Below are 56,839 nucleotides of genomic sequence, written 5' to 3'. Positions count from 1 at the left end.
CGCCGCCGACCCGAGCGGTCTCCGCGGCCGGCAGGTAGCGGGAGGCGAGCCGCACGCCGGTGGGGCGGGGCAGCGTCTCGGGCAGCATGGTGCGCTGCAACTCGTCCGCGATGTACGCCTCGCGTCCGTAGAGCACGGCCTTGTCGATGCCGAGCGCGCTGTGCGTGGCGAGCTGGGCGGCCACCAGCAGGTCGTCCCCTTCGAAGGCGGGGCGCTCGGGACGGCGCAGGAACAGGGCGGCGCCGATGACCCGGCGCCGGCCGCGCAGCGGGGCGAGAATCGCCCGCTGTCCGTCCGGAACGGCGAACTCTTCTCCGTCACCGAGGAGTTCGGGCAGCGCGGCACGAGCCGCGGGGGCGTCGGTGAACACCGGGCGGACACCGCGCAGCACCTCGGCGAGCGCGCTTCCGGGCCGCACCTCGCACAGCTCGGCGCCGACCGTGTCCAGCTCGTTGGGTTCGGGCTGCGCGGCCGGCAGGAAGCCGTTCTCGGTGTCGCGCTCGGCCGGTATCCGGTCCGTGCGGCGCAGCCTGAGCACCAGCGGGCCCGTGGGCCGCTCGTCGCCGACCGGCAGCGGATCGCGGAGATAGACCAGGATCGCGTCGGAGAACGTGGGCACGGTGGCCCGGCACAGCCCCATCACGATCTCGTCGAGATCGATGCCACGGGCGATCCGCCGGGTGGCGGCACCCACGAACCTGAGCCGGTCGCCGTCCCGCCGCATCGGCGTGGGACGGCCGGGCGGCAGGCTCTGGCCGCTGCGCCGCTCCTGGCCCTCGGCATTCGCTCCCGGCCGGTCCTGCTCGTCGGCCGGCTGCACCGGAATGCCCTCGGGGGCGGGCCGCGGCCGGGGGGTGTCGCGCTCGGCGGTCTGTTCGGCACCCGGCTGGGAGTGCTCGGAGGCGGGGTCGCTCACGGTGTCCTTGCCCTTGCCGAACGGCGTGGAGGTGCCCGGCTCCGACGTGCCCGGAGGAGTGTGGGCCGTCGTGACCGGGACGGTGACATCGCCGCCTGGGCGGCCCTGTACCGGTAAGGCGCCCGCGCCGGGCGCACGAGCCGGTGTCGGGGTGTGCGCGAGCGCCCCGCGGGGGTCCGCGGGGTCGATGCCCGGCTGCGGGCGTTCGAAGGAGGTCGGCTGCTCCGTCACGCGTGTCGAATCCATCCGTCCGGGGCTGCACGCCGTACGTGCAGGTGGTCCCGCCGAAACTCCGATACCCGGAATACGTGCCCCAGGAACGGAATTCCCGCGTGGTCAGAGGTTGTCCCTGTGCCACCGGCGGACCGTCTCCGGCCCGGGAGACCTGCGGCGCAGGCCCTTCCGGTGTTGCCCTCGTACCCCTCGCTCACGTCCTGCCGCCCCTCGGTGACGATCGGTCAAGCCCAGCGCGTGCACTCACAGTTGCGACCGCGCGCCCTTGCGGAGGACGATCCTACGTTTCTTGCCCGGGGGCGCATCAAGGGTCTCATGAGGACACATGCGCGGGCGTGCGGTCCCAGTCCTCCGGGAGTGACGGTACCGTCCAGGACGGATCCGGGCGCCACTGCTGCCAGCCTTCCGAGAACGGCGGCCCCCAGGCGCGGATCATTTCCACCGCCGCCTGACCCGCCGCCCGTACCTTCTCGGCCTGCCGGTCGTCCATCAGCCCGTCCCGCCGGGCCTGGGCGAACTCGTCCTCGTCGCGCCAGTGCCAACTGCGGTCCGGGTGGACGGAGATGTCCAGGAAGTGGTCGACGGAGTCGACGCCGCCCTCCCAGCGGGTCAGCGGCTCCTCCAGGTTCACGTACCAGTTCTTGAAGAGCCAGCCCGGCTCCCAGAACAGCCACACCGACCAGGGCTCTCCGGGCCGGGCGAGCTTCAGGACACCGGTGCCGAACCACCGGTCGCGCTGCACGGTCCGCGGCTTGGTGTAGCGCGACGCCAGCGGCTCCAGGTGCACGGGCGTGCCGTCGGCGAGCACGGGCCGCACACACTCGGTGCCCGGCGCCAGCCACACGGCGAGCAGCTCCGCGTCGTCCCGTACGACGGTGACGGGGCGCGCGATGTGGAAACCCGCTCCGCCGTTCTCCCGGTACCGCCACAGAATCCGGCTCCCGGGCGCCCAGAAGCCCGCCGCACCGCCCGTTCCCACGCGTCTCACCGCTCCGCCCTCCGCCATGCACAGATATTAGGTGCCATGGGCAAACGACGCTGCGGCGCGTGTCACGGTTCACGCGCCGGGCGCGCGTGCTCCGCGAAACGTCACGGGCGCGTCATCCGCAGGACATCCAGCGCCTCGTCGAGCTGCTCCATCGTCAGGTCGCCGCGCTCCACGTACCCGCCGTCCAGGACGACCTGACGGATCGTCTTCCGCTCGGCCAGCGCCTTCTTGGCGACCTTCGCGGCCTCCTCGTACCCGATGTACTTGTTGAGCGGCGTGACGACCGAGGGGGAGGACTCGGCGTACTCCCGGGCCCGTTCGCGGTCGGCGGTGATGCCGTCGACGGTCCGGTCGGCCAGCAGCCGCGAGGCGTTCGCGAGCAGCCGGATCGACTCCAGCACGTTCTTCGCGATGACCGGCAGCATGACGTTGAGTTCGAAGTTGCCCGCGGCGCCGGCGGTGGCGACGGTCGCGTCGTTGCCCACGACCTGGGCGGCGACCATCAGCACGGCCTCCGGGATGACCGGGTTCACCTTGCCCGGCATGATCGAGGAACCGGGCTGGAGGTCGGGCAGGGCGATCTCGGCGAGGCCGGTGCGCGGCCCGGAGGACATCCACCGCAGGTCGTTGGCGATCTTCGTCAGTCCGACCGCGATGGTGCGCAGCTGCCCGCTGGTCTCCACGATGCCGTCCCGGGCGCCCTGCGCCTCGAAGTGGTCACGGGCCTCGGTGAGGGGCAGCCCGGTGGTCCGGGCGACCTCCTCGATCACGGCGGCGGAGAAACCGGGCGGGGTGTTGATGCCGGTGCCGACCGCCGTGCCGCCGAGGGGCAGTTCGGCGAGCCGGGGCAGGGAGGCCTCCAGCCGCTCGATGCCGTACCGCACCTGGGCGGCGTATCCACCGAACTCCTGCCCCAGCGTCACGGGCGTGGCGTCCATCAGGTGGGTCCGCCCCGACTTCACGACGTCGGAGAACTCCTCGGCCTTGCGCTCCAGGGAGCCGGCGAGGTGGTCCAGGGCGGGGATCAGGTCACGGGTGACGGCGGCGGTGGCGGCGATGTGGATGGAGGAGGGGAACACGTCGTTGGACGACTGGGACGCGTTCACATGGTCGTTGGGGTGCACACCCCTGCCCAGCCGCTCGCTCGCGAGCGTGGCGATGACCTCGTTGGTGTTCATGTTGGACGAGGTGCCGGACCCGGTCTGGAACACGTCGACGGGGAAGTGCTCGTCCCACCTGCCCTCGGCGACCTCCCCGGCCGCCTCCTGGATCGCCCCGGCGATGTCCTTGTCCAGAACCCCCAGCTCGGCGTTGACCTTGGCCGCCGCCCCCTTGATGCGGGCCAGCGCCTCGATGTGCGCACGCTCGATGCGCTGCCCGGAGACCGGGAAGTTCTCCACGGCACGCTGGGTCTGGGCCCGCCACTTGGCGTGGGCGGGGACCCGCACCTCGCCCATGGAGTCGTGCTCGACGCGGTATTCGGTCCTGTCCTGCTCGTCGGTCATCGACGATCACCTCCACGTGTCACAGCGTTCGCGCCGCGACCACTGTTCCCCGTGGAGGCGAATCGTCACCGGCCTTCTCAGGCGAGTCCGGGACCCCGTACCGGAATGGAGGTGAACGTGGGCGCCAGCGCCGGGTCCTGGAAGAAGTCGTTGCCCTTGTCGTCGACGACGATGAACGCCGGGAAGTCCTCGACCTCGATCTTCCAGACGGCCTCCATGCCGAGCTCCTCGTACTCGACGACCTCGACCTTCTTGATGCAGTCCTGGGCGAGCCGGGCGGCCGGGCCGCCGATGGAGCCGAGGTAGAAACCGCCGTGGGCGTTGCACGCGTCGGTGACCTGCTTGCTGCGGTTGCCCTTGGCCAGCATCACCTTGGAGCCGCCCGCCGCCTGGAACTGCTCCACGTAGGAGTCCATCCGGCCGGCCGTGGTCGGACCGAAGGAGCCGGACGCGTACCCCTCGGGCGTCTTGGCCGGACCGGCGTAGTACACCGGGTGGTCCTTCAGGTACTGGGGCATCTCCTCGCCCGCGTCCAGCCGCTCCTTGATCTTGGCGTGCGCGATGTCACGCGCCACGACCAGCGGGCCGGTGAGGGACAGGCGGGTCTTCACCGGGTACTTGGTGAGTTCCGCGAGGATCGTGTCCATCGGCTGGTTCAGGTCGATCCGGACGACGTCACCGCTCTCCTCGAGCTGCTCGTCCGTCGTCTCCGGCAGGAACCGCGCCGGGTCCGTCTCCAGCTGCTCCAGGAACACGCCCTCGGCGGTGATCTTCGCGACGGCCTGGCGGTCGGCGGAGCAGGACACCGCGATGGCGACCGGGCAGGACGCGCCGTGCCGCGGCAGCCGCACCACGCGCACGTCGTGGCAGAAGTACTTGCCGCCGAACTGCGCGCCGATGCCGATCTTCTGCGTCAGCTCGAAGACCTTCTGCTCCAGCTCCTGGTCCCGGAAGCCGTGCCCGAGCTCGGAGCCCTCCGCGGGGATCTCGTCCAGGTAGTGCGCGGAGGCGTACTTCGCGGTCTTCAGCGCGTACTCGGCGGACGTGCCGCCGACCACGATCGCCAGGTGGTAGGGCGGGCAGGCCGCCGTGCCCAGCGAGCGGATCTTCTCCTCCAGGAACTTCATCATGGAGGCCTCGTTCAGAACGGCCTTCGTCTCCTGGTAGAGGAACGACTTGTTGGCCGAGCCGCCGCCCTTCGCCATGAACAGGAACTTGTAGGCGCCGCCGTCGGTCGCGTACAGCTCGATCTGCGCGGGGAGGTTGGAGCCGGTGTTCTTCTCCTCCCACATGGTGAGCGGAGCCATCTGCGAGTAGCGCAGGTTGAGGTTCTGGTACGCGTCGTAGATGCCGCGGGACAGGGCCTCCTCGTCACGGCCCGCCGTCAGCACGTTCTGGCCGCGCTTGCCCATCACGATCGCCGTGCCCGTGTCCTGGCACATGGGCAGCACGCCCGCCGCCGCGATGTTCGCGTTCTTCAGCAGGTCCAGCGCCACGAACTTGTCGTTGCCCGACGCCTCGGGGTCGTCGATGATGCGGCGCAGCTGCGCGAGGTGGGCCGGGCGCAGGTAGTGCTGGATGTCGTGGATGGCCTCCTCGGCGAGCTTGCGCAGCGCCTCCGGCTCCACCTTGAGGAAGGTCCTTCCGTCCGGCCCCTCGACCGTGGAGACACCCTCGGAGGTCACCAGCCGGTACGGGGTGGTGTCCTCTCCCTGGGGGAGCAGATCGGTGTACGCGAACTCAGGCATCTCAGCCCATTCCTCACTCTGCGGACGGCGACCCGCCTCCTTCGGCGAGCGCCCACCAGCGTAGAACCTGCCGCTGACGGCGAGCTTGTGAGGTAAGGCTCAGTTCGTCACGGTCGCGCGATGCAGGGGGGTATCGCGATCTATCGTGTTTCGGTACGCTGCTGCCGTGGACCTCCAGAAGCCGGATTTCCAGAAGCAGGACCTTCAGAAGCGTGATCTTCAGCAGCGGGCCGCGCCGGCGGCCTCCGAGTTCCGTGCCTCCGACGCCGAGCGCGACCGGATCGCCGGCATCCTGCACGACGCCCTCGCCGAGGGCCGTCTCACCGCGGACGAGCACGCCGAGCGTGTCGACGGGGTGCTACGCGCCAAGACGGTCGGCGAGCTGGAGGTCTTCATACGGGACCTGCCCGCCGCCCACCACCAGGGCCCGGGCGGCCCGTCCCGGGCGCAGGTCCCGCACCGCCCCATCGCCGACGTCGTTCCGGCCGACCCGGACGACAACGTGGTGGCGGTCTTCAGCGGCGCCGTCCGCAAGGGCCGCTTTCGCGCCGGCCGCCGCATCCACGCGTACGCGGTCTTCGGCAGTGTCGAGATCGACCTCAGTGAGGCCCTCTTCGACCACCAGCAGGTCGTGATCAAGTCCTTCGCGCTCTTCGGCAGCGTCGATGTCCGTGTCCCGGAGAACGTGTCGTTGCGCGGCACCGGCGGCGGCGTGCTCGGCAGCTTCGAGGTGGACGCGCTCGACTCGGACGAACCGGATGCCCCGGTCGTCTACGTCGACGGCTGGGCCGTCCTGGGCAGCGTCGAGGCGCGGCCCCGGCGCGGCAGGCTCGTCGCGGACATCTTCGACCGGGTGCAGCGCAAGGTCGACAAGAGTTTGCGCAAGCATCTCGGTCATTGACAGTCGCGAATTCATCCCGGGTTGAAGGCAATTCACCCCACTGGTGCGCGGCCTCGCGGGCCGTGAAATCCGTGGCGGGACCGGCCGTTGGGAACTCAGTGCATAGGCACGCGCACAGCGGGTAGGGCTTGCTGCATCGTCTCTCGCTCGCGAAGCCGTCGTCAGGAGTAGACCGTGCTGCAACCGCCGCATTCGTCCCTGCAGGTAGCTGCCGTTCCGGCCCCGCGGGTGCCAGTGCGAGACAGGGACCAAGACGCCCCATGGCACACCGAGGCGGTGTGCCGGCGGGACGAGGCCGGCCTCTTCTTCGCCCCCTCCAAGGAACCGACGGCCGCCCGGCTCTCCCGGGAAGAGGCGGCGAAGCGGGTCTGCGCCCGCTGTCCGGTCATGGTCGAATGCCGCGAACACGCTCTGCTCCAGCCCGAGCCCTACGGCGTCTGGGGCGGCCTCACCGCCGCCGAACGCCGCGTGGTCCTGGCCCGGCGCCGCCGCCGCGACGTGGAACTGAAGAACGCGGCCCGCTCGGCGAACCGGATAGCCGCGGCCGGCTGACACGTGCACGGCACGGCGAAAGGGCGTCCCCACCGCACCGGGGACGCCCTTTCGATGGGCTTGCCGAGAATGCTTCCGAGGGGGCGCGGGGAACTGCGCGATCAACCACAACCGACCCGCACTCGCCGGCGATCCGCAGCCCCCCATCCCCCTGGACGCTCCTACTTCCCCTTGTCGAAGTCGATCGCGCTGTAGGCCCGCAGCTTGCTCAACCGGTGCTCGGAAGAGATCCTCCGCACCGTCCCCGACCGCGACCGCATCACGATCGAGTCGGTCGTAGCGGTCTCGGCCCGGTACCGGACTCCCCGCAGCAACTCGCCGTCGGTGATGCCCGTGGCCACGAAGAACACGTTCTCCCCGGTGACGAGGTCCTCCGTGGTCAGAACCCGGTCGAGATCATGGCCCGCGTCGACCGCCCGCTGCCGCTCCTCGTCGTCCTTGGGCCACAGCTTGCCCTGGATCGTGCCGCCCAGGCACTTCACCGCACAGGCCGAGATGATCCCCTCCGGCGTGCCACCGATGCCGAGCAGCAGATCGACGCCCGTGCCCTCGCGCAGCGCCAGGATCGAGCCGGCCACGTCACCGTCGGAGATCAGCTTGATGCGCGCCCCGGCGTCCCGGATCTCCTTGATGATGCCCTCGTGCCGTGGCCGGTCGAGGATCACGACCGTGACGTCCTCCGGGGCGGACCGCTTCGCCTTGGCGACCCGGCGGATGTTCACCGCCACCGGCGCGTTGATGTCGACGAAGTCGGCCGCCTCGGGCCCGGTGACGAGCTTGTCCATGTAGAAGACCGCCGACGGGTCGAACATGGTGCCGCGCTCGGACGCGGCCAGCACCGCGATCGCATTCGTCATGCCCTTCGCGGTCAGGGTGGTGCCGTCGATCGGGTCGACGGCGATGTCGCACTCAGGCCCCGTCCCGTCGCCCACGTGCTCCCCGTTGAACAGCATCGGGGCCTCGTCCTTCTCGCCCTCGCCGATGACGACGACGCCGTTCATCGAAACGGTGGAGACGAGGGTGCGCATGGCGCGCACCGCGGCACCGTCGGCGCCGTTCTTGTCACCGCGTCCGACCCAGCGGCCCGCGGCCATCGCCGCTGCCTCGGTCACCCGGACCAGCTCCAGGGCGAGGTTGCGGTCGGGGGCCTCGGAGGGCACATCCAGTTCGGACGGCAAGTGATGATGCTCGGTCATCGGAGCGCACCTTTCTGTACGACGACGGCCGGATGAGGGCTTCTGTCGCCCGACTCTATCTCCGAGACGGCAAAATGAGCAGGGGCCCCCACGGATGAGCGCGCTCGGCACCTGCGACGATAGGGGACGTGGCAGGCACGAACGGCAAGCAGAAGACGGCGCGGGACATGATCCTCTCCATGGGTGTCATCGTCCTGGTCGCGGGCGTCATATACCTCTTCATCCCACACGATGACAGCCCGCGCGAGGTAAAGCGCGTCGACTACCGGGTCGAGCTGCTCACGGCACGCCGCGCGGCCCCGTATCCCGTGGCCGCACCCGAGGGCCTGCCCGGCACATGGAAGGCCACCTCCGTCCGCTATCAGGGTGACGAGTTCGACGCCTGGCACCTCGGCTTCCACGATCCCGAAGGGGAGTACGTGGCCGTCGAGCAGTCCACTCAGCGGCGCCCGGTCTTCATCGACGAGCGGACGAAGGGCTCGCAGGAGACGGGGAGGACCGAGAAGATCGACGGCCGGACGTGGAGCCGCTACGAGGGCGGCCGGTACGACGCGCTGGTCCTCGAGGGCACGAAGGGATCGACGACGGTCGTGACGGGCACCGCGTCGTTCGCGCAGCTGACGAAGATGGCGGACGCGCTGAAGGCGGAGTGAGACCTCCTGCCACGGCGAAGGCCCCCGGCATGCCGGGGGCCTTCCCTGTGTGTGGTTCTCGAGCCGTGCGGGCGGATCTCAGACCGTCTTGACGACCTGGTCGAACTCCAGCCGCGGCGAGCGCGGGTACCAGGCGTCCGGGCCCGGGCGGCCGATGTTGACGACCATCAGCGGGGTGTGGTCGTCGTCCAGGAACTCCTTGCGGACGCCCTCGAAGTCGAAGCCGGTCATCGGGCCGGCGGCGAGACCGGCGGCGCGGACGCCGACGATGAAGTAGGCGGCCTGGAGGGCGGCGTTCAGCGTGGCGGCGTTCTCGCGGACCGGGCGCTCGGCGAAGAAGAGGTCCTTGACCTGCGGCATGGCCGGGAACAGGTGCGGCAGCTCCTCGTGGAACTCGTTGTCCGCGGAGAGGACCGCGACCAGCGGGGCGCTCGCCGTCTTGGGCCGGTTGCCCTCGGCCATGTGGGCGACCAGGCGCTCGCGGGCCTCGGGGGAGCGGACCAGGGTGATGCGCAGCGGGGTCTGGTTGAAGGCGGTCGGACCGTACTTGACCAGGTCGTAGATCGCCTGCACCTGCTCGTCGGTCACCGGCTCGTCGGTGAAGGTGTTGGCGGTGCGGGCCTCGCGGAACAGCAGGTCCTGGGCGGCGGGGTCAAGAACGAGGGACATGAAGGCACTTTCTCGCGGTGTCGGGTCCGAAGATCGGCTGACGTCTCCGACCGTACGCGAGTGAAGTTCAACCTTCAACTAAAGTGAGGGTGTCGTGCGTCACCCCGCAATGGACCCATCCGTGACTACTCGGCGTCCTCTTCTGCGGCCTCCTCCGCCAGCGCCGCGTCCAGCCGCGCCCGCGCCCCGTCCAGCCAGCGCCGGCACACCTTGGCCAGCTCCTCGCCCCGCTCCCAGAGCGCGAGGGACTCCTCCAGCGTCGTACCGCCCGCCTCCAGGCGCCGGACGACCTCGATCAGCTCGTCCCGCGCCTGCTCGTACCCGAGCGCCTCGGTCATGCCCGGCGTCTCATCAACCTCGCTGGTCATCCACCCACCTTATGTGTCCACTCGTACGGAGAACTCACCCTCACCGACCCGCGCGCGCAGCGCCTCGCCGGCCTCCACCTCGCCCGGGTCGCGGACCGCGTGCCCGTCCGCCTTCTGCAGCACGGCGTACCCCCGCTTCAGGGTCGCGGCGGGGGAGAGGGCCACCACACGCGCGTGCGTGTGCGTCAGCTCCGAGTCCGCCCGGTCCAGCTGGTGGCGCAGACAGCGACGGCCCCGGTCGAGCAGGTCCGCCACCTGGTCGGCGCGCTCGTCGATCATCCGGTGCGGGTCCTCTATCGACGGCCGGGCCAGCGCGTGGGCCAGCCCGCGCTCCTCCCGTTCGACCAGCGCCGCCACACACCGCCGCGCCCGGTCCCGCAGCAGCCGCACCCGCTCGTACTCCTCGCCGACGTCCGGCACGACCTTCTTGGCCGCGTCGGTCGGTGTGGAGGCGCGCAGGTCGGCCACGTGGTCGAGGAGCGGGTTGTCGGGCTCGTGCCCGATGGCGGACACCACGGGCGTACGGCACTGCGCCACCGTCCGGATCAGCTGCTCGTCGGAGAACGGCAGCAGATCCTCCACACTGCCGCCGCCCCGCGCGACGATGATCACGTCCACGGCCTCGAGCGCGTCGAGCTCCTTCACGGCCTGCACGACCTGCGGCACGGCGTGCACGCCCTGCACGGCGACGTTGCGCACCTCGAAGCGCACCGCGGGCCACCGGTGCCGGGCGTTCTCCAGGACGTCCCGCTCCGCGGCCGAGGCCCGCCCGCAGACCAGCCCGACCAGCTGCGGCAGGAAGGGCAGCGGCTTCTTCCGTTCCGGCGCGAACAGGCCCTCCCGCGCGAGGGTCTTCTTCAACTGCTCCAGGCGCGCGAGCAGCTCACCGACCCCGACGGGCCGTATCTCGGCGGCCCGCAGCGACAGCTGCCCCCGTGGGGCGTACCACTCGGGCTTCGCCAGCACGACGACCCGGGCACCCTCGCTCACCACGTCCGCCACCGCGTCGAACACCTGCCGGTAGCAGGTCACGCTGACGGAGATGTCGTACGACGGGTCCCGCAGCGTCAGGAACACCACACCCGCCCCCGGGCGCCGCGACAACTGCGTGATCTGGCCCTCGACCCATACCGCCCCGAGCCGGTCGATCCACCCCCCGATGAGCCGCGACACCTCACCGACGGGGAGGGGGGATTCCGGAGACGTGTTCACAGCCATGCCGGCGAGAGTAGTGGGCGCCGCTGACAACACGGCTCACCCGGACGCGATCTTCGCCCCGTGGAACACGGCCTTACGATGGGACGCATGTCTGCTTCGCCTGGCCGCCGTGTCCTGCTCGCCGCCCCCCGGGGCTACTGCGCGGGTGTGGACCGCGCCGTGATCGCCGTCGAGAAAGCGCTGGAGCAGTACGGCGCTCCGGTCTACGTCCGGCACGAGATCGTCCACAACAAGTACGTCGTGCAGACCCTGGAGAAGAAGGGCGCGATCTTCGTCGAGCAGACGGAGGAGGTCCCTCCGGGCAACATCGTCATGTTCTCGGCGCACGGCGTCGCCCCTGTCGTCCACGAGGAGGCCGAGCGCGGCAAGCTCGCCACCATCGACGCCACCTGCCCCCTGGTCACCAAGGTCCACAAGGAAGCCGTCCGCTTCGCGAACGAGGACTACGACATCCTCCTGATCGGCCACGAGGGGCACGAGGAGGTCATCGGCACCTCCGGCGAGGCCCCCGACCACATCCAGCTCGTCGACGGGCCGGGCGATGTGGCGAAGGTCGAGGTCCGTGACCCCTCCAAGGTCGTCTGGCTCTCCCAGACCACGCTGTCCGTCGACGAGACCATGGAGACCGTCGACGCCCTGAAGGACAAGTTCCCGCAGCTCATCTCCCCGCCCAGCGACGACATCTGCTACGCCACGCAGAACCGCCAGCTCGCCGTGAAGCAGATGGGCGCCGAGTCGGACCTGGTCATCGTGGTCGGCTCCCGCAACTCCTCCAACTCCAAGCGGCTCGTCGAGGTCGCCAAGATCGCGGGCGCCCGCGCGGCGTACCTCGTGGACTTCGCGGACGAGATCGACGAGGCCTGGCTGGAGGGCGTCTCCACGGTCGGCGTCACCTCGGGCGCCTCCGTGCCGGAGGTCCTGGTGGAGCAGGTCCTCGAGTGGCTCTCGCAGCGCGGCTTCGAGGACGTCGAGATCGTCAAGGCGGCCGAGGAGTCCATCACCTTCTCGCTGCCCAAGGAACTGCGCCGCGACCTGCGCGAGGAGGCGGCGGCGCTGGTCGCCGAGCGCGGCGGTGCCGGCGCCGGGACCGGTGAAAATTCCGGGGAGTGATCGGGAACGGGCCGGGCGGTGACCGCTGTCCGGCCCGTGACGGTCAGTCGTTCGTCGTAGCGTAGGGCCATGCAGATCTTCGGTGTGGACATCGGCGGTTCCGGGATCAAGGGTGCCCCGGTGGACCTGGACAAGGGCGACCTGGCGCAGGAGCGCCACAAGGTCCTCACCCCGCAGCCGGCCACGCCCGACGGGGTGGCCGACGGCGTCAAGCAGGTCGTCGACCACTTCGGCTGGACGGGGCCGGTCGGAGTCACGTTCCCGGGCGTCGTCACCGACGGGGCCACCATCCGCACGGCGGCGAACGTCGACGACAGCTGGATCGACACCGACGCGCGCGCACTGCTCGGCGAGCGGCTGGGCGGACTGCCGGTGACGGTGGTGAACGACGCGGACGCGGCGGGCGTCGCCGAGATGCACTTCGGCGCCGGCCGCGGACGCAGGGGCACGGTGATCCTGCTGACCTTCGGCACCGGCATCGGCAGCGCGGTCTTCGCCGACGGCGTCCTGCTCCCCAACACCGAGCTGGGTCACCTGGAGCTCGACGGGCACGACGCCGAGAAGCGGGCCTCGAGCAAGGCCCGCGAGGACCACGACATGTCGTGGGAGCACTGGGCGTCGCACCGGGTGCGCAAGTACCTCGCGCACGTCGAGATGCTGTTCTCGCCCGACCTGTTCATCATCGGCGGCGGCGTCAGCCGCAAGTCCCACAAGTTCCTGCCGCACATCGAGGGCATCAAGGCGGAGATCGTCCCGGCGCAGCTGCAGAACAACGCGGGGATCGTGGGGGCGGCGATGCGGGCGGCGGGCCGCTAGCCGGCCTGGGGGCACCTCATCGGGCTCTGGCCCTGGCCGCCCTCCGCTGCCGCACCATCCGGATCCGCCGGACGATCACGATCAGCCCGGCGATCAGGGTGCCTCCGTACAACCACCCGGCCTGCGTGGCGAGCGTCGTCACCAGCCCCATCAGCCGGCCCGCGAGGCCGTCGTCGCCGTCCGCCACCGGCAGCAGCCCCACCGCGAACGCGATCGGCACCACGACAGGCGCGGTCATCAGGTCCACCCGGCGCACCCAGACGGCGGTCAGCACGCACACCGGCAGGAACAGCACGCCGTACGCCGTGGGTGACGCCCCGAACAGCACGGCCGAGAGCCAGCCGAGCAGGAACATCACCACCGCGCAGAACAACCCGCTGCCCAGCCCGGTCAGCCGGGGGTTCGGCATCCTCCCCGAAGCGGGTGCCTGCGCGGGTGCCTGCGCGGGGGCGGGCCGCCGCACAGCCGCCGGACGGCGCTGCGGCCCCGGTCGCCGCACTGCCGCCGGACCGCGCTGCGGCCCCGGTTGCCGGACCGCTCCACCGCCGGCCCCCCGTCCCGCCTGGGGCGGCAGGGGCGATCCGGGCCGGTCACGTCGCGGTCCGTACTGGGCAGGTCGCGTCCTGTATCGCTCCACCGCACCAACTTAGGTCGTTCAATATGCCGAATGTCCCCTCAGACACGCCGTGCGCCGACGCTTGGCCATGCGTTCGATACGCCGCCCGGACGGTTCCGGACACGCCGTAGACTGGTGGATCGGCCGGTCCCCTGGCCCCCTGGCCCTCTCCACTCACGGGAAGTCGCAACGTGTCGCTCACGATCGGAATCGTCGGTCTGCCGAATGTCGGCAAGTCGACCCTGTTCAACGCCCTGACCAAGAACGACGTGCTGGCGGCCAACTACCCGTTCGCCACCATCGAGCCGAACGTGGGTGTGGTCGGCGTCCCCGACCCTCGCCTCACCAAGCTGGCCGAGATCTTCTCCTCCCAGCGCGTCCTCCCCGCGACCGTCGACTTCGTCGACATCGCGGGCATCGTGCGCGGTGCGTCCGAGGGTGAGGGCCTGGGCAACAAGTTCCTCGCGAACATCCGCGAGTCCGACGCGATCTGCCAGGTCATCCGTGCCTTCAAGGACGAGAACGTCGTGCACGTCGACGGCAAGGTCTCGCCCAAGGACGACATCGAGACGATCAACACGGAGCTGATCCTCGCGGACCTCCAGACGATCGAGAAGGTCCTGCCCCGGCTCCAGAAGGAGTCGCGGATCAAGAAGGACCTCGCGGCGAAGGTCAAGGCGGTCGAGGAGGCCAAGGAGATCCTGGAGAAGGGCGACACCCTCTTCGCGCACGGGATCGTCCAGGGCACCGAGCGCAACGAGCTCCTGCACGACCTGCACCTGCTGACCACGAAGCCCTTCCTCTACGTCTTCAACGTCGACGAGGACGAGCTGATCGACGAGGACTTCAAGAACGAGCAGCGTGCCCTGGTCGCCCCGGCCGAGGCGATCTTCCTCAACGCCAAGCTGGAGGCGGACCTCGCCGAGCTCGACGAGGACGAGGCCCTCGAACTCCTCCAGTCCGTCGGCCAGGAGGAGCCCGGCCTCGCCACCCTCGCCCACGTCGGCTTCCGCACCCTCGGCCTGCAGACCTACCTCACGGCCGGCCCCAAGGAATCCCGCGCCTGGACCATCAAGAAGGGCGCCACGGCCCCCGAGGCCGCCGGCGTCATCCACACCGACTTCCAGAAGGGCTTCATCAAGGCGGAGGTCATCTCCTTCGACGACCTGGTGGAGACGGGGTCGGTGGCGGAGGCCCGCGCGAAGGGCAAGGCCCGTATGGAGGGCAAGGACTATGTGATGCAGGACGGGGACGTGGTGGAGTTCCGGTTCAACGTGTAGCGGCTGACGCAACACCACTTCGCTGATCTTGCAAACATGCAGTTCAGGAGGGGTCCGACTCTTCGGGTTGGGCCCCTTGTTCTTTCCCATGCTGGGATGGGATGAGAATGCTCGTGCTGGGTTTCGGACCGTGTGTTTGGTCGGCTGCCTCAGGCGCCGCTGTTGCGTCGGCTTCCAGGGGGTTTCGATGCCGGAGCCGGGCGGATGGTGTTCCTCTGCACTGTGGTGGCGACTCGTCCGGAAGGTCCGTCCGCATCCCGCCTGGGGGCGGGGAGGTAACCAGCGGCGAACCCATGTGACCTGCGACTCCGCCCAACCGGAAGGGGCTGGCGCTGAGGGTTAATGCTGTGAGGGGTAATGACAGGGTCTCTCAGCCCGCGTGCGGCGAACCTAGCCTGGTCTCATGGACAACCGCGCCGAAACCAGTGCGTTTCTGAAGTCTCGCCGTGACAAGATCACGCCCGAGCAGGCCGGTCTGCCCGTGTACGGCCAACGCCGGGTGGCCGGGCTCCGCAGGAACGAGGTCGCGACGCTCGCGGGCGTCAGCGTCGAGTACTACACGCGTCTGGAGCGCGGCAATCTCAGCGGTGTCTCCGACAGCGTCCTGGAGGCGCTGGCCCAGGCTCTGCGGCTTGACGACACGGAGCGCACGCACTTGTACGACCTGGCCCGAGCGGCGAACAAGACGCCCGCCCGTGTGAGCCGCCGCACTGCCCGGCCGGCTGTGCGGCCCAGCGTGCAGCGCATCGTTGACGGGATGCCGGGCATGCCGGCGTTCGTGAAGAACCACCGATTCGACATTCTGGTCGCCAACCCGCTCGGTCGCGCACTGTTCTCGGAGATGTACGCCGATCCGGTCTGCGGGGCGAACACCGTGCGGTTCGTGTTCCTCAGCCCCGCGGCCAGGCGGTTCTACGTCGACTGGGAACGCATCGCCAGGGGCGCTGTGGGTGCGCTGCGGATCGAGGCGGGCAAGAACCCGTACGACCGCGAGTTGTCGAACCTGATCGGTGAGCTGTCGACCCGCAGCGACGCCTTCCGCGTGATGTGGGGCGCCCACGACGTACACGTCTTCCATGACGGGACGAAACGCCTCCGGCATCCGGTCGTCGGCGAGCTGGAGGTCAACTTCGAATCGATGAACCTGCCGGACGGCTCGGGGCTGGTCGTGGCGTTGTACAACGCGGCCCCCGGCTCCGCCGCCGCGGACGCGCTGAACCTGTTGGCGAGCTGGTCCGCCACGGCCGAGGCCGCGGATGAGCAGGCCGCCGAGGCGGACTCCGAGAACTGAACCGACGTCCACAGCCCCGCCTTCTCCGGCTGCCGTCGGCAGCAAGGGCGGGGCTTTGGCCTGCGCATATGCCGCTGGGGGTCCCTGCTGTTACCCCTCACAGCGGAGACTCCCTCATCGTGTCCGTTCCCGGTTGCATGGTCAGTGCCCCGCTTTGGGGCCGACCGGTATCGAACCTCGTATCGGTCCGTCCCCGCTCATGCAAGGAACCACCATGACTGGCAAGAGCACGATGATCACGCTGAACAACGGCGTGCAGATGCCCGCGCTCGGCCTCGGCGTCTTCCAGAGCCCACCGGAGGAGACCGCCACCGCGGTCACGACCGCGCTCCAGCACGGCTACCGCCTGATCGACACCGCCGCCGTCTACGGCAACGAGAAGGAGGTCGGCGAGGGCGTCGTCGCCTCCGGCGTCGACCGCGGCGAGGTCTTCGTGACCACCAAGCTGTGGCTCTCGGACTTCGGCCACGACGCGACCCTGCGTGCCTTCGACGCCAGCCTGGGCAGGCTGGGCCTGGAGTACCTGGACCTGTACCTGCTGCACTTCCCGTACACGTCCGCGTTCGACTCCACGGTCGCCGCGTACAAGGCAGCACAGAAGCTGCTGGCCGACGGGCGGGTGCGGGCGATCGGCGTCTCCAACTTCAGCCCCGAGCGTCTGAACGACCTGATCGTGCGCACCGACGTCGTACCGGCGGTCAACCAGGTCGAGCTGCACCCGTACTTCATCCAGGGCGAGCTGCGCGAAGCGCATGCCGGCCTCGGCATCGTCACCCAGGCGTGGTCGCCCCTCGGCGCGGTGAACCTGTACTGGCCCGACGCCCCGCACGCGGGCAAGAGCCCGCTGCAGGACCCGGTCATCACTCAGATCGCCGCCAGGTACGGCAAGACCCCCGCGCAGATCGTGCTGCGCTGGCACATCGAGCACGGCCTGTCCGCGATCCCGAAGTCCGTCACGCCGCACCGCATCGCGGAGAACATCGGCATCTTCGACTTCGCGCTCACCGCCGACGAGACGGCCGCCGTCGACGCCCTCGACACCGGCCTGCGCGGCGGTCCCGACCCGGACAGCATCACGGCTGACTCCTTCGGCTGAACCGGCGCCCGGCCGCTCCCGCGACGCGGCCCCCTGTTTCACCCCCACATCCAGCAAAGGCTCTACCTCCGCATGTCTTCTCACCGAGAAAAGCCCGCCAGGCTGCCGTTCGTCGTCCCGCTGCTGGCCCTCGGCACCTTCGTGATGGTCACCAGTGAGTTCATCATCGCGGCCCTCCTGCCCGAGGTGTCCGCCGACCTCGGCGTCAGCGTCTCCACGGCCGGCCTGCTGATCACGGCGTTCGCGGTCGGCATGATCGTGGGCGCGCCCACGATCTCGATCGCCACGCTGCGCCTGCCCAGGCGTTTCACCCTGGTCCTGGCGCTTGCCGTGTTCGCCGTCGGCCACGTGATCGCCGCACTCAGCTCCTCCTTCCCCATCGTGCTCGCGGCCCGTGTGATCATCGCGCTGGCCACCGGTACCTTCATCTCCGTCGGCTCGGTCGTGGCCACCTCCGCCGTGGGACCGGCCGCCGCCTCCCGCGCCATGGGCGTGATGATGAGCGGCATGAGCCTGGCCATCGTGGCCGGTGTGCCGCTGGGCTCCTGGGTCGGTCAGGCGATCGGCTGGCGCGGCACGTTCTGGGCGCTGGCCGCCCTCGCGGGCGTGGCTGCCCTGGTCATCGGCCGGTTCATCCCCGCCGCGGAACGCGCCGAGGTGACCCCCTCCGTCCGCTCCCAGCTCGCCGTACTGCGCCATGGCCGTATGTGGCTGGTCCTTGCCGCCACCGCGCTCGTCACGGGTGGCTTCATGGCCGCGTACAGCTACATCTCTCCGCTGCTCACCGAGCGGACCGGGATCTCCGAAGGAGCCGTACCGCTCGTCCTGGTCGGCTTCGGCGTCGGTGCTCTGCTGGGCACGAACATCACCGGGCGCCTCGGCGACCGCAAGCCGCTGGCCACGTTCATCACCACCTCCGTCGCCTCGGTGCTGGTGCTGCTCCTGCTGATCCCGCTGTCCACCAGTCCCGTGGCGACCGTCGTCCTGGTGGTGCTCCTGGGTGTGACGGGCCTGGGCATCACATCGATCGCCACCCCGCTGGCCGTGCGCTTCGGACACTCCTCGCCCGCCCTCGCCGCTGCCTTGACGGTGTCGGCCTTCAACATGGGGATCGCCCTCGTCTCCTGGCTGGCGGGCACGACCTTGGACACCTCCCTGGGCGTGACCGGACCGGAGGTGGTGGGTGCGGTCATGGCCGGCCTGGGCCTGATTCCCCTGCTCGTCCTCGCCGCGATGCGCGCCACCCGGACCGCCGTGCCTCAGGTGTCCCTGCCTGCGGCGGACGAGGAGACCTCGCACAAGGCTCAGGCCCACCGCGTGGCGGCCTGACTACGGGACACCACAGGGTGTTCCCATCGCAAACCCTTCAAATCGGCTGATTTCTGTAACAGGTCAAACACACAGGACCCACACCGGTCCGGGCGTTGTCGTCGCTCGTGGCCACTCGAAAGGAGAACGAAATGAAGAAGCGTGAACTGGGAAACAGCGGGCTCGAAGTGTCGTCGATCGGGCTCGGCTGCATGGGAATGACCTTCGGCTACGGCCAGGCCGCGGACACGGGTGAGGCCATCGAGCTGATCCGGGCGGCCGCCGAGCGCGGTGTGACGCTCTTCGACACCGCGGAGGCGTACGGGGAAGCGAACGAAAGGCTGGTGGGCGAGGCACTGGCGCCGGTGCGCGACCAGGTCTCCATCGCCACGAAGTTCGGGTTCAAGGACGGCAACTCCACAGCGGGGCTGGACAGTCGGCCGGAGCGGATCCGGCTGGTCGCCGAGCAGTCCCTGCAGCGTCTGCAGACCGACCGCATCGATCTGTTCTACCAGCACCGGGTGGACCCCGACGTGCCGATCGAAGAGGTCGCGGGGACGGTCCGGGAGCTCATCCAGGAAGGCAAGGTCAAGCACTTTGGCCTGTCCGAAGCGGGTCCGGACGTCATCCGCAGGGCCCACGCGGTCCAGCCGGTCACGGCCCTGCAGAGCGAGTACTCGCTGTGGTGGCGCGAGCCCGAGGAGATCATCCTGCCGACCCTGGAAGAGCTGGGCATCGGTTTCGTGCCGTTCAGCCCGCTCGGCAAGGGCTTCCTGACCGGCGCGATCAGTCAGGACACGAAGTTCGAGGCCAACGACATCCGTAACGTGCTGCCGCGCTTCGAGGAAGAGGCGCGTGAGGCCAACCTCGCACTGATCGCGCTGCTGGGTGAGATCGCGGACGCCAAGCAGGCGACCCGGGCACAGACCGCCATCGCGTGGCTGCTGGCGCAGAAGCCGTGGATCGCACCGATCCCGGGCACGACGAAGCTGCACCGCCTCGAAGAGAACATCGGCGCCGACAACGTGGAACTGACCTCCGAGGACCTCAAGCGCATCGAAGAGGCCGTTGCCCAGGTGCAGATCAAGGGCGAGCGGTACACCGCAGCGCAGCAGAAGACCATCAACCGGTAAGTCACCAGCCTCCGTCGGCCCGTTCCGTCACCGCTCTCATACTCGCCGTCGCGAGGAAATGGCCCGAGGTGCTCTCCGATGCCGTCGACCCGGGCTGGGTCGCCACGAAGATGGGCGGGAGCGGCGCCACCGACGACCTGCGGCCGGCTCCGGTGACCCAGGCCTGGCCGGCGGCCGACGACGACGCGGCGGCGTTGGTCATCGGCCGCTACTTCCACCACCAGCAGCCCCGCCCTCCGCACCCGGCGACGCGGTCGCCCGAAGTGCAGGACCGGCTGCTGAAGTACTGCGCCGATCTCACAGGCGTCGAACTGCCCACAGCGGTCTCTGACGACTGAGCCCGCGTCCCTCCTCCCGTCCGTCCGCACGCGGGCCGCGTGCGCCCACCACGATTGGAGCGAACCATGACCGCAACGAACCCACTCATCACCCTGAACAACGGCGTACGGATCCCCGCCCTGGGACTCGGCGTCTACCAGAGCGCCCCGAGGAGACCACCGACGCGGTCCTGACCGCGCTGCATGACGGCTACCGGCTGATCGATACCGCAGCCGCCTACTTCAACGAGCGGGAGGTCGGCGAGGCGATCGCCCGCTCCGACGTGGACCGCTCCGAGATCTTCGTGACGACCAAGGTGTGGATCAGCGACTACGGCTACGACTCCGCGCTGCGGGCCTTCGACGTGAGTCTGCGCAAGCTGGGCATCGAGCAGCTCGACCTGTGGCTGCTGCACCAGCCGCTGCCGTCCGACTTCGAGCGGACGATCGCGGCGTACAAGGCGGCGGAGAAGCTCCTCGCCGAGGGGCGCGTCCGTGCGATCGGTGTGTCGAACCAGACGCCCAAGCAGCTCGACGAGCTCCTCTCCCGCACCGACATCGTTCCGGCGGTGAACCAGATCCAGGTGCACCCCTACTACACGCAAGGCGAGTGGCGCGCAGCGAACGAGAGCCACGGCATCCTGACCCAGTCGTGGTCGCCCATCGGCGGCTCCTACGTCTACCGGGGCGCCGACACCAACCCACTCGAAGACCCCGTCATCACCGCCCTGGCCGACAAGTACGCGAAGACACCCGCGCAGGTCGTGCTGCGCTGGCACCTCGACCACGGCTTCTGCGCGATCCCCAAGTCCGTGAAGGCCCATCGCATCGCCGAGAACTTCGACGTCTTCGACTTCGCCCTGACCCCCGACGAGGTGGCCGCGATCGACGCCCTCGACACCGGCGTACGCGGCGGACCCGACCCGGACTCGCTCAACCTGGAGAACGCCGGCTTCCCGATCCCCGACTAGGGGCTACCCGAAGTCTCACGGTCCTGGGCCCGGTTGTGCGTGGCTCTCCCCACTTCTGACACCAGGCCCCTGAACACCTCGATACCCGTGCGGCGCCGACGCAAAGAACGAAAGAGCGCAACGATCAGGAAAGAAATACCCATGAAGAAGCCATTCAAGCTCGCGGCGATCTCCGCGACCGCAGCCGTCATCGTCTCGGCACCGTACGCGTCCGCCGCGACCGGACACGCGGACGCGCAGCCCGCCGTCACCCACGTGAAGACCGTGGCTGCCTTCGACTTCGCCACCGGCGACGTGCCCGAGAACGTCACCGTCGCCCGGGACAATTCGCTGACCGTCTCGATGGTGGGCACACCCGCGGGCGAACGGCCGGCACTGGTGCGGATCGCACCGTCCGGGCAGCGCACGGTGCTGGTCACCGGGCGGAAGGGCGACGGAATCACCGGCAACACTCGCGGCCACGACGGCACCGTCTACTACAACGTGTGGTCCTCCGACGCCTCCCGGAACGGGGTGTGGAAGCTGCCGCTCGGCGGCACTCCTCACCGCATCGCGGCATTGCCCGCGGGCGGAGTCCCCAACGGTCTGGCCATCGATCCGGCCGGGCGCACCTTGTACGTCGCCGACAGCCAGATGGGCACCGTCTGGGCCGTCCCGGTCTCCGGCGGTCCCGCGACCGCGTGGCTGGCCGACCCCGCCCTCGCGATCAAGGCGTCCGCACCCGTGCCGTACGGTGCGAACGGACTCCGTTTCCACAACGGCGCCGTATGGGTCTCCAACCTCAGCAAGGGCACCCTGCTGCGGATCCCCGTCACCGCTACCGGAGCTCCGGGCCGGGTCCACACCGTCACCAGCGGCCTCACTGGCATCGATGACTTCAACTTCCTCAGCGACCACTCCAACGTCGTGTTCGCCGCGCTGAACACGCAGAACCAGATCGCGGTCGTCTACCCGAACGGCACCACCAGGACCGTGCTGACCGCCTCGGACGGCGTCGCCTCGCCCACCGCCACCGCGGTGCGCGGGAAGCGGCTGTACATCACCGACGGCGGACTCAACGAGCCCCGCGACGCGCAAGTGCAGAGCGGGAAGATCGACTTCGGCGCGCTGCTCTCACACTGAGCGCCCGGCAGCTCCCGGGGCCTCAGCCTCACCATCCACACGGCTGAACCAGGATCGCCCTCCGAGCAGGGGCCTGCGCCTGCTCGCCCACTGGGCCGCCACCCAGGGGGCCACCACCCTCGCGCGCTCGGTCAAACGTCCTTGAGCTGTACGCGGTCGCCGCACAGTTTCGACCAGTCGTCGCGGTCCGAGGTCAGTACGAGGACGGGTGCCGGGGAGCGGAGTGCCATCGCGGCGACGAGGGCGTCGATGGCGTACTTGTGGCCGTGCAGACCCGGGATGCCGGGGCGCTCCAGCAGGTTGGCCGGTGCCTCAGCGGGAGTGGGCGGTGTGGGCGGCTCCGGCGCGAGGGGCGCGGGGCTCCTTGCCATGGGCCGGTCCGGCAACCCGTCAACCATCTCGCGGTACGGCCTGGGTTGGGAGGAGACCGCGGCTGACGCTACGGGTCCGGCGTTCGGGTGGTCGGGTGGTCGTGTCGGGACCAGTGGGCGGCCGCAGCGGCGGCGATCGCGGTGAGTGCGACTCCTGCGGCGAGGAGTTTTCGCTTCCCGGGGCCGAGGAGACTGAGGGGGCCGCCGGGCGGCCCGGGGGCGGTGGTCTCGCGGGACAGGTCCCGTGTGATTCGCTGCCAGACCCGCTCCGGAGGGGCGGTCGGCAGGTCCACCAGATTCGCGGAGCGGGCGGCGATCACCACGCGGGTCATCATCCGCAGCTCGGCGCGGCAGTGGTCGCACTGCTCGATGTGGAGCAGGGCGTCGGCGAGTTGCCCGCCCGGCGCGGCGTTTCCCAGCGCCAGTTCCACCAGGTGCGCGGGCTCTACGTGGGCCACTGCGCCCTCCTGTTCCCCGGAGTGCGGGACTCGACGGGCTCCGCCGTGACCACGAGGCCGGACAGGTGGCCTCCGGGCTCGGGGACGAACGGCGGCGCACAGGTGTTGAGGGGGAGGGCGGGGGCGCCCGACCGGCGGAAAACCGAGGGCGGCGGTTCCTCCTCCGGCATGGTGTCCCGCGAGACGACGCGGTGAGGCACCGGCTTCGTCCCGGCGTGCCGCACCCTGCCGGGCGCCGACCTCGGGGGCCACCCCCTCCTTCCGCTGACCTGCCTTCCAGGCCGCGCCCTCCTGCCGGTCCGCGGGCGCCGCCACGAGGTCGCGCGGAGGTGCGGCGCGGTCCGACGGCGTGTCCGGGAAGCCGAGGGCGGCTGCCAGGGCGGCAGCCGCCTCGGTCGGTCCGGTCCGCCGTCGGGTGTCGTCAGCCACGCCGGGCGGTGCCGCTGCCGCCCGGGATCACGGCTTCGACCCCGTGTCGCTGAACGTCTGGGTCGCCAGGGCGAGGTTCTTGTCCTCGGCGCTGCCCCAGGCGTAGACGACGTTGCCGGTGCCCTCCTTCAGGTTCAGGTCGGCCGGGCCGATGGCCACGGTGTCCGTACCGGCGAGGACCACGTCGGCGTTGACGGTGCCCGCGTCGACCTCGGCGGTGGCCTCCTTCGGGTTGGTCAGGTCGTTGAAGACCGGCTGTCCGCCGGCCCGGACGTCGACGGCCGGCGCGGCCGCGACATGGCGCACCGTCAGGCGCGACTTGTCGGCGCCCACTTGCGAGACGTCGTTGGTGAAGGCCGTCAGTCGCGGATCACCCCCGGCGGAGAGATGGGCGGCGACCGTGGCGTTCCCGCCTTCGGGCACCTCCACCTTCTTCTCCAGGGCCGGCGTGCCGTCAGGACTCTGGCCCGCCTCGAAGATCTGTATGTCATAGGTGCCGGCGGTGAGGGACTGAGGGTCCGTCACCGTGCCGGGCTTGAAGTCGCTGAGCAGTTCGTCGCCGTTGGCGTACACGTCCACCGTCATCCCGGGGATGCCGTGGAAGACGGACACCATGGCCTTGTCGGAATCGCCGGCCAGGGCGGGTGCGGTCGTGCCGAGGGCCAGGGCGCAGGCACCGGCAGAGGCGGCGACGGCGAGGCGGATACGAGAGGTCATCAAAATCAATCCTTCGAACGGAGACTCCGCACGGTGCGGAGTCTCGGTCCTGTTTCAGGTGTGGGGGCCGCCTCGGATGCGCGAACGTGGCCGTTTTGTCGTGTTTTATCGCGACTGTTGGTCCGTGCCGCGGGCCGGGGTCTGTTCGATCGCCTGGCGCAGCCGGTGCAGGCCGCGGCGGGCGTGACTCTTGACCGTCCCCAGGGGCATGCCGGTCCGCTCCGAGATCTGCGCTTGTGTCAGGTCCTCGTAGAAGGCCATGCAGAGCACCTCCCGCTGGTGGCGCGGCAGTCCTGCCAGGGCGTCGACGAGCAGCACCCGGTCCAGGACCCGGTCCGGTGCCGCGTCGCCGTCCGGCGCGGGGCTCGCGTCGTGGGCGGCCGAGTCGGCCAGCGTCAGGCGCCGCGTCCTGGCCGCCAGCGCGTCGACGATCTTCCGGCGTGTGATGCCGACCAGCCAGGCGCCGAGCGGTCCCCGCTCCGGGCGGAAGCCGGCCCTCCCGTGCCAGGCGCCGAGGAAGACCTGCTGGGTCACGTCCTCGGCCTCGTGGGTGTCGCCGAGCAGCCGGGTGGCCATGGTGTGGACGAGCGAGCCCCAGCGCCGGTAGATCGCGGCGAACGCCTGCTCGTCCGCGGCGACCAGTCCACGGGCCAGCTCCTCCTCGTACCGCGTCTCCTCCACGGGCGGGGCGGAGGCGGTGCGTCGTGTGTCGGTGATCATGGCCTGGTTCCTCCTGCCGGGCGCGCGGGGGCGGAAGGCCGTGTGCTCAGCCGCACCTGTCGCTCCGGGGAGCGGCGACCGTGCGCTCGAGTTCCAGTGTTCGGTGCATAAACGACGCAGCTCAACATGCGTCGTTTGTGCGTCGTACAGTCGGAGGTATGGATGCACACGAACGGCAGGACGACGACCGGGGTGGCGGGCAGGCGCCGCGGGGCGGCGGGCTGACCACCGGCGAGGTGGCCCGGCGGCTGGGCGTGGCGCCCACCACGGTCCGCACCTGGGACCGCCGCTACGGCCTCGGGCCCGACGCGCACACCGGCGGACGGCACCGGCGGTGGACCGCCGCGGACGTGGCACGGCTGGAGCGGATGTGCGCCCTGACGGCGACCGGGATACCTCCCGCCGAGGCGGCGCGCGCGGTGCTCGGTGAAGCGGTGCCCCCGGAAGCGGTGCCCACGATCGGCGGCGAGGTGTCGTCGGAGGGGGTCGCGGGGCGACGGGCCACCGGTTCGTCCCCGGACACGGCCTCGGAGCGGGGGGCAGTCGGGGCGTCCACGGCGGGGGCCTCCGGGCGGGGGGCCGTCGGGGCGTCCACGGAGGCAGCCTCGGGCCCGCGGGCCTCCGGGGTGGCGGCGCGACCCTCCGCCCGTGCCCGCAGCCGGGCGGGCAGCGGACTGCGCCTGGGCGACGTGCGCCAGGAGTGCAAGGGCATCGCCCGGGCCGCCCTGCGCCTCGACGCCGCCGCACTGGACGAACTGCTCAGGGACGCGATCGAGGAGCACGGGCTGGTCGCCGCCTGGACCGAGGTGATCATGCCGACGCTCCAGGCGGTCGGCCGCAAGTGGGAGAGCTCGGGAGAGAAGTACGTCGAGGTCGAGCACTTCCTGTCCTGGCACGTGTCCGGCGCGTTGCGGCGCGGTGCTCCCGCCGCGGTCGCCGACCGCCCGGGCGCCGTGACGGTGCTCGCCTGCGTGCCGGGGGAGAACCACACGCTGCCGTTGGAAGTACTGGCCGCCGCGCTGGCCGAACGCGGTCTGCCGGTGCGCATGTTCGGTGGTGCGCTGCCCGTGGAGTCGCTCGTGACGGCCGTCCGCAGAACCGGGCCGGCCGCGGTGGCGCTGTGGGCGCAGTCCCGTACCACCGCCAGCCGGCCGCTGGCCCAGCACGTGGCCGCGATGGAGTGGGGCGTGCGCGGTGCTCGCCGCGGACCGGTCGTCCTGACGATCGGGCCCGGCTGGGCCGGCCGGACCCTGCCCGGACTGCCGCGCCCGGCGGGGCTGGCGGAGGCCGTGGCCCTCCTGGAGTCGGTCGTCTCGCGGTAGCCGCGATCGCGGAGGTTCCGGACTGCTGCATCCGAACACGGCCGACGGCCGGAAGGGGCAATGAACGGATTCGAAGCAGTCGGAGTGGTCGGCCCGTGGCGGGAGCGGGGTGTGAAGGTGATCGGCGCGCACGCCCGGATGTCCGGTGGTCGGCCCGGCGGGAGCGGTGCCCGGTGAGTCCGGCGCCCGGCGGAGCGTCCGACGTGGTGGTCGTCGGGGGCGGTGCCGCCGGACTGAGTCTCGCGTACCGGCTGGTCGAGACCGGCGCCGCGACCGTGACCGTCGTCGAGCAGCCGGACGGGCCCGGGCGCCCGGCGGAGCGGACCTGGTGCTACTGGGACGAGGACGTCGGAGACCTCGCGGAAGCCGTGGAAGCCTCCTGGCCGCTGCTGCGGGTGCACGGCCCGCACGGCGACGCGCTCACCGTCGACCCGGCGCCGTCGCGCTACCGCATGGTGCGCTCCACGGCCTTCGAACGGCTGGTGCACGCGCGGCTCGCTCGCTCGCCCGGAGGCAGCCTGCTGCGCGCGACCGTGGACACCGTGCGCGACGTGCCCGGAGGCGCGGAGGTGCGCTGCACGGCACCCGGCGGCCGGACGCTGACCCTGCGCGCCCGGCGGGTGTTCGACTCGCGGCCCCTGCCCGCCCTGCCGCCGGCCCGGACGCGGCTGCTGCAGCACTTCCGCGGCTGGTTCGTGCGCACGGACACCGGCCGGTTCGACCCGGCGATCGCCGACCTGATGGACTTCCGGGTGCCGCAGCCGCGGCACGGGCTCGCCTTCGGCTACGTCCTTCCGCTGGCCCCCGACCGGGCGCTCGTCGAGTACACCGAGTTCTCCCGGGCCCCGCTGACGACCGCCGCGTACGAGGCGGCACTCGGTCACTACACGCGCGAGGTCCTGGGCCTGGGCGCGTTCCGCGTGGAGTCGGCGGAGCAGGGTGTCATCCCGATGACCGACGCCCGCTTCCCCCGGCGCACCGGAAACGCCGTGTTCCGGATCGGGACGGCGGGCGGTGCCACCCGCCCCGCCACCGGCTACACCTTCGCCGCGGTGCAGCGGCACAGCCGGGCCGTCGCCGCCGCCCTGCGGGACGGCCACGGCACCGTACGCCCACCGCACGGGCGGCGGGCGCTCTTCATGGACGCGGTGCTGCTGCGGGCCCTGGACACCGGACGGATCGACGGCCCCGCGTTCTTCACCGGCCTGTTCCGCCGGACGCCGCCCCACCGCCTGCTGCGTTTCCTGGACGGCGCCACCTCGCTCCGGGAGGAGTGGGGCATCGGACTGCGCACCCCGGTGATCCCGATGCTCCGCACCGCGGTCGAAGTGCCCTTCCTGCCCCGCCGCACCCACCCCGCCCCACGCACCGGAGAGAGCCCCCGATGACCCTGCTGCGCGACCACGACCTGGCACACGCCTTCGACCACGCGTCCCGCACCTACGACCGGCTCACCGCCCTCAACCCCGGTTACCGCACCGACCTGCTCCGCTCCGCCCGCCGGCTGCGGCTGCCCCGGGACGGAGCCGGACTGCACCTGCTCGACCTCGGCTGCGGCACCGGCGCCTCCACCCGGGCCCTGCTGCGCGCCGCGCCCCGGGCCCGGATCACCGCCGTGGACGCCTCCTCGGGCATGCTGCACAGGGCGGTGGCCAAGCCGTGGCCCGACAGCGTGCGGTTCCTGCACCTGAGTGCCGAGGAACTCACGACGGCCGGCGAAGGCCCCTTCGACGCGGTCTTCGCCGCCTACCTGTTCCGCAACGTCTCCGACCCGGACGGCGTGCTGCGCACGGTGCGGACACTGCTGCGGCCGGGCGGGCGGCTCGCCGTCCACGAGTACAGCCTCGGCGGCTCACCGGCGCACCGTGCGCTGTGGACCGCCGTCTGCCAGGGCGTGATCATCCCGGTGGGCACCCTCACCGGTGACCGGGCCCTGTACCACCACCTGTGGCACAGCGTCCTCGCCTTCGACACCGCCTCCGCCTTCACCGGCCGGCTGACCCGGGCCGGGTTCACGGACGCGCGGGCCCTGCCCCTCGCCGGGTGGCAGACCGGCATCACCCACACCTTCGTCGCCCGTAACGGCTCCACGACGGCGGCGGAGGGCACCCGATGAGCGCCCGCACCGTCCGCCGCGGCCGGGACCGCAAGGCCGAGGTCCTGATGCCCGCCCCCGGCCGGGACCGGTTCGAACGGGGGGCCGCGCCGTCCGTCGCCGTGGTGGGCGGCGGGATCGCCGGCCTCGCCGCGGCCACCGGACTGGCCGAACGCGGCGCCCGGGTGACCCTGTACGAACGGGAGGAGTCCCTGGGCGGGCGCCTCGCCGGATACCGCACCCGGCTCGCGGACGGCTCCGAGGTGACCATGAGCCGCGGCTTCCACGCCTTCTTCCGCCAGTACTACAACCTGCGCGGCCTGCTGCGGCGGACCGACCCCGCTCTCGCGCGCCTCACCCCGCTGCCCGACTACCCCCTGCGGCACAGCGGCGGCCTCACCGACAGCTTCGCCCGCGTCCCGCGCACCCCGCCGTTCAGCGCCCTCGGCTTCGCCGCGCTCAGCCCCACCTTCGGCTGGCGCGACCTCACCGCCCTCGACGCCCGGGCGGCGCTGCCGCTGCTGGATGTGCGCGTGCCCGACGTGTACGCACGCTTCGACCACACCAGCGCCGCCGCATTCCTGGACGGCGTGCGCTTCCCCGAGGCCGCGCACCACCTGGCCTTCGAGGTGTTCACCCGCAGCTTCTTCGCCGACCCCCGCGAACTGTCCGCCGCCGAACTGATGCTGATGTTCCACATCTACTTCCTCGGCTCCTCGGAAGGGCTGCTGTTCGATGTGCCCGACGAGCCCTTCCCGCAGGCCCTGTGGGAGCCGCTCGGGGCGTATCTCGGGCGGCTCGGCACGGACGTCCGCACCGGCACGGCCGTGCTCGGCGTGGACCCGGCCGGCACCGGGGGAGCCGAGGTGCGCACCGGCAGCGGCACCGACCGGCACGACGCCGTGGTGCTGGCCCTCGACACCGGGGGACTGCGGCAGGTCGTCGCCGGCTCGCCCGGCCTGGGCACCGGCACCTGGCGCGACGACATCGCCGCCCTGCGCACCGCCCCGCCGTTCCTCGTCTCCCGGCTCTGGCTCGACCGGCCGGTCCGCGCCGACCGCCCCGGCTTCCTCGGCACCAGCGGGTACGGCGGCCTGGACAACATCAGCGTCCTGGAACGCTACGAGGGCGAGGCCGCCGGCTGGGCCGCGAGGAACGCGGGTTCGGTGGTGGAACTGCACGCCTACGCCGTCCCCGACGGCACGGAACCCGGGACCGTGCGGAACGAGTTGCTCGAGCAGCTGCGGCGGGTGTACCCGGAGACCCGTACGGCGCGTGTCGTCGACGCCCGGCACGAGTGGCGCTCGGACTGCCCGCACTTCCTGGCGGGCACGCACCACCGGCGCCCCACCGTGACGACCCCCCACCCCTGGCTGACGCTGGCCGGCGACGGGATCCGCTGCGACCTGCCCGTGGCCCTGATGGAACGGGCCGCCACGACCGGTTTCCTGGCGGCCAACGCCCTGCTCGCCGGGTGGGGCGTCCGCGGCCAGGTGCTGTGGACCGTCCCGCGGGCCGGCCGCTCCCCGGCGCTGCGGGCCCTCGGCGCCCTCGCGGGGCGCCCGGCCCGCCGGTGACCCGGCGTCAGCACAGCGGGGCGTGGCGGGTGTGCCGGTGGTCCCCAGTGTTCTGGGGCCGGGGGCGGGTGTGCGGGTGGTCCCCAGTGTTCTGGGGCCGGGGGCGGGTGTGTGGGTGGCCCTTACCGTTCCGGGGCCGGGGCTGGGGCCGGTGGCGAGTGTGCCAGCGGTCCCCAGCGTTCCGGGGCCGGGGCCGGTGGCGGAAGTGCCGGTGGTCCGCCCCGCCGCGGACCCGTGAGGGGAGCGGTACCCCCGCCCCGCCGCAGGTGTCGTGGCGTGCGGGAAGGAGTCGGGCCAGGGGCGTCTCAGCCGGGGAAGCGTCCGGTGCTGCGGAGCGTCCAGCGCCGCTCGGCATAGGCGAGGTCGTCGCGCCACAGGCGCCCGGCGGTGCGCCGCATCAGGGGGCGCAGCACGGGGGCGGCGGCCCGGGCCAGGGCGAAGCCGCGCCGGTCCGAGGCGGCGACGACCGCCTCGATGACGGCAGTCCGCGGCCGTTCGCAGGCCGCGGACGTCAGCGGCGTGGCATGCGTCTCCACCACGGACGTGGCCCCCTCACCGTCGGTGATGCGCATGACGACGGTGCGCGGCTCCGGCGCGGTGAACTCGGCCCGTACCGGGACCACCAGACGGCCCGTCACCCGGAAGGAGACGTCGACGACGAAGGCGTCGTCCTCGTCACCCTGAGGTTCGCGGGCGACCGTCAGGTCGACGAAGGAGTACGGATGGAACCAGGACCCGTGCCACGGGTCGAGCCGGTTGGCCACCACGTCCTGCGGTTCACACCGCCCGACGGTCGTGAACACGGCGTCCACCCCGGCCCCCGGCGCGGGCCGCTCCGGAACGACCGGGCGCTCCGACGGCTCCTCACCGCCGACCCCGTCCAGCCGCACCCACACCAGCACCCCGTCGTCGTGGACGGGGTACGGCTGCCAGCCGGCGGAGGCGGAACCGTCCAGCGCCAGTCCGTGCCAGTGGCACACCAGCGTGCCGCACAGCACCCGGCCGTCCCGCAGCGGAGCACCGAGGTGCGGGCAGATGCCGGAACCCCCACGCAGATCGCCCGCCCCCGACCGCCACAGCACCACCTCGACACCACCGACAGTCCTGCCGCACGGGCTGCCGGGGCGCACGTCCCGTGAGGCGCCCACCACGTACCAGTTCCCGGAGGGCCGGGCGGACGCCCGTTTCAGCGCGCCGGCGATCAGCGCCGGCCGCGCCGCGCGCCAGGTCGGCGTCTGCTCCGCCCAGTCCACTCCGCGGCGACGCCGCAGCGGCGCCGTCCAGCGTGCCCTGCCCGCTCGCTCACCCACGACCCGGCCTCTCCCGTTCCAGTGCGCCGGGTGCGCCGGGTGCTGCCGCGGGTGCCGCGCGCCATCGCGCGCCGGCCACCTTCAGGATCCCGGCCGCGGCGGTGGCCGCCCGGCGGCGGCGCGGCACCACCGCGCGACGGTGCAGCACGGCGTAGTCGTCACGCGCGATCGCGTCGAGGATGCCGCCGTACAGCGTGAACGCGGCACGGATGCAGGGGCGCACCCGCGGGTCGAGCATCGCGATGCCCGGTTCCGCCGCCCGGTACACGTCCCGGGTCAGGGCCTCGGCCGCGACGAACGCCGCCCGGATGCGCGGGTCGTGGCGCCCGGTGCGCCGGCTCCACTCCAGCAGCGGCCGGTCCACGCCGTGCGCGGCGAGCAGGTCCGCGGGCAGGTAGACACGGCCGCGGTCCAGGTCCTCGCCCACGTCCCGCAGGAAGTTGGTGAGCTGGAACGCCACCCCCAGGTCCGCCGCGTGCGGCTCGGCCTCCTCGCGCGGGACGACCGTGCCGAGCACGGGCAGCATCTGCAGTCCGATCACCGCCGCCGAGCCGTGCATGTAGGCCCGCAGATCGGCGTAGGTCGGATAGTCCGTGACGGTCAGGTCGGCGCGCATCGAGGCGAGGAAGTCGGCGAACAGCGTCACCTCGATGCCGTACCGGTCGGCGGTGTCGGCCACGGCCCGGACCACCGGTTCGCTCCCGCCGCCGGTGCGCAGCGCGTGGGCGAGGTCGCCCTCCAGCCGCGTCAGCAGCAGGTCGGGCTCGTCCGGCGTCCGGCGCCGGTCCAGGTCGTCGACGATGTCGTCGGCCCTGCGGGCGAAGCCGTACAGCGCGTGCACCGCCGAGCGGCGTTCCAGTGGCAGCAGACGGGTGGCCAGGAAGTAGGTCCGGCCGTGGCGGGCGTTGAGCTGCCGGCACCGGGTGTAGGCGGCGCGCAGGCCGGGGTCGGTGATCCCGGCGGCGTCCAGTTCACGACGGGTCATGGGGCACCTGCTCCGGTCGGGGAGGACGGGGCTTTCTTCGAGGCCGGGCGCGGCCGGGACACCGGAGCACGGCGTGCCGGGCCGCCGGTGACCCGGGCGGCGGCGAGCCTGCCGCTGATCAGCACGGGCGGTACGCCGACGCCGGGTGTGGTCCCGCAGCCGGCGAGCACGACGTTGTCCAGCCCGCGCACGAGGTTGCGCGGCCGGAAGGGCCCGGTCTGGGCGAAGGTGTGGGAGACGGAGAAGGGGCTGCCCGCCGCGTGGCCCTGGGCCGTCCAGTCGAGCGGGGTCACCAGGAGTTCCTCCTCGACGCTGTCCGCGAAGCCGTCCAGGCCGCGCCGCTCCAGCTCGGTGACCAGGCTGTCGCGGTAGCGGGGGCCCAGGTCCCGCCAGGCGGCGGCGGAGGGGCCGACGGCGGTGTTGGGGCAGGGCGCGAGGACGTAGTGGAGGTGGCGGCCCGGCGGCGCCAGGGAGGTGTCGTGCGCCGTCGGGCGGGTGATCAGCAGGGACGGGTCGCTCATCAGCGCCCCGGAGCGCGTCAGTTCGTCGAAGGTGCGCTCCCACGCGGTGCCGAAGGACAGCGTGTGGTGGGCGAGGTGCGGCCAGGTGCGGTCGGTGCCCGCGTGCAGCACCACCGCGGACGGCGAGTGCCGCAGCGGTACCGGGCGCCGGGGCGTCCGCCCCAGCAGCCGGTGTGCGGTGGCCAGTTCGCAGGTCAGCACGACCGTGTCGCACGGGATGCGTTCGCCCGAGGCGAGGCGGACGGCCCGCACCCGGCCCGCCGCCCGTTCCAGCGCGTTCACCTCGGCCGACCAGCGCAGCTCGGCGCCGGCACCGGCCGCCGCGTCGGCCATCGCCCGGGGCAGTGCGTGCATGCCGCCCTTGGGGAACCAGACACCGGCCACCGTGTCCATGTAGGCGATCACCGCGTAGGCCGCGAGGGCCCGGGCCGGTGCGACACCGGCGTACAGGGCCTGGAAGGAGAAGACGCGGCGCAGCCGGTCGTCGGAGAGGAAGCGGCCGATCCGGCCGTCCAGCCGCCCGAAGCCGCCGAGCGCCGCCAGCCGGGCCAGGTCGGGGTGGACGAGCTGGAACGGCGAGTCGAAGTTGGTGTCGATGAAGCGGCGCATCTGCGCCCGGTACAGCCGCTCCAGCCACTCCCGCAGCCTGCGGTAGCCCGCCGCCTCGGCGGGTCCGGCGAAGCGCCGCACCTCCGCCTCCATGGCGTCGCCGTCGGTGTGCACGTCGAGCCGGGTGCCGTCCGCGAAGCCGGCCCGGTAGGCGGGGTGCAGGGCCACCAGCTCGACGTGCCGGTCGAGACGGTCGCCGACGGCCGCGAACGCCTCGTCGGCCAGGTGCGGCATCGTCAGCACCGTGGGCCCCGTGTCCACGTGGTAGCCGCCGAGCCGTACGCGCCCGGCCCGGCCGCCCGGCCCGGCGTCCCGTTCGACGAGCGTGACCCGCCGTCCGGCGCCCAGCAGATGGAGGGCGCAGGCCAGGCCGGACAGGCCGGCGCCCACCACGACGACGTGGTCCGTCGGCCCCGTCACCGTCCTCATACGAGCTCCTCCGCGGGGCGCGGGGCGACGCCCGAGGCCCGCTCGACCAGGGCGGCGAACTCCCGCCGCACACCGGGGCCGGCGGCGGTCGCCTCGAAATGGCGCAGGCCGGCCGCCGCCAGTTCCCCGATCCGGGCCTCGACCTCCGCCCGGGCGCCCGTCCGCTCCAGCGCCGCCCGCATCCGCTCGACGGTGTGTCCCGCCCGCACGACCGCGCCCGGGGCGAGCACGGCGGCGGCCTCCTGATCGCCGGTCGCGCCGGCGAGCCGGACGGCGACGGCGAGGAGCGGGGTGAGCTTGCGGGAACGCAGGTCGTCGTCGGCGGGTTTCCCGGTCCGTGCCGGGTCGCCGAAGGCACCGAGCAGATCGTCGCGCAGCTGGAAGGCCAGCCCCGCGCACCGGCCGGCGGCCCGAAGCGCCCCCAGGGTGCGGGCGTCCGCGCCGGCCAGCGACGCACCCAGCGCCAGGGGCCGCTCGACCGTGTACAGGGCGCTCTTGAGCACGGCGATGGTCAGCGCCTCCTCGTCGCAGGACGAGCCGCTCGCCTGCGCGTTCAGGTCGCGGTACTGCCCGGCGACCATCTCGGTGCGCATGGCCCGCCATTCGCCGTACAGCCGTGTGCCCTGCGGCGTGCCGAGCGCCGTCTCGGTCAGCAGATCGTCCGCCCACGCCAGCGCCAGGTCGCCCGCGAGGACGGCGGCCGAGGTCCCGAACGCCCCGGCGGAGCCGTTCGTCCGGCCGGTCCGGTGGACGCGGGCGAAGGCCACGTGCATCGCCGGAGCTCCCCGGCGCAGGGGCGAGCCGTCCATCACGTCGTCGTGTATGAGGGCGCACGCCTGGAGCAGTTCGAGGGCCGCCCCCAGACGCAGGACATCGCCGGCGTCTCCCGAGCCGCCCGCGGCCCGCCAGCCGCACCACACGAACGCCGTGCGCAGCCGCTTGCCGCCGCGCCTGACGAACGCGGCGACGCGTTCCGCCATGTCGTGGGCGAACAGCGAGTCGGTTTCGTGGGCCTGCCGCAGACGCGTGTCGAGCACCCGCTCGAGGACGTGTTCCACGGCTCGCGTGGCCTCGTGAGCGGTGCGCGGGGTGTCGCCCGTTTCCGCCGGTCCGGCCGTCGTCGGCCGTGGTCCAAGCATGCGCTGCCCCTTCTCGCCTCCGGTCGTCCGCACATCAGTGCTTCCACGGGGGGCGGTGTTTTGGATGCGCCGAACGGGCGACGCCGCCATGCCGCGACGGCTGCTCAGTCGCGACCGCGGGCGTTCCTGAAGCGGGCCAGGCCGTCGCCGAGGCCGATGAGTGGCGCGGGGTAGCGCAGAGCGGCGCGCCGGTCCTCGGGGAGCCGCCACGGCTCGTGCACCGCGCCGCCCTCGACGTCCGCCAGTTCCGGCACCCAGCGGCGTACGTAGACGCCGTCCGGGTCGTGGCGCCTGCCCTGGAGCACGGGGTTGAGGACGCGGTGCGGACGGGTGTCGGTGCCGGTGCCGGCGACCCACTGCCAGTTCAGCTGGTTGTTGACGATGTCGCCGTCCACCAGGAGATCCAGGAAGTGCCGGGCACCGATCCGCCAGTCCACGTACAGCGTCTTCGTCAGGAAGCTCGCCACCAGCAGCCGGGCCCGGTTGTGCATCCAGCCCTCGTGGCGCAACTGGCGCATGCCCGCGTCGACCACCGGGTAGCCCGTACGGCCCTCCCGCCACGCGGCGATGTCCTCCGCCGCCTCGTCCTCGCCGCGCCAGCGGTCGTCGCGGGTGCGGTAGTCCCGGACGGACGCGTCCGGCCTGGCCGCCAGGACCTGGTGGTGGAAGTCGCGCCAGCACAACTGGCGTACGAACGCCTCGGCTCCGGGCCCGCCCTGCTCGCGGGCGCGGCACACGAGTTCCACCGGCGAGAGCGCCCCGAAGTGCAGGTACGGCGACAGGCGCGAGGTCGCGTCAGCGGCCAGGTCGTCCTGCCGGTCCTCGTACCGGGGCAGGCCGGTCCTCGCCCACGCCTCGAACCGGTCGCGTCCCGCCGACTCCCCGCCGGGCGGAAGCTCCGGCGACACCCCCGGGACCCCTTCGCGCGACGGCGGCTCCTCGCCGCGCACCGCGCCGGGGACGCGCACGGCACGCGGCGCGGGCAGCGGGTCCCGCAGCGACTGCTGCGACCAGCGGCGGAAGTAGGGGGTGAAGACGGAGAAGTGGTCGGAGCCGGACGGCGTCACGGTCCCCGGGGCGACGGCCGTGATCACGCTGTCGTGCACCCGCAGCGCGACACCGTCGGCGCCCAGGTCCGCGCGCAGCCGCTCCTCACGGAGGTGGGCGAACGCGGTGACGCCGGCCGCCATGTGCACCTCCGTGGCGCCGCACGCGGCGGCGACCGCCCGGACCTCCCGGGCGACCGGCCCCGAGCGCACGACCAGCCGCCCGCCGCGCCGGCGCAGCGAGGCGTCGAGGCCGGCCAGGCAGTCGGCGAGGAAGGCGGCCCGGTTGGGCACGTCGAAGCCGGCCGCGTGGACGGCGGGGTCACGGACGAACAGGGGCACCACCTCGTCCGCCGCTCTCAGCGCGGCCCGCAGGGGCGGATGGTCGTGCAGGCGCAGGTCCGAGGTGAACAGGACGACCGCGACGGTCATGGTGTCACTCCTGGTGCGGTGGTGCGGATGACGTCTGCCGCCGCACGGTCCTCCGACCGGGACGTGAGCCGGACCGGCGTCCGCCCGGCCCGCCGGCCGCGGCCCTGGCGATGTTGCGTGCCATGCCGCCGAACACCACGGAATGGAAGGGGGCGACGCTCCACCAGTAGGCGTGGCCCAGCAGGCCGCGAGGGTGGAACAGGGCCCGTTGCCGGTAGCGGGTGCGGCCCTGGTCGTCGGTCTCGGCGCGCATCTCCAGCCAGGCGAGGCCGGGCAGTCGCATCTCGGCTCGCAGCCGCAGCAGATGACCCGGCTCGATCTCCTCGACCCGCCAGAAGTCCAGCGAGTCGCCGACCCGGAGACGCTCGGTGTCCCGCCGTCCGCGGCGCAGCCCGACCCCGCCGGCGAACCGGTCGAGCCACCCCCGGACCGCCCAGGCCACGGGAGAGGAGTACCAGCCGTTCTCGCCTCCGATGCCCTCGATCACCCGCCACAGGTCCTCCCTGGAAGCGTCGACGGGCCGGTGCCGCTCGTCCTGGTAGAGGCTGCCGCCCGCCCAGTCAGGGTCCGTGGGCAGCGGATCACTGGGCGCCCCGGGCACCGAGGCAGAGGACCAGCGCGTGGCGACCTGCGTCTCCCGCACCCGGCGCAGAGCCAGGGCCAGAGCCTCGTCGAAGGGCAGCGGCCGGCCCGGCGCGTCCGGTACGTACCGGGCGATGTCGTGTTCCCGGCAGACGACCTCGTGCCGCAGCGACTCGGTCAGCGGCCGGGCGATCGAGGCGGGTACCGGGGTGACGAGGCCGATCCAGTGGCTGGACAGCCGCGGGGTGAGGACCGGGACCGGCAGGATGAGCCGCCGCCGCAGCCCGGCGACGGCGGCGTACCGGTGCATCATCTCCCGGTAGGTCAGGACGTCGGGGCCGCCGATGTCGAAGGCCCGGTCGACGTCGTCCGGCATGGTCGCCGACCCGACGAGGTAGCGCAGCACGTCCCGTACGGCGATCGGCTGCGTCCGGGTGCGCACCCAGCTTGGGGTGACCATGACGGGCAGGCGTTCGGTGAGGTAGCGCAGCATCTCGAACGACGCCGACCCCGAGCCGATGACGACGGCCGCCCGCAGCACCGTGGCGGGCACGGGGGAGCGGAGGAAGATCTCTCCCACCTCGGCCCGGGACCGCAGATGCGGGGAGAGAAGCCGCTCCGGGACGTCGCGCGGTGTGAGCCCGCCGAGGTAGACGATCCGCCGCACGCCCGCGAGCCGCGCCTGCTCGGCGAAGATCCGGGCGGCCTGCCGGTCGGTGTCCTCGAACCCGGAGCCGGCCCCGAGGGCGTGCACCAGGTAGTAGGCGACGTCGACGCCGCGCAGGGCGGCGGCGACCGACTCCGGGTCGGTGACGTCCCCTTGGACGGTCTCGGCGTGCTTCGCCCAGGGATGGTCGCGGAGTTTGCCGGGGGAGCGGGCGAGGCACCGGACGTGGTGGCCCGCCCGCAGCAGTTCCGGCACCAGGCGCCCGCCGATGTATCCGGTCGCCCCGGTGACCAGGCAGTGCAGCCGCTGCCCGTCCGTCGCCATGGTCGTGCCTCCCGTGCCTCGACGCCCTGCCGTGCCGTCGGATCACGGCCCCGACCCAACACTTCCGGCTCGGCACCCGTCGCGGATGCAGGCAACGGGCGCCGCTTGCGATGCAACAGGGGGGAGCGCCGCCGCCGGCCCCTCGCGGGCCGGCAGGGCCAGGGCGCTCGGCCGCCACGCCGGGACCCGATGCCGGTCACCGGCGCGGGCACGAGCAGCGAGCGGACCACGAGCGGGGTCGAGCAGCACCCCGACGGATCCGCTGCCGGCCGCCTCGGTCACCGTCCCAGAGGGCGCGCACGCTCCGGCCGTGGCGACGACTCGCGGCCCGCTCAGTGGAGCAGGCCGACCAGCAGATCAGGGCCGAGCCGTCCGATGGCGTCCGTGTCGAGGCGGTAGTACACAGCAGTCCCCTCCCAGTGCGTCAGGACGAGTCCCGCCTCGCGCAACTTCCGCAGATGCCGCGAGACCTGAGGCGACGTCATCCCCAGCCGGGCCGCGAGCCCGCACCTGTGTCCGGGCAGGACAGCCCATACGGTCTCGCCCCCGTCGTAGTCTCGCCGGCTGGGTGGTGATCACCCCCTCTGCCCGGGACGGTCCGGCTCCAGGGCCACGGCGGTGCGGGCTGCTTTCAGCCGTGTGTACGGGTCCGCACTGTTGACCTCAGCTCACGGGGCGCTGTTGCCGCTCGAGGTACTGCTGCACGACGGTGAGCGGCGACCCTCCGCATGAGCCTGCGAAGTAGGAGCCGGATGAGACACCTCTGAGGCCGTCCCGGCCTGTCGCGCGGAGCGCAGGACGAGCGGCAGGGGCTCGCTCCCGGGAAGGGGACGAGCCCCCGGGTGTGTGACGGCGGCTATAGCGGGGAGAAAGTTCCTGCGTAAAGCCCTCGAGGTCACCTTGTCATCACATCGAGTGATTCTCTGGCCTTTACTTGCATAGCACAACCTACGGTTGCCAGGCTGTCGCTGTCTGTACAACCTGATGGGAGTGGCCAGTGACATTCGGTGAGCAGCCGGCGTACTTGCGTGTCGCGGGTGATCTCCGCAAGAAGATCGTCGACGGTCAGCTGCCACCGCACACACGCCTCCCCTCCCAGGCCAGGATCCGCCAGGAGTACGGCGTCTCGGACACCGTCGCCCTGGAGGCCCGCAAGGTGCTCATGGCGGAGGGGCTGGTCGAGGGCCGCTCCGGTTCCGGGACGTATGTGCGCGAGCGGCCCGTGCCCCGGCGCATCTCCCGCTCCGGATACCGCGCGTCCGGCGGGGCCACACCGTTCCGCCAGGAGCAGGCGGACGGAGAGGTGCGGGGCACCTGGGAGTCCAGCAGTGAGCAGGCCGAGGCCAGTGTCGCGGTCGCCGAGCGGCTGGGCATCGAGCCCGGCGACCGTGTGATGTGCACGAAGTACCTCTTCCGCGAAGGCGGCGAGGTGATGATGCTCTCCACGTCCTGGGAGCCGCTCGCCGTGACGGGCCGCACACCCGTGATGCTGCCGGAGGAGGGGCCGCTCGGCGGCATGGGCGTCGTCGAGCGCATGGCGGCGATCGACGTGATCGTGGACAACGTGGCCGAAGAGGTCGGTGCCCGGCCCGGTCTCGCCGAGGAGCTGCTCGTCCTGGGTCGCGTCCCCGGCCACGTGGTCCTGGTCATCTCGCGCACGTTCTACGCCTCCGGCCGTCCGGTCGAGACGGCCGACGTGGTCATCCCGGCCGACCGGTACCGGGTCGCCTACCACCTTCCGGTCAAGTAGCGAACGCTCACATCAGTCCCGCTGTGCGCTCCCCGTGCGCCCTGTTCGCGCCCTCGTCGTGACGGACGTCACGTGGCGGGGGTGTCCCTGGCGTGCGGTCGGGCGTCGTTTCCGCAGGTCGGTCAGGGCGTCTGCGGCATGCCTCCAGCCGGATGCGCCGAGGTACGCGGACGGCGCGTTCCTTGGCGTGCGCCCCCTGCGTTCTGGCTGGTTGCGTACCTCTTTGTGAAAAGCCGTATTCGCTGCGTGAAGGTTAGGCGTAGGGTCGGGCATATGCGCATTGCGGTTTCCTTAGCGGGTGGGGCACGGCACAGGCCGCGGGTGGGAAGTGGAGGGGCGCGATGAACGACAGCACGATCACTCTTCCCTGGCTCGTGATACGAGAGGACGACAACGGCAACCGCTACCGGGTCGGCCGGTACGCGACCCGGGCCGAGGCCCAGAAGATCGCGGACAGCCTCGACGGCCGCGGCCACAAACAGCTGTACTGGGTCGAGCGGCTGGGGCAGAACGGGCCGGCCGTGGCACACGACTGACCCGGGGTGGCCGCGGAACGCTCCCGTAGGCTCCCCGTATGAGTGAGCGAATCGTCGTGGTGGGTGCCGCGCTGCTTGACGACGGGCGGCTGCTGGCCGCCCGGCGCAGCGCGCCCGTCGAGCTGGCCGGGCGCTGGGAGTTGCCCGGGGGCAAGGTCGAGCCGGGGGAGACCCCCGACGCGGCGCTCGTGCGCGAACTGCGCGAGGAACTCGGCGTGGACGCCGAGGCCGACGGGCGCGTTCCGGGGGAGTGGCCCCTGAAGCCGCCGTACGTGCTGCAGGTGTGGACCGCGCGGCTGCGGCCCGGCTCCGTCGCCCCGAAGCCGCTCGAGGACCACGACGAACTGCGCTGGCTCGACTCCGACGAGATCTGGGACGTCCACTGGCTCGACCAGGACGTGCCCGCCGTCCGGGAGACCCTCGCACACCTGGGGCGCCTCGACCGCCGAACAGGGCAGGCCCCCGGAGCCTGAGGCGGGCCGGGGGCGTGCGGAGCCGTGTGACTGCCCTACGGCCGCCCTGTGCGCCCGTCGCGCCGTACTGCGCTGCCCTGCGCGGTAATCCGCCCCCGATACCGGGTATGTGCCCATTAGTCCCATGAAGTCGGACGTGGGCGGGCTTGCTGCCTGGGAAGTGATCGGCGTGATCGACACCGAGGGTGACTGCGCCGCGTGGACCTTTCCCGCCGAGCCGGACGCCGTGCGCACCGCCCGCCGGGCCGTCCGCGGCCAACTCCGCCGCTGGGACCTCGACCGCCTCGCCGACCTCGCGGCATTGCTGGTCAGCGAGTTGGTCACCAACGCCCTGCGGCATGCCACCGGCCCCATCGGTGTCCGCCTGGTCCGCCCCTCCGAGCCGAACGGCGTCCTCCTGGTGGAGGTCTCCGACCCGCTCCCGGACCCGCCCCGCGAGCGCGCCCCCAGGCTCGAGGACGAGAGCGGACGCGGTCTCCAACTGGTGGCGTCCTCCTCCCGCCGCTGGGGCACCCGGCCCGGCACCGTGGGCAAGACCGTCTGGTTCGAACTCGCGGTAGCGGAGTGAAAAAACGGTGTACGTACGATCCGCCCTTGTAGAGCGAGTGGTTCAGGCCAGTGGCGGATGGCGGCGGACGGGATTCGACGACGTGTCCCCTGGTTAGAAGACTGGGAGTGTTCTCACGGGCGGGACCGAAAACCATCGGGACCGTGCTGTGATCGTGAACACCGTGTTGTGCGGCACCGTAGTGCTGGATACTGCGGGCAGCCGCCCCCGGTGACCGGTGCCGGACGCGGTGAGCTGGAGGGGACGGTTCGCGTGAGCGAGATACCAGCGAAGGCCACGGAGTCCGAGGACCCGTCGGAGGGAGAGAGGATGCGGGCCGTGGACGGCCTGGCCTCCGCCGTGGGGGGTGCGCTCGCCGTTGACGGGGCGCAGGCCGGGGACGCCATGTGGCAGAGCAGTCCCCCCGGGTCCATCTACGACTACATCAAGGTCGCGTCCTTCTCCATCGGCCCGGACGGGCTCGTCGACCAGTGGAGCCTGCGCGCCGAGCACCTCTTCGGCATCCCCGCCGAACGCGCCGTCGGCATGGACCCCATCGAGACCTTCATCGACCCGCGCCTGCGCGAGCGGGGCATGCGCAAGATGGCCGAGATCCTCGACGGCCGGGAGTGGACCGGCGTGGTGCCCTTCCGGATGCCGAAGGGCGCCGAGGGCGAGTGCGGCCACGAGGGACTCGCCGAGGTGTATGTCATGCCGACGCGCACCGAGGACGGCGAGAAGGCCGCCGTCTGCATCGTCGTCGACGTACGCACACTGCGCAGCATCGAGACCGACCTTGCCGCCTCGCAGGCCATTTTCGGTCAATCCCCGTTCGGTTTCCTGCTGATCGACCCTGACCTGCGGGTCCGTCGCGTCAACAACCGGTTCGCCTCCGTCTTCGGCGGCGCGCCCGACGACCACCGTGGCAAGGGAGTTCACGACTACCTCCCGCGTGGGGAGGCGGAGCGGGTCGCCGCCACGCTGCGCCGGGTTCTGGAGACCGGCAGCTCCATCACCGACATGCACGTCACGGGCTTCGTGCCGGGCTCCGACGTGCGGCGCCACTGGTCCGTCAACCTCTACCGCGTGCACAGTGGTTCGGGCCGGCCCATCGGGGTCGCCTGGCTGGGGATCGACATCACCTCCCGCCGTGCCGCCGCCCGTGAGGCCGCCGCCGCCCGGCGCAACCTGGCCCTGCTGAACGAGGCCGGCGCCCGCATCGGCAACTCCCTCGACCTGGAGACCACGGCCCGTCAGCTCCTCGACGTCGTCGTTCCCGACTTCTGCGACCTGGCCACCGTCGACCTCTACCAGGGCCTGCTGGCCGGCGACGAGACCCCGCCCGGGCTCGCCGACGGCAGCGCGGAGCTGCGCCGGGTGGCCTTCGCCAGCGCGGTCTCCGACGCGCCCTTCGCCGGGGCCGGGGTGCCCGTCTCGGTCGGCGCCGTCCACCACTACCCGTTCAACTCGCCCTGCGCGGACGCCCTGCGCACGGCCCGGCCGCAGACCGTACCCCCCGAGAACGGCGGGCTCGTGCAGTCCACGCTCGCCGTGCCGATGGTCGCCCACGACACCGTCGTCGGGCTCGTGCAGTTCGCCCGTACGAAGGGCAGCGAGCCGTTCGGCGACCGGGACCGCGACCTCGCCGTGGAACTGGCGGCACGCGCGGCCGTCTGCATCGACAACGCCCGCCTCTACCGCCGCGAGCACGAACGCGCGTTGATACTGCAACGGTCCCTGCTCCCGCCCGGCGACCCGGAGGCCTCCGGCCTCGACATCGCCTGCCGCTACCTGCCCGGCAACGCCAACACCGGCCGCCCCAGCGAGGTCGGCGGCGACTGGTTCGACGTCATAGAACTCCCCGGGCACCGCACCGCGCTGGTCGTCGGCGACGTCATGGGCCGCGGTCTGCGTGCCGCCGTCGCCATGGGCGAACTCCGCACGGCCGTCCGTACCCTGGCACAGCTCGACCTCGAACCGGCCGAGGTGCTCTCCCAGTTGGACGAGATCGCCCGCGGCCTCGGCGCCCCCGGTGGCGTCCAGCAGGCGACCAGGGCGGCCCGCCGCCCCCGGGAGGCGGACCTCTCGGAGGTCTACCTGGCCACCTGCGTCTACGCGGTCTACGACTCGGTCACCCGGCGCTGCACCTTCGCCAACGCGGGCCATCTGCCGCCCGTCCTGGTCGAGCCGGGCGAGCAGGCGCTGATGCTGGACGTGCCGCCGGGCATGCCGCTCGGCGTCGGCGGCGAGCCCTTCGAGGAGGTCGAGGTCGACCTGCCCGAGGGCGCCCTGCTCGCGCTCTACACGGACGGGCTGGTCGAAAGCCGTGACCACCCGCTGGACGAGGGCCTCCAGGCCTTCGTCAGCGCCCTGTCCGACCCGACCCAGCCGCTGGAGGACGTCTGCGACCACGTCCTCAACACCCTCGACACCCATCACGGCGAGGACGACATCGCGCTGCTGATGGCACGTGTACAGGGCCTGCCCACCGAGTCCGTCGGCGACTGGACCCTGCCGCGCGAGCCGCGCAGCGTGGGCCGGGCCCGTGAGTACGCGCGCGCCCAGCTCCTCAGCTGGGACATGGAGCCCCTGGTCGACACCACGGAGCTCCTGGTCAGCGAACTCGTCACCAACGCCCTGCGCTACGGCGAGGGCGAGATCCGCCTCCGTCTGCTGCTGGACCGCACCCTGGTCTGCGAGGTCTGGGACGCCGGCCTGGTCCAGCCCCGCCGCCGCCGCGCCCGCGACACCGACGAGGGCGGCCGCGGCCTCCAACTGGTCGGCCTCCTCAGCGCCGCGTGGGGCTCCCGCCGCACGCCCCGGGGCAAGACGGTGTGGTTCGAACTGCCCCTGCCCGACGGGGGGCCGGGCCTGCCGGATCCGGCGGAGGCGCTGCTGAGCCTGTTCTGAGACCGGCCGACGGCCACCGTACGATCGCCCCATGCCCGAGACCACGACCCGGTTACGGGTGGACGCCACACCGACGGCCCCTGCCCTGATCCTGCGCCCCTGGACCGCCGCGGACACGGCCGCGCTGGTCGCGCTGGGCCGGGACGACCCGCTGCGGCGCTGGACGTCCCTCGCCGTCGACGACGAGACGGGCGCGGCGCGATGGCTGCGGGAGCAGCGACAGGGATGGGAGCAGGGCAGTCGCTTCGCGTTCGCCGTCGAGGAGGTCGACCCCTCCGGCCTCTCGGGCACGGGCGGACCGCCGGCCGCTCACGTGGTCCTCAAGAACGTCGTGCCCGGCGCCGCGTCCGCCGAGGTCGGCTACTGGACGGCGGCCCGCGCACGCGGCCGGGGCATCGCGCCGCGCGCCCTGGGCGCATTGACCGACTGGGCCTTCACCACCTTCGCCCGCGACGGCCTGGCCCGCCTCGAACTCATCCACCAGACGGACAACACGGCCTCCTGCCGGGTGGCGGAGAAGAACCGCTACGGACTCACCGCCGTCCTGCCGCCGCAGCCGCCCGCGTACCTCCTTGAGGGCCACCTGCACGTACGGCACCTGACCGGGACCTCCACCTGATCGCAACCGAACGTCCGTGCTGATCGTCCTCCCCGGCAACACCGACCGCACCACCTTGGGGAGACGGCATGGAACGCACGGAGGACACCACCCCGAACGAAGTCACGAACGAAGTCACGGCCACCGACGGCGGGAACCCTTCACCCGGGGCCCCCGCACCCGACAGCGGAGGAAGCGGCAGGAGCCGGCGCCGGCGCCGGCTCAGACGTACGGCGCTGTTCCTGCCCTTAGTCCTCCTGCTCCCGCTCCTGTCGGTCTTGACGGCCCTCCGTGTCAACTACATGGGCGACCCGGCGGACGGCACCCACACCCGGAACCGCGACGCCCTCTGGCTCGGCCACGCCTGGGTGGACGGCCGCAAGAAGGACGCCGACGTCACGGCTCTGGCCCGCCGCCTGAACGGCACCGGCATCCGCGACCTCTACGTCCACTCGGGTCCGCTGGAACACGACGGCACGCTCCCCAAGGCCGTCTATCCGCGAGCCCGCTGGTTCATCGACGCCGTGCACGAGAAACTCCCCGGTGTCCGCGTCCAGGCCTTCCTCGGCGACGTCCTGGCCACCGAGACCCCCGACGGGATGCGCCTGGAGAGACCGGACACCCGCGCCGCCGTCCTCCGCTCCGCCCGCCAGATCCTGGACACCGGCTACGAGGGCATCCACCTCGACCTGGAGCCCCTGCACTCCGGCGACCGGAACTACCTCACCCTTCTCGACGGTCTGCGCCGCGAGACCCTCTCCCGGGACGCCCAACTCTCCGTGGCGGCCCACCAGATCGACCCGCTCCCGGCCTTCCACACGGTGTGGGGCCGCGTCACCGGCCACCCCAAATGGTGGTCACAGGAGTTCTTCGGCCAGGTCGCCCGCCGTGTCGACCAGATCGCCATGATGTCGTACGACACGATGCAGCCGCTGGAGAGCACCTACGGCGGCTACGTCGCCCAGCAGACCTCCCTCGCCCTGGAGGTCACCCCGCCCTCCACCGACCTGCTGATGGGCCTGCCCTTCTTCCACGAGAACCGCTTCGGCCACTGGAACCACGCCGAGACCGTGCCCGCCGCCGTACGCGGCGTCCGCCTGGGCCTGTCCCGCACGGACGCGGACCGGAGCCGCTTCGGTGTCGCGCTCTACATCGACTTCGCGGCGACGGAGGCGGACTGGCGCGCGTACAAGGAAGACTGGGTCCGGTGACTGCCCGGCCGCGCGCCCAGAGCCGACGCCCCCTCACCCGCCCCGAACGCCACAGGCGCTCAGCCTGATGAAGACCGCCTCCTGATCTTCGAGCCCAGCCACACCAGCGGGTCGTACTTGCGGTCGACCGCCCGTTCCTTCAGGGGGATCAGCGCGTTGTCCGTGATCTTGATGCCCTCGGGGCAGACCTCGGTGCAGCACTTGGTGATGTTGCAGTAGCCCAGGCCGTGTTCGTCCTGGGCGGTGGTCTTGCGGTCCAGGCCCGTCTCCGCCGCCGCGTCCAGCGGGTGCATGTCCAGCTCCGCCACCCGCATCAGGAAACGAGGTCCCGCGAACGCCTGCTTGTTCTCCTCGTGGTCGCGGACCACATGGCAGGTGTCCTGGCACAGGAAGCACTCGATGCACTTGCGGAACTCCTGCGGCCGGTCCACGTCCTCCTGCATCATGCGGTACTCGCCGGGGGCGACACCGGCCGGCGGCACGAAGGACGGGACCTCTCTGGCCTTGGTGTAGTTGAAGCCGACGTCGGTGACCAGGTCGCGGACGACCGGGAACGCCCGCAGCGGCGTCACCGTGATCGTCTCCTCCCGGTCGAACACCGACATGCGCGTCATGCACATCAGCCGCGGCCGGCCGTTGATCTCCGCCGAGCAGGAACCGCACTTGCCCGCCTTGCAGTTCCAGCGCACGGCCAGATCGGGTGCCTGGGTGGCCTGGAGGCGGTGGATGATGTCGAGCACCACCTCGCCCTCGTTGACCTCGACCTTGAAGTCCTCCAGGCCGCCGCCGCTCACATCGCCGCGCCACACCTTGAAGTGGGCCGTGTAGCCGCTCATTCGTACAGCTCCTCTTCGGCGAGGTACTTGACCAGCTCCTCCTTGTCGAACAGGGCGAGCAGGTCGGCACGGACGGGTTCGGTGGTCTCACGGGTGAGGGTGATCTGGCCGCGGACCGGGTCCGTCGCCGCCAGACCGCCCGTCGGGTCGGTGAGCGCGCACAGCAGGTTGATCCGCCGCCACTTGCGGTCCATGCCCGGATGGTCCTCACGGGTGTGCCCGCCGCGCGACTCGGTGCGCTCCAGCGCGGCCCGCGCCACGCACTCGCTGACCAGCAGCATGTTCCTGAGGTCCAGGGCGAGGTGCCAGCCCGGGTTGAACTGCCGGTGGCCCTCGACACCGGCCCGGCGGGCCCGGACCCGCAGCTCGGCCAGCTTCTCCAGGGCCTGCTTCATCTCCGTCTCGCGGCGGATGATGCCGACCAGGTCGTTCATCGTCTGCTGCAGTTCCTGGTGCAGGGTGTACGGGTTCTCCGGCGGGCCCCCGGCCGGTTCCCCGCTCTCCGCCTCGGCCGAGAAGGGCCGCAGCGCCTCGGCGGCGGCCGAGTCGACCTGGACGTCGTCCACGACGGGCCGCGCCCCGGCCAGCCCCGCCGCGTACTCGGCGGCGTGCCAGCCCGCCCGGCGCCCGAACACCAGCAGGTCCGACAGCGAGTTGCCGCCGAGCCGGTTGGAGCCGTGCATGCCGCCGGCCACCTCACCGGCCGCGTACAGTCCCGGCACCCCGCGCGCCGCCGCCGTGTCGGACTCGACCGCGACACCGCCCATCACGTAGTGGCAGGTGGGCCCGACCTCCATCGCCTCCGCGGTGATGTCGACGTCGGCCAGCTCCTTGAACTGGTGGTACATCGACGGCAGCCGCCGCTTGATGACCTCGGCGGGCATCCGCGTCGACACGTCGAGGAACACGCCCCCGTGCGGGGAGCCGCGCCCCTCCTTCACCTCGGCGTTGATCGCCCGCGCCACCTCGTCCCGGGGGAGCAGCTCGGGCGGGCGCCGGTTGTGGTCCGGGTCGTCGTACCAGCGGTCGGCCTCGTCCTCGGTCTCGGCGTACTTGTCCTTGAAGACGTCGGGGATGTAGTCGAACATGAACCGCTTGCCGTCGGAGTTGCGCAGCACTCCGCCGTCGCCGCGCACCGACTCGGTGACGAGGATGCCCTTGACCGACGGCGGCCAGACCATGCCGGTCGGGTGGAACTGCACGAACTCCATGTTCAGCAGGGGAGCGCCGGCGAGCAGGGCCAGCGCGTGGCCGTCGCCGGTGTACTCCCACGAGTTCGACGTCACCTTGAAGGACTTGCCGATACCGCCCGTCGCGATCACGACGGCGGGTGCCTCCAGCACGAGGAAGCGGCCCGACTCGCGTTCGTAGCCGAAGACGCCCGAGACGCGGCCGCCCTCCTTCAGCACGCGCGTGACCGTGCACTCCTGGAACACCTTCAGCCGGGACTCGTAGTCGCCGGTCTCCTTGAAGTCCTCCTGCTGGAGCTGGACGATCTTCTGCTGGAGGGTGCGGATCAGCTCCAGGCCCGTGCGGTCACCGACGTGGGCGAGGCGCGGGTACTCGTGGCCGCCGAAGTTGCGCTGGGAGATCCGGCCGTCCTTGGTGCGGTCGAACAGCGCGCCCCAGGTCTCCAGCTCCCACACCCGCTGCGGCGCTTCCTGGGCGTGCAGCTCGGCCATCCGCCACTGGTTGAGGAACTTGCCGCCGCGCATGGTGTCGCGGAAGTGGACCTGCCAGCTGTCGTTCTCGTTGGCGTTGGCCATCGCCGCGGCGATGCCGCCCTCGGCCATCACCGTGTGCGCCTTGCCGAACAGTGACTTGCAGATCACGGCCGTGCGGGCGCCCCGTTCACGGGCCTCGATGGCGGCGCGCAGCCCGGCCCCGCCGGCGCCGACCACGACGACGTCCCATTCCTGCCGGTCGACCACGGACATCAGTAAGGCCCCATCCCTCTAGAAGAAGCGCGGATCGTCGAAGGCGCCGGACGCGACCAGGTAGACGTAGAAGTCGGCGACCGCCACGCTCACCAGCGACGCCCAGGCGAGCTGCATGTGCCGGGCGTTGAGCTTCCCCACCCACTGCCACATCCGGTAGCGCACGGGATGCCTGGAGAAGTGCTTCAGCTTGCCGCCGACGATGTGCCGGCAGGAGTGGCAGGAGATCGTGTACGCCCAGATCAGCACGATGTTGACCAGGAAGACGATCGTGCCCAGGCCCATGTGGCCCCACGCGTAGTTCTCGTCGCGGAAGGCGAGCACGGTGTCGTACGTGAGGATCCCGGCGACGAGGATCGCGGCGTAGAAGAAGTAGCGGTGGATGTTCTGCAGGATCAGCGGGAAGCGGGTCTCGCCGCTGTACTTCCGGTGCGGTTCGGCCACCGCGCAGGCCGGCGGGGACGCCCAGAAGCCCCGGTAGTAGGCCTTGCGGTAGTAGTAGCAGGTCAGGCGGAAGCCGAGCGGGAAGATCAGGATGATGACGGCGGGCGAGATGCCCCACCAGCTGCCGAAGATCTCCCAGTTCGGCCCGGCTCTCATCGGCTCGCAGTTCTCCGCGAGGCAGGGGGAGTAGAAGGGCGAGACGTACGGCGCCGCGTAGTAGTCGGCGTTCGCGAAGGCCCGCCACGTCGAGTAGACGATGAAGGCCAGCAGGCCGGCGGCCGTGCCGGCCGGGGCCAGCCACCAGCGGTCGGTGCGCAGGTGCGGGGCGTCGATGGCGGCGCGTGTACCCGCTCGTACGCCGCCGCTCGGGTGCTTGGGTTCCGTGGCGGGAGGTTCCGTACCAGTGGCCACTTGACGACTCCGGTCGGGTTCGGGGGAGGTGCCGGTCGTTCGACTCCTCTCCGGTCAGGGAGCGCGCCGGTCCCGGGCGCCGAGACCCTCGTCGTCCGAGTCACGCCACAGGGCGGAGTCGTACGGGTCGTCCGAGATCGTCACGAGCTCGGGGCGCTTCGGCGCGGCCGGTGACGCGGCGGCGTCACGCAGCAGGGCGACGCTCTCGCGCAGGTGGTTGGCGTCGGCACGGACGCGGCGCATCTCCAGGCCGCCGGTGCCGAGCTGCTTCTCCAAGCGCCCCAGCGACCGGAACAGGTCGTCGAGCGAGCGCTGGACTGACGTCAGTTCGTCGTGAACGGACATGACTTGCCCTCACTTCCGCGGGTCCATCGAGGCCCAAGGCGGCAACGTTCATGCGCCTGCGAGTGTTGCGCGTCACACCTTGCGCTGTGAAGTGATGTGCACCGATTGGCCGAGGCGCGTGGGTGCACTCAGCGGTCCGTTGCGCCGCATGGGTGACTTCTCGCCCGTGGCCGTCGTGTCGCCCTGTGTTGCTGAACCCTTTCCTCTTCAGTGGCCGCATACATCAGATGAAATCCAAATACCGCCAAAAGTGATCATAACGCCCTCGGCTCTCCGGAGGTAGCACAGATGTCCCAGCACGGCGTCGGCCCGCGCGCGGTCTCGCGCTCGGTCGCCTTCCTCACCGCGGGCGTGCTCGTGGTGCCCGCGCTCGCCGGATGCGGCTCCGAGGACCCGGCCGGCGAGCCGCTCGCCGCGCCCGACATCCAGCCCGCCGCCCGCGACCGGATCACCGACGGCGGTACCCTGCGCTGGGCCGTGGACTCCGTGCCGGACACCCTGAACACGTTCCAGTCGGACGCCGACGCCACCACCACGCGCGTCGCCCAGGCCGTCCTGCCGTCGATGTTCCGGATGAACGACAGCGGCCGTCCCGAGCGCAACCCCGCCTACCTGGAGTCCGCCGAGGTCGTCGAGACCGAGCCCAAGCAGGTCGTCCTGTACAAGCTCAACCAGCAGGCCGTCTGGAGCGACGGCCGCGAGATCGGCGCCGCCGACTTCGCCGCCCAGTGGCGAGCGCTGTCCGGCAAGGACACCGCCTACTGGACCGCCCGCAACGCCGGCTACGACCGCATCCAGAAGATCGAGCGCGGGGACAACGCCCTGGAGGTCAGGGTCACCTTCAGCCGCCCCTACGCCGACTGGCGGTCGCTGTTCTCGCCGCTGTACCCCAAGGACGTCATGGGCACCCCGGACTCCTTCAACGACGGGGCACGCAAGAAACTCAAGGTCACCGCCGGTCCCTTCAAGGTGAAGAAGGTCGACCGCAAGGACGACGAGATCACCCTCACGCGTAACCCGCGCTGGTGGGGCAGGCCGGCCAAGCTCTCCGAGATCGTGCTGCGCACGGTCCCGCGCGACGAGCGGGCCGACGAGCTGGCAGCGGGCACCCTCGACCTGGCCGAGATCGACCCCGCCGCGGCCCGCCGCATCACCGTCACCGCGAAGCCCCGCAGCTCCGGCAGCGCGCTGATGGGCCCCAGCGCCGACCGGTCCGCCACGGGCGAGGACAAGGCGTCCGGCGAGGCCAAGGCGTCCGGTGAGGCCAAGGCGTCCGGCGAGGAGACCTCCGCCCGCGAGAAGCCCGGCAGGGCGGCCGCCAAGGAGGCCCGCGGACAGCAGGCGCTCCGCGGCTACGAGGTGCGCAAGTCCCTTGAGCCGTCCTACACCCAGCTCGCCCTGAACGGCGCCGAGGGCCCGCTCGCCGACGAGCGCGTCCGCAGGGCCGTCGCCCGCGCCCTGGACCGCGAGGAACTGGTCGCGGCCGTCCTCAAGCCGCTCGGCCTGCCGGCCGTACCGGTCGGCAGCCACCTCGCCCTGTCCGGCCAGGCCGCGTACGCCGACAACAGCGGCGCCCTCGGCGACCAGGACACCAAGGAGGCCCTGGCCCTGCTCGCGGACGCCGGATGGATCCGGGGCGGCCCCATCAAGAAGCAGGAGAAGAAGAAGGAGGGCGAGGAGGCGGCCGGCGCCGAGGGCGAGAAGGCCGGCAAGTCCTCCGAGAAGCCGGGAGACGACGACGGCACGTACGTCGTCGGCGAGGACGGCAAGCACCAGCAGGACGGCAAGGCGCACGACGGCAGGGACCTGGCCGGCCACCCCGCCCAGGACGGCAAGCAGTACAAGCAGCCGGACCAGGGCGGCGCCCCCGGCGCGTACGCCCCCGAGGGCACCGCCGCCCCGGCGGGCCGTGAGGCCGCCCCGCTCGCCAAGAACGGCAAGCCCCTCACCCTCCGCTTCGTCCTTCCCTCCGGGCCCGGATCCGGGACGCTGCGCACGGTCGCCGACCGCATCTCCCGCATGCTGGAGCGCGTCGGCATCCGCACGGAGATCTCCCGGGTCTCCGACGAGTCCTACTTCAAGGACCACATCGCCTCCGGCCAGTACGACCTCGCCCTGTACTCCTGGCCCACCACCGCCTACCCCGCCACCGACGCCCGCCCCGTCTACGCCAAGCCGGTACCGGCAGCCGACGGCTCGCTGAGCATCGAGCAGAACTACACCCGCGTCGGCACCGACCAGGTCGACCAGCTCTTCGACCAGGCCATCACCACCCTGGACGAGGGCGAGTCCCGCTCCCTGATCCGCAAGGCCGACTCCCGCATCTGGGCCGCCGCCGGATCCATCCCCCTCTACCAGCGCCCCCAGCTCATGGCGGCCCGCAAGAACCTGGTCAACACCGGCGCCTTCGGCCTCGGCACCCCGGTCTTCGAGGACATGGGCTTCCTGAAGAAGGGCATGAAGCCGGCAGCAGGCCCTTCGGCGAGCAACAGCTGATTCACTCGGCCCGGTCCGGACACTCCCAGCCCGTCCGGCGCTTGAGGACGAGGCCGCTCAGGCCGGAGCGGGGGCCTGGGGCGACAGCCCCCAGTAGGCCCGGACGGCGACTCCGAGCGCCCCGAATATGGGCCTGACCTGCACCGACGTATCCCGGCTCACCCCAGCGGGAGCGTACCCGTACCATGGGGTGAGGCCGTGGCATGTTGAGCCCGGCAGGGCCCGCGCACCACCGACGTACGCGCAGGGCATTCCTCACCACTCCGGGAGTACGCCTTCTTATGGCCACGCGCCACGACATCCGCAACGTCGCCATCGTCGCCCACGTCGACCACGGCAAGACCACCATCGTCGACGGCATGCTGAAGCAGGCCGGCGCCTTCGCCGCGCACCAGCTCGACTCGGTCGACGACCGCATGATGGACTCGAACGACCTGGAGCGTGAGAAGGGCATCACGATCCTCGCCAAGAACACCGCGGTGAAGTACCACCCGAAGGACGGCGGGGACCCCATCACCATCAACATCATCGACACCCCCGGCCACGCCGACTTCGGCGGCGAGGTCGAGCGCGGTCTGTCGATGGTCGACGGCGTGGTGCTGCTCGTGGACGCCTCCGAGGGCCCGCTGCCGCAGACCCGCTTCGTGCTGCGCAAGGCGCTCCAGCAGCGGCTGCCCGTCATCCTCTGCATCAACAAGACGGACCGCCCCGACTCGCGGATCGACGAGGTCGTCAACGAGGCGTACGACCTCTTCCTGGACCTGGACGCCGACGAGGACCAGATCGAGTTCCCGATCGTCTACGCCTGCGGCCGCGACGGCATCGCGTCCCTCACCAAGCCCGAGGACGGCACGGTCCCGAGCGACTCCACCAGCCTGGAGCCGTTCTTCTCCACGATCCTGGAGCACATTCCGGCCCCGACCTACGACGAGGCCGCCCCGCTCCAGGCGCACGTCACCAACCTGGACGCCGACAACTTCCTCGGCCGTATCGCGCTCCTGCGCGTCCAGCAGGGCGAGCTGAAGAAGGGTCAGACGGTCGCGTGGATGAAGCGCGACGGCTCCGTGCAGAACGTGCGGATCTCCGAGCTGATGATGACCGAGGCGCTCACCCGCAAGCCCGCCGAGAAGGCCGGCCCGGGTGACATCTGCGCGGTCGCCGGTATCCCGGACATCATGATCGGCGAGACCCTGGCCGACCCGGAGAACCCGGTCGCGCTGCCGCTGATCACCGTCGATGAGCCGGCGATCTCCATGGTCATCGGCACCAACACCTCCCCCCTGGTCGGCCGCGGCGGCACCGGCAAGGGCGCCGACGCGAAGGCGGCCGTCAAGGACCGCAAGGTCACCGCCCGTCAGGTCAAGGACCGCCTCGACCGCGAGCTGATCGGTAACGTCAGCCTCCGCGTGCTCGACACCGAGCGGCCGGACGCCTGGGAGGTGCAGGGCCGCGGCGAGCTGGCCCTGGCCATCCTGGTCGAGACCATGCGCCGCGAGGGCTACGAGCTGACCGTCGGCAAGCCGCAGGTCGTCACCAAGGACGTCGACGGCAAGGTCTACGAGCCGGTCGAGCGCATGACGATCGACGTTCCCGAGGAGCACATGGGCGCGGTCACGCAGCTCATGGGTGTCCGCAAGGGCCGGATGGACAACATGTCCAACCACGGCTCCGGCTGGGTCCGCATGGAGTTCGTGGTGCCCTCCCGCGGTCTGATCGGCTTCCGTACGGAGTTCCTGACGCAGACCCGCGGCACGGGCATCGGCCACTCCATCCACGAGGGCTTCGAGCCCTGGTTCGGCACCCTGCAGACCCGTAACAACGGCTCGCTGGTCGCCGACCGCGCCGGTGCCGTCACCGCCTTCGCGATGACGAACCTGCAGGAGCGCGGCGTGCTGTTCGTGGAGCCGGGCACCGAGGTGTACGAGGGCATGATCGTCGGCGAGAACTCCCGCGCCGACGACATGGACGTCAACATCACCAAGGAGAAGAAGCTCACCAACATGCGGTCCTCGACGGCCGATGTGACCGAGTCGATCGTCCCGCCCCGCAAGCTGTCGCTGGAGCAGTCCCTGGAGTTCTGCCGTGACGACGAGTGTGTCGAGGTCACCCCGGAGGCCGTGCGCATCCGCAAGGTGAACCTGGACGCCCGCGAGCGCGCCCGCGCCGCGAGCCGCGCCAAGCACGGCTGACGGTCCCGAAAGCCGGAGGGCCCCGGTAGCTCCGCGGAGCTACCGGGGCCCTCCGGCAACGCGGCCGGACGGGCGCGGCGCCGGGGTCCCTCAGACGCCGGTCCGCCCGTCGACGAGCTCACGCACGACGTCCAGGTGGCCGTTGTGGCGGGACGTCTCCTCGATGAGGTGGAGGATCACCCAGCGGAGGTCGACGTGGCGGCCGTCGCCGATGGGACGCTTGGCCGTCGCGTTCAGCTCGTGGTCGGACACCAGGCGACGGTAGCGGGCACTCTGTTCCTCGTACTCGGCGAGAAGCCTGGGCAACGGGACGTCGACCGCTGTCCGCATCTCGGGGTCCGGATCACCGTCGGTCGCCTCGGCGAGCGGCCCCGCGAGCTCCTCGCCCAGAAACATCACTTGGAACCAGTAGTACTCGACCCACCGCAGATGGCTGATCAGTCCGCACAACGTCATCAGCGGTGAACTCGGGAGCGGGGCCCTGCGGGCGTCTTCGGCGGACACACCCTCACACTTGGCCCGTGCCGTGGCACGCGCGTAGTCCAGGACCGTGGCCAGCTGCGTACGCTCGTCCCACGTGGGAGGCGTGTCGGTTCGTCGAGGCATCCCGGGGAGTTTCGCGCAGGACCGGAACGGGTGTCGACTCAATTGATCAGAAGCGCCTGCATGTGCGGTGAGGCAACGCCCAGGGAACGGGTAGGGAAAACCCTCGATTTGCGCGGGACGGCCGTTCGAGACGCCTGGCTCCCACTACCCTGCTGCGGAACGCCTTGCTCTGCCCTGTGTCAGGCGCCGGGCGACAGCCACGCGGCGACAATCTCTTGAGCGCGCGACAGGCACCGGTGGCACCCTGCACGGGAGCCACGGCAGCCGCAACCGGTTTATCTCATTCTCTCGTCCGGAATGCGGACAGTCAGCACCGATAGATGTGTAACAAGTCCGTTTCGCAGGGATCTCTCACCAAACCCTTTGTCCGGATTTTGGAAGATGTATACGCGAGCTGTGATCGAACCGAGACCTCGAGAGTGTGGTTCGGTCATGGTGTTTGGCAGATAGTTAGGCGCGTAGAGCTCGGATGAACGGGTCACCCGCCGGCGGCGGCGCCGACTCACGAGCGCGGGGGCACTTGACGATTTCCGGTACCGGCGACGGGCGGTGGCGGTGGTCTGTCCGTGCTCCCTTCGCGGTGAACCAATGACTTCATAGGAGGAACCCATGCGTGGTGCCAGCAGCGCCAAGTGGGTCGCGGGGGCGATTGTCGTCGCCCTGGCCGCTACCGCCTGCGGCGGCGGCGGTGACGGTGAGGGCAAGAGCAAGGGTTCCGGCCCTGCGGGGTACGTCTCGATCGACGTCGGCGAGCCGCAGAAGCCGCTGATCCCGGCTGACACCAACGAGCAGCTCGGCTCGTACGTCGTCCAGGCGCTCTTCACCCAGTTGCTGGACTTCGACGCCAAGGGCAACATCGTCAACACGAACGCCGAGTCGGTCACTTCCGACGACTCGAAGACGTGGACGGTCAAGCTCAAGAAGGGCTGGAAGTTCCACAACGGCGAGGAAGTCACCTCCAAGTCGTACATCGACGCCTGGAACTGGTACGCCAACATCAAGAACAACCAGCAGAACTCCTTCTGGTTCCAGGACATCAAGGGCTACGACGATGTCCACCCGGAGAAGGGCGACCCGAAGGCCGACTCCATGTCCGGTCTGAAGGCCGTGGACGACCACACCTTCACCATCGAGTTGAAGTACACGATGCCGTACTTCAACTACAAGCTGGGCTACTACACGTTCGCCCCGCTGCCCAAGGCCTTCTACGACGACCCCAAGGCCTTCGGCCAGAAGCCGGTCGGCAACGGTCCCTACAAGTTCGAGAAGTGGGACCACAAGAAGCTCATCCAGGTCAAGGCCTGGGACGAGTACCAGGGCCCGAACAAGGCGAAGAACAAGGGCGTCCTGTTCAAGAACTACACGACGGTCGAAGCCGCCTACAAGGACGTCGTCTCCGGCAACCTGGACATGATCCGCCAGGTCGGCCCGACGGACCTGCCGAAGTACAAGCAGGACCTGGGTGACGGCGCCATCGAGCAGCCGTACGCGGCGATCCAGACGCTGACCCCGGCGTTCTACTCCAAGACCTTCAAGGACATCGACCCGAAGGTCCTGCAGGGTCTGTCGATGGCGATCGACCGCGACACGATCACCAAGACGGTTCTGAACAACACCCGTACCCCGGCCAAGGGCTTCACCCCGCCGGGCGTCAAGGGCTACCAGAACCTGGACACGGACGTGTTCACGTACAACCCGGCGAAGGCCAAGCAGCTCATCAAGGAGGGTGGCGGCGTCCCGGGGAACAAGTTCACCGTCCAGTACAACGCCGACGGTGGGCACAAGGAGTGGGTGACCGCGGTCTGCGAG

50 protein-coding genes and 3 pseudogenes (2 of these 53 running past the window's edge) are annotated in these 56,839 nt (G+C 71.4%); 27 read left to right on the top strand and 26 right to left on the bottom strand.

Annotation, left to right across the window (positions count from 1 at the left end; genetic code table 11):
• From IE97_RS0106635 to IE97_RS0106620, 4 genes are all read right to left on the bottom strand, one after another.
• Positions 1 to 1,162: the 5' portion of a SpoIIE family protein phosphatase gene (locus IE97_RS0106635; RefSeq protein WP_030232783.1), read on the bottom strand. The gene continues 983 nt to the left of window position 1, outside the view; only the first 1,162 of its 2,145 coding nucleotides appear in the window; its start codon is at positions 1,160 to 1,162; its stop codon lies off the left edge, out of view.
• Positions 1,163 to 1,463: 301 nt separating this feature from the next.
• Positions 1,464 to 2,156: a DUF402 domain-containing protein gene (locus tag IE97_RS0106630; RefSeq protein WP_030232779.1), complete on the bottom strand. Its 693-nt coding sequence runs from the start codon at positions 2,154 to 2,156 to the stop codon at positions 1,464 to 1,466.
• A gap of 83 nt (positions 2,157 to 2,239) precedes the next feature.
• On the bottom strand, positions 2,240 to 3,643 hold the full coding sequence (locus tag IE97_RS0106625; RefSeq protein WP_030232776.1) for a class II fumarate hydratase: 1,404 nt from the start codon (positions 3,641 to 3,643) through the stop codon (positions 2,240 to 2,242).
• 77 nt (positions 3,644 to 3,720) lie between these two features.
• Positions 3,721 to 5,391, bottom strand: coding sequence for a fumarate hydratase (locus IE97_RS0106620; protein WP_030232772.1), 1,671 nt, complete (start codon positions 5,389 to 5,391; stop codon positions 3,721 to 3,723).
• 166 nt (positions 5,392 to 5,557) lie between these two features.
• Between IE97_RS0106620 and IE97_RS0106615 the strand changes: the two genes are divergently transcribed.
• Together IE97_RS0106615 and IE97_RS38255 are read left to right on the top strand one after the other, a co-directional pair.
• A complete protein-coding gene (locus tag IE97_RS0106615; RefSeq protein ID WP_030232769.1) occupies positions 5,558 to 6,292 on the top strand; it encodes a DUF1707 SHOCT-like domain-containing protein in 735 nt (244 codons plus the stop codon).
• 174 nt (positions 6,293 to 6,466) lie between these two features.
• A complete protein-coding gene (locus tag IE97_RS38255) occupies positions 6,467 to 6,844 on the top strand; it encodes a WhiB family transcriptional regulator (protein WP_030232765.1) in 378 nt (125 codons plus the stop codon).
• Positions 6,845 to 7,005: 161 nt separating this feature from the next.
• Here the strand turns inward: IE97_RS38255 and glpX are convergent, their stop codons facing one another.
• Positions 7,006 to 8,040, bottom strand: coding sequence for a class II fructose-bisphosphatase (gene glpX, locus IE97_RS0106605; protein ID WP_030232760.1), 1,035 nt, complete (start codon positions 8,038 to 8,040; stop codon positions 7,006 to 7,008).
• 128 nt (positions 8,041 to 8,168) lie between these two features.
• On the opposite strand from glpX, the gene IE97_RS0106600 reads away from it, so the two are divergent.
• On the top strand, positions 8,169 to 8,693 hold the full coding sequence (locus IE97_RS0106600; RefSeq protein ID WP_030232755.1) for a DUF4245 domain-containing protein: 525 nt from the start codon (positions 8,169 to 8,171) through the stop codon (positions 8,691 to 8,693).
• 78 nt (positions 8,694 to 8,771) lie between these two features.
• Here the strand turns inward: IE97_RS0106600 and IE97_RS0106595 are convergent, their stop codons facing one another.
• The 3 genes from IE97_RS0106595 to xseA all read right to left on the bottom strand — a co-directional run bounded on the left by IE97_RS0106595 (position 8,772) and on the right by xseA (position 10,948).
• Positions 8,772 to 9,362 carry a malonic semialdehyde reductase gene (locus IE97_RS0106595; protein WP_030232750.1) on the bottom strand — a complete coding sequence of 197 codons (591 nt, stop codon included), beginning with the start codon at positions 9,360 to 9,362 and terminating at the stop codon, positions 8,772 to 8,774.
• 125 nt (positions 9,363 to 9,487) lie between these two features.
• Positions 9,488 to 9,730 (bottom strand): exodeoxyribonuclease VII small subunit, encoded by a 243-nt coding sequence (locus tag IE97_RS0106590; RefSeq protein ID WP_030232747.1) that lies wholly within the window; start codon positions 9,728 to 9,730, stop codon positions 9,488 to 9,490.
• 9 nt (positions 9,731 to 9,739) lie between these two features.
• Entirely contained in the window at positions 9,740 to 10,948 is a 1,209-nt protein-coding gene (xseA, locus tag IE97_RS0106585; RefSeq protein WP_030232744.1) for an exodeoxyribonuclease VII large subunit, read from the bottom strand.
• A gap of 78 nt (positions 10,949 to 11,026) precedes the next feature.
• Between xseA and IE97_RS0106580 the strand changes: the two genes are divergently transcribed.
• Together IE97_RS0106580 and ppgK are read left to right on the top strand one after the other, a co-directional pair.
• Positions 11,027 to 12,058, top strand: a complete 1,032-nt coding sequence (locus tag IE97_RS0106580; RefSeq protein WP_106975306.1) for a 4-hydroxy-3-methylbut-2-enyl diphosphate reductase — start codon at positions 11,027 to 11,029, stop codon at positions 12,056 to 12,058.
• A 69-nt stretch (positions 12,059 to 12,127) separates the two neighbouring features.
• Positions 12,128 to 12,874, top strand: coding sequence for a polyphosphate--glucose phosphotransferase (gene ppgK, locus IE97_RS0106575; RefSeq protein ID WP_030232737.1), 747 nt, complete (start codon positions 12,128 to 12,130; stop codon positions 12,872 to 12,874).
• A 16-nt stretch (positions 12,875 to 12,890) separates the two neighbouring features.
• On the opposite strand, the gene IE97_RS39925 is transcribed toward ppgK, so the two are convergent.
• Positions 12,891 to 13,511 carry a DUF6542 domain-containing protein gene (locus IE97_RS39925; RefSeq protein WP_030232733.1) on the bottom strand — a complete coding sequence of 207 codons (621 nt, stop codon included), beginning with the start codon at positions 13,509 to 13,511 and terminating at the stop codon, positions 12,891 to 12,893.
• A 170-nt stretch (positions 13,512 to 13,681) separates the two neighbouring features.
• Here IE97_RS39925 and ychF point away from each other — a divergent pair, with 170 nt between their 5' ends.
• The 8 genes and pseudogenes from ychF (at position 13,682) to IE97_RS0106530 (ending at position 22,008) form a co-directional block, all read left to right on the top strand.
• Positions 13,682 to 14,770, top strand: a complete 1,089-nt coding sequence (gene ychF, locus IE97_RS0106565; RefSeq protein WP_030232730.1) for a redox-regulated ATPase YchF — start codon at positions 13,682 to 13,684, stop codon at positions 14,768 to 14,770.
• Positions 14,771 to 15,173: 403 nt separating this feature from the next.
• Positions 15,174 to 16,061 (top strand): helix-turn-helix transcriptional regulator, encoded by an 888-nt coding sequence (locus tag IE97_RS0106560; RefSeq protein WP_030232728.1) that lies wholly within the window; start codon positions 15,174 to 15,176, stop codon positions 16,059 to 16,061.
• A gap of 214 nt (positions 16,062 to 16,275) precedes the next feature.
• The gene (locus tag IE97_RS0106555) at positions 16,276 to 17,157 is read left to right on the top strand and encodes an aldo/keto reductase (RefSeq protein WP_030232726.1); all 882 of its coding nucleotides are present in this window, start codon (positions 16,276 to 16,278) and stop codon (positions 17,155 to 17,157) included.
• Positions 17,158 to 17,229: 72 nt separating this feature from the next.
• On the top strand, positions 17,230 to 18,486 hold the full coding sequence (locus IE97_RS0106550; protein ID WP_030232723.1) for an MFS transporter: 1,257 nt from the start codon (positions 17,230 to 17,232) through the stop codon (positions 18,484 to 18,486).
• 131 nt (positions 18,487 to 18,617) lie between these two features.
• A complete protein-coding gene (locus IE97_RS0106545; protein ID WP_030232721.1) occupies positions 18,618 to 19,598 on the top strand; it encodes an aldo/keto reductase in 981 nt (326 codons plus the stop codon).
• 68 nt (positions 19,599 to 19,666) lie between these two features.
• On the top strand, positions 19,667 to 19,936 hold the full coding sequence (locus tag IE97_RS0106540) for a hypothetical protein (RefSeq protein ID WP_199807064.1): 270 nt from the start codon (positions 19,667 to 19,669) through the stop codon (positions 19,934 to 19,936).
• A 66-nt stretch (positions 19,937 to 20,002) separates the two neighbouring features.
• Positions 20,003 to 20,886, top strand: a pseudogene (locus IE97_RS38245) (aldo/keto reductase).
• Between the two features lie 141 nt (positions 20,887 to 21,027).
• Positions 21,028 to 22,008, top strand: coding sequence for a hypothetical protein (locus IE97_RS0106530; RefSeq protein WP_030232714.1), 981 nt, complete (start codon positions 21,028 to 21,030; stop codon positions 22,006 to 22,008).
• A 131-nt stretch (positions 22,009 to 22,139) separates the two neighbouring features.
• Here the strand turns inward: IE97_RS0106530 and IE97_RS0106525 are convergent.
• The 4 genes and pseudogenes from IE97_RS0106525 to IE97_RS0106505 form a co-directional block, all read right to left on the bottom strand.
• Positions 22,140 to 22,283: pseudogene (locus IE97_RS0106525) on the bottom strand (DNA-binding protein); the annotation flags it as partial.
• Between the two features lie 164 nt (positions 22,284 to 22,447).
• Complete coding sequence (locus tag IE97_RS39205; RefSeq protein WP_051704865.1) at positions 22,448 to 22,837, bottom strand: hypothetical protein; 390 nt, start codon at positions 22,835 to 22,837, stop codon at positions 22,448 to 22,450.
• A gap of 456 nt (positions 22,838 to 23,293) precedes the next feature.
• Positions 23,294 to 23,983, bottom strand: a complete 690-nt coding sequence (locus IE97_RS0106510) for a DUF4397 domain-containing protein (protein ID WP_030898350.1) — start codon at positions 23,981 to 23,983, stop codon at positions 23,294 to 23,296.
• Positions 23,984 to 24,088: 105 nt separating this feature from the next.
• Positions 24,089 to 24,703 (bottom strand): RNA polymerase sigma factor, encoded by a 615-nt coding sequence (locus IE97_RS0106505; protein WP_030232696.1) that lies wholly within the window; start codon positions 24,701 to 24,703, stop codon positions 24,089 to 24,091.
• A 158-nt stretch (positions 24,704 to 24,861) separates the two neighbouring features.
• Here IE97_RS0106505 and IE97_RS0106500 point away from each other — a divergent pair, with 158 nt between their 5' ends.
• From IE97_RS0106500 to IE97_RS0106485, 4 genes are all read left to right on the top strand, one after another.
• Positions 24,862 to 26,025, top strand: coding sequence for a MerR family transcriptional regulator (locus IE97_RS0106500; protein WP_037844037.1), 1,164 nt, complete (start codon positions 24,862 to 24,864; stop codon positions 26,023 to 26,025).
• A 173-nt stretch (positions 26,026 to 26,198) separates the two neighbouring features.
• Positions 26,199 to 27,413 (top strand): lycopene cyclase family protein, encoded by a 1,215-nt coding sequence (locus IE97_RS0106495; RefSeq protein ID WP_030232691.1) that lies wholly within the window; start codon positions 26,199 to 26,201, stop codon positions 27,411 to 27,413.
• A complete protein-coding gene (locus IE97_RS0106490) occupies positions 27,410 to 28,141 on the top strand; it encodes a class I SAM-dependent methyltransferase (RefSeq protein WP_030232689.1) in 732 nt (243 codons plus the stop codon). The genes IE97_RS0106495 and IE97_RS0106490 overlap by 4 nt, the downstream gene beginning before the upstream one ends.
• Entirely contained in the window at positions 28,138 to 29,697 is a 1,560-nt protein-coding gene (locus tag IE97_RS0106485; protein WP_030232685.1) for an FAD-dependent oxidoreductase, read from the top strand. Before IE97_RS0106490 ends, IE97_RS0106485 begins: the two co-directional genes overlap by 4 nt.
• Before the next feature lie 305 nt (positions 29,698 to 30,002).
• Here IE97_RS0106485 and IE97_RS0106480 read toward each other — a convergent pair whose 3' ends face one another.
• The 8 genes and pseudogenes from IE97_RS0106480 to IE97_RS43720 all read right to left on the bottom strand — a co-directional run.
• Positions 30,003 to 31,007: a DUF5914 domain-containing protein gene (locus IE97_RS0106480; RefSeq protein ID WP_030232682.1), complete on the bottom strand. Its 1,005-nt coding sequence runs from the start codon at positions 31,005 to 31,007 to the stop codon at positions 30,003 to 30,005.
• A complete protein-coding gene (locus tag IE97_RS0106475) occupies positions 31,000 to 31,992 on the bottom strand; it encodes a phytoene/squalene synthase family protein (protein WP_030232678.1) in 993 nt (330 codons plus the stop codon). The genes IE97_RS0106480 and IE97_RS0106475 overlap by 8 nt, the downstream gene beginning before the upstream one ends.
• Complete coding sequence (gene crtI, locus IE97_RS0106470; protein WP_030232675.1) at positions 31,989 to 33,551, bottom strand: phytoene desaturase family protein; 1,563 nt, start codon at positions 33,549 to 33,551, stop codon at positions 31,989 to 31,991. Before crtI ends, IE97_RS0106475 begins: the two co-directional genes overlap by 4 nt.
• Positions 33,548 to 34,690: a polyprenyl synthetase family protein gene (locus IE97_RS0106465; RefSeq protein WP_030232671.1), complete on the bottom strand. Its 1,143-nt coding sequence runs from the start codon at positions 34,688 to 34,690 to the stop codon at positions 33,548 to 33,550. The genes crtI and IE97_RS0106465 overlap by 4 nt, the downstream gene beginning before the upstream one ends.
• Before the next feature lie 104 nt (positions 34,691 to 34,794).
• Positions 34,795 to 36,168, bottom strand: coding sequence for a cryptochrome/photolyase family protein (locus IE97_RS0106460; protein WP_030232668.1), 1,374 nt, complete (start codon positions 36,166 to 36,168; stop codon positions 34,795 to 34,797).
• A 4-nt stretch (positions 36,169 to 36,172) separates the two neighbouring features.
• The gene (locus IE97_RS0106455) at positions 36,173 to 37,741 is read right to left on the bottom strand and encodes an SDR family oxidoreductase (RefSeq protein WP_030232666.1); all 1,569 of its coding nucleotides are present in this window, start codon (positions 37,739 to 37,741) and stop codon (positions 36,173 to 36,175) included.
• Positions 37,742 to 38,073: 332 nt separating this feature from the next.
• Entirely contained in the window at positions 38,074 to 38,226 is a 153-nt protein-coding gene (locus IE97_RS39920; RefSeq protein WP_078603107.1) for an ArsR family transcriptional regulator, read from the bottom strand.
• A 178-nt stretch (positions 38,227 to 38,404) separates the two neighbouring features.
• Positions 38,405 to 38,494: pseudogene (locus IE97_RS43720) on the bottom strand (IS200/IS605 family transposase); the annotation flags it as partial.
• A 244-nt stretch (positions 38,495 to 38,738) separates the two neighbouring features.
• On the opposite strand from IE97_RS43720, the gene IE97_RS0106445 reads away from it, so the two are divergent.
• From IE97_RS0106445 to IE97_RS0106415, 7 genes are all read left to right on the top strand, one after another.
• Positions 38,739 to 39,491: a GntR family transcriptional regulator gene (locus IE97_RS0106445; RefSeq protein ID WP_030232663.1), complete on the top strand. Its 753-nt coding sequence runs from the start codon at positions 38,739 to 38,741 to the stop codon at positions 39,489 to 39,491.
• 341 nt (positions 39,492 to 39,832) lie between these two features.
• Positions 39,833 to 40,027 carry an SPOR domain-containing protein gene (locus IE97_RS0106440; RefSeq protein WP_030232660.1) on the top strand — a complete coding sequence of 65 codons (195 nt, stop codon included), beginning with the start codon at positions 39,833 to 39,835 and terminating at the stop codon, positions 40,025 to 40,027.
• Positions 40,028 to 40,065: 38 nt separating this feature from the next.
• Positions 40,066 to 40,500: a (deoxy)nucleoside triphosphate pyrophosphohydrolase gene (locus tag IE97_RS0106435; protein WP_030232658.1), complete on the top strand. Its 435-nt coding sequence runs from the start codon at positions 40,066 to 40,068 to the stop codon at positions 40,498 to 40,500.
• Between the two features lie 124 nt (positions 40,501 to 40,624).
• On the top strand, positions 40,625 to 41,068 hold the full coding sequence (locus tag IE97_RS0106430; protein ID WP_078603106.1) for an ATP-binding protein: 444 nt from the start codon (positions 40,625 to 40,627) through the stop codon (positions 41,066 to 41,068).
• Between the two features lie 252 nt (positions 41,069 to 41,320).
• Positions 41,321 to 43,957: a SpoIIE family protein phosphatase gene (locus IE97_RS0106425; RefSeq protein WP_030232652.1), complete on the top strand. Its 2,637-nt coding sequence runs from the start codon at positions 41,321 to 41,323 to the stop codon at positions 43,955 to 43,957.
• A gap of 31 nt (positions 43,958 to 43,988) precedes the next feature.
• Positions 43,989 to 44,576 carry a GNAT family N-acetyltransferase gene (locus tag IE97_RS0106420; RefSeq protein ID WP_030232650.1) on the top strand — a complete coding sequence of 196 codons (588 nt, stop codon included), beginning with the start codon at positions 43,989 to 43,991 and terminating at the stop codon, positions 44,574 to 44,576.
• Between the two features lie 68 nt (positions 44,577 to 44,644).
• Positions 44,645 to 45,766 (top strand): hypothetical protein, encoded by a 1,122-nt coding sequence (locus tag IE97_RS0106415; RefSeq protein ID WP_051704863.1) that lies wholly within the window; start codon positions 44,645 to 44,647, stop codon positions 45,764 to 45,766.
• Positions 45,767 to 45,825: 59 nt separating this feature from the next.
• Here IE97_RS0106415 and IE97_RS0106410 read toward each other — a convergent pair whose 3' ends face one another.
• From IE97_RS0106410 to IE97_RS0106395, 4 genes are read right to left on the bottom strand one after another with little or no spacing between them, the layout of a single operon-like run.
• Entirely contained in the window at positions 45,826 to 46,602 is a 777-nt protein-coding gene (locus IE97_RS0106410; RefSeq protein WP_030232645.1) for a succinate dehydrogenase/fumarate reductase iron-sulfur subunit, read from the bottom strand.
• Positions 46,599 to 48,539, bottom strand: a complete 1,941-nt coding sequence (locus tag IE97_RS0106405; protein ID WP_030232641.1) for a fumarate reductase/succinate dehydrogenase flavoprotein subunit — start codon at positions 48,537 to 48,539, stop codon at positions 46,599 to 46,601. The genes IE97_RS0106410 and IE97_RS0106405 overlap by 4 nt, the downstream gene beginning before the upstream one ends.
• Positions 48,540 to 48,557: 18 nt before the next feature.
• On the bottom strand, positions 48,558 to 49,394 hold the full coding sequence (locus IE97_RS0106400; RefSeq protein ID WP_030232636.1) for a hypothetical protein: 837 nt from the start codon (positions 49,392 to 49,394) through the stop codon (positions 48,558 to 48,560).
• 54 nt (positions 49,395 to 49,448) lie between these two features.
• On the bottom strand, positions 49,449 to 49,739 hold the full coding sequence (locus tag IE97_RS0106395; RefSeq protein ID WP_030232631.1) for a hypothetical protein: 291 nt from the start codon (positions 49,737 to 49,739) through the stop codon (positions 49,449 to 49,451).
• 288 nt (positions 49,740 to 50,027) lie between these two features.
• On the opposite strand from IE97_RS0106395, the gene IE97_RS0106390 reads away from it, so the two are divergent.
• Complete coding sequence (locus tag IE97_RS0106390) at positions 50,028 to 52,235, top strand: ABC transporter family substrate-binding protein (RefSeq protein ID WP_030232627.1); 2,208 nt, start codon at positions 50,028 to 50,030, stop codon at positions 52,233 to 52,235.
• A 281-nt stretch (positions 52,236 to 52,516) separates the two neighbouring features.
• Positions 52,517 to 54,424 carry a translational GTPase TypA gene (gene typA, locus IE97_RS0106385; protein ID WP_030232622.1) on the top strand — a complete coding sequence of 636 codons (1,908 nt, stop codon included), beginning with the start codon at positions 52,517 to 52,519 and terminating at the stop codon, positions 54,422 to 54,424.
• A gap of 90 nt (positions 54,425 to 54,514) precedes the next feature.
• Here the strand turns inward: typA and IE97_RS0106380 are convergent, their stop codons facing one another.
• Complete coding sequence (locus tag IE97_RS0106380; protein ID WP_030232618.1) at positions 54,515 to 55,030, bottom strand: DinB family protein; 516 nt, start codon at positions 55,028 to 55,030, stop codon at positions 54,515 to 54,517.
• A gap of 609 nt (positions 55,031 to 55,639) precedes the next feature.
• On the opposite strand from IE97_RS0106380, the gene IE97_RS0106375 reads away from it, so the two are divergent.
• Positions 55,640 to 56,839, top strand: the 5' portion of a protein-coding gene (locus IE97_RS0106375) for a peptide ABC transporter substrate-binding protein (RefSeq protein WP_030232614.1). The gene runs 414 nt beyond the window's last position; the window shows 1,200 of its 1,614 coding nt (coding positions 1–1,200); it begins with the start codon at positions 55,640 to 55,642; its stop codon lies beyond the right edge, outside the window.

Source organism: Streptomyces sp. NRRL S-455 (assembly GCF_000717875.1).
Classification (GTDB): Bacteria; Actinomycetota; Actinomycetes; order Streptomycetales; family Streptomycetaceae; genus Streptomyces.
This window is presented reverse-complemented; position numbering and strand designations above follow the sequence as displayed.

Coding starts and splice junctions, on each gene's coding strand:
- IE97_RS0106630 (WP_030232779.1), bottom strand. CDS start 2,156: ATGGCGGAGGGCGGAGCGGTGAGACGCGTGGGAACGGGCGGTGCGGCG.
- IE97_RS0106625 (WP_030232776.1), bottom strand. CDS start 3,643: ATGACCGACGAGCAGGACAGGACCGAATACCGCGTCGAGCACGACTCC.
- IE97_RS0106620 (WP_030232772.1), bottom strand. CDS start 5,391: ATGCCTGAGTTCGCGTACACCGATCTGCTCCCCCAGGGAGAGGACACC.
- glpX (WP_030232760.1), bottom strand. CDS start 8,040: ATGACCGAGCATCATCACTTGCCGTCCGAACTGGATGTGCCCTCCGAG.
- IE97_RS0106595 (WP_030232750.1), bottom strand. CDS start 9,362: ATGTCCCTCGTTCTTGACCCCGCCGCCCAGGACCTGCTGTTCCGCGAG.
- IE97_RS0106590 (WP_030232747.1), bottom strand. CDS start 9,730: ATGACCAGCGAGGTTGATGAGACGCCGGGCATGACCGAGGCGCTCGGG.
- xseA (WP_030232744.1), bottom strand. CDS start 10,948: ATGGCTGTGAACACGTCTCCGGAATCCCCCCTCCCCGTCGGTGAGGTG.
- IE97_RS0106580 (WP_106975306.1), top strand. CDS start 11,027: ATGGGACGCATGTCTGCTTCGCCTGGCCGCCGTGTCCTGCTCGCCGCC.
- ppgK (WP_030232737.1), top strand. CDS start 12,128: ATGCAGATCTTCGGTGTGGACATCGGCGGTTCCGGGATCAAGGGTGCC.
- IE97_RS0106560 (WP_030232728.1), top strand. CDS start 15,174: ATGGACAACCGCGCCGAAACCAGTGCGTTTCTGAAGTCTCGCCGTGAC.
- IE97_RS0106555 (WP_030232726.1), top strand. CDS start 16,276: ATGACTGGCAAGAGCACGATGATCACGCTGAACAACGGCGTGCAGATG.
- IE97_RS0106550 (WP_030232723.1), top strand. CDS start 17,230: ATGTCTTCTCACCGAGAAAAGCCCGCCAGGCTGCCGTTCGTCGTCCCG.
- IE97_RS0106545 (WP_030232721.1), top strand. CDS start 18,618: ATGAAGAAGCGTGAACTGGGAAACAGCGGGCTCGAAGTGTCGTCGATC.
- IE97_RS0106530 (WP_030232714.1), top strand. CDS start 21,028: ATGAAGAAGCCATTCAAGCTCGCGGCGATCTCCGCGACCGCAGCCGTC.
- IE97_RS0106510 (WP_030898350.1), bottom strand. CDS start 23,983: ATGACCTCTCGTATCCGCCTCGCCGTCGCCGCCTCTGCCGGTGCCTGC.
- IE97_RS0106505 (WP_030232696.1), bottom strand. CDS start 24,703: ATGATCACCGACACACGACGCACCGCCTCCGCCCCGCCCGTGGAGGAG.
- IE97_RS0106500 (WP_037844037.1), top strand. CDS start 24,862: ATGGATGCACACGAACGGCAGGACGACGACCGGGGTGGCGGGCAGGCG.
- IE97_RS0106490 (WP_030232689.1), top strand. CDS start 27,410: ATGACCCTGCTGCGCGACCACGACCTGGCACACGCCTTCGACCACGCG.
- IE97_RS0106485 (WP_030232685.1), top strand. CDS start 28,138: ATGAGCGCCCGCACCGTCCGCCGCGGCCGGGACCGCAAGGCCGAGGTC.
- IE97_RS0106475 (WP_030232678.1), bottom strand. CDS start 31,992: ATGACCCGTCGTGAACTGGACGCCGCCGGGATCACCGACCCCGGCCTG.
- crtI (WP_030232675.1), bottom strand. CDS start 33,551: ATGAGGACGGTGACGGGGCCGACGGACCACGTCGTCGTGGTGGGCGCC.
- IE97_RS0106465 (WP_030232671.1), bottom strand. CDS start 34,690: ATGCTTGGACCACGGCCGACGACGGCCGGACCGGCGGAAACGGGCGAC.
- IE97_RS0106460 (WP_030232668.1), bottom strand. CDS start 36,168: ATGACCGTCGCGGTCGTCCTGTTCACCTCGGACCTGCGCCTGCACGAC.
- IE97_RS0106455 (WP_030232666.1), bottom strand. CDS start 37,741: ATGGCGACGGACGGGCAGCGGCTGCACTGCCTGGTCACCGGGGCGACC.
- IE97_RS39920 (WP_078603107.1), bottom strand. CDS start 38,226: ATGACGTCGCCTCAGGTCTCGCGGCATCTGCGGAAGTTGCGCGAGGCG.
- IE97_RS0106440 (WP_030232660.1), top strand. CDS start 39,833: ATGAACGACAGCACGATCACTCTTCCCTGGCTCGTGATACGAGAGGAC.
- IE97_RS0106435 (WP_030232658.1), top strand. CDS start 40,066: ATGAGTGAGCGAATCGTCGTGGTGGGTGCCGCGCTGCTTGACGACGGG.
- IE97_RS0106430 (WP_078603106.1), top strand. CDS start 40,625: ATGAAGTCGGACGTGGGCGGGCTTGCTGCCTGGGAAGTGATCGGCGTG.
- IE97_RS0106420 (WP_030232650.1), top strand. CDS start 43,989: ATGCCCGAGACCACGACCCGGTTACGGGTGGACGCCACACCGACGGCC.
- IE97_RS0106415 (WP_051704863.1), top strand. CDS start 44,645: ATGGAACGCACGGAGGACACCACCCCGAACGAAGTCACGAACGAAGTC.
- IE97_RS0106410 (WP_030232645.1), bottom strand. CDS start 46,602: ATGAGCGGCTACACGGCCCACTTCAAGGTGTGGCGCGGCGATGTGAGC.
- IE97_RS0106405 (WP_030232641.1), bottom strand. CDS start 48,539: ATGTCCGTGGTCGACCGGCAGGAATGGGACGTCGTCGTGGTCGGCGCC.
- IE97_RS0106395 (WP_030232631.1), bottom strand. CDS start 49,739: ATGTCCGTTCACGACGAACTGACGTCAGTCCAGCGCTCGCTCGACGAC.
- IE97_RS0106390 (WP_030232627.1), top strand. CDS start 50,028: ATGTCCCAGCACGGCGTCGGCCCGCGCGCGGTCTCGCGCTCGGTCGCC.
- typA (WP_030232622.1), top strand. CDS start 52,517: ATGGCCACGCGCCACGACATCCGCAACGTCGCCATCGTCGCCCACGTC.
- IE97_RS0106380 (WP_030232618.1), bottom strand. CDS start 55,030: ATGCCTCGACGAACCGACACGCCTCCCACGTGGGACGAGCGTACGCAG.